Source organism: Brevundimonas intermedia (assembly GCF_004614235.1).
Lineage (GTDB): Bacteria > Pseudomonadota > Alphaproteobacteria > Caulobacterales > Caulobacteraceae > Brevundimonas > Brevundimonas intermedia_A.
This window is the reverse complement of the sequence record NZ_SPVH01000002.1, coordinates 554,936-609,158: the sequence shown is the minus strand read 5'-3', so window position 1 is coordinate 609,158 and position 54,223 is coordinate 554,936. Positions and strand designations below refer to the sequence as shown.

At 68.9% G+C, this 54,223-nt stretch carries 59 protein-coding genes (2 of these 59 cut by a window edge); 31 read left to right on the top strand and 28 right to left on the bottom strand.

Annotated elements, in window-relative coordinates:
- The 3 genes from EGY25_RS04820 to EGY25_RS04810 all read left to right on the top strand — a co-directional run.
- A protein-coding gene (locus EGY25_RS04820) for a hypothetical protein (protein WP_245159343.1) crosses the window boundary here: on the top strand, nt 1–2,322 show its 3' portion. Its footprint begins 528 nt before the window's first position; 2,322 of the gene's 2,850 nt are visible here — the last part of the coding sequence; its start codon lies off the left edge, out of view; the stop codon is at nt 2,320–2,322.
- Nucleotides 2,323–2,421: 99 nt separating this feature from the next.
- Nucleotides 2,422–3,345, top strand: coding sequence for a sulfite exporter TauE/SafE family protein (locus EGY25_RS04815; RefSeq protein WP_135193904.1), 924 nt, complete (start codon nt 2,422–2,424; stop codon nt 3,343–3,345).
- Nucleotides 3,345–4,154 (top strand): TIGR02186 family protein, encoded by an 810-nt coding sequence (locus EGY25_RS04810; protein ID WP_135193903.1) that lies wholly within the window; start codon nt 3,345–3,347, stop codon nt 4,152–4,154. Before EGY25_RS04815 ends, EGY25_RS04810 begins: the two co-directional genes overlap by 1 nt.
- Here EGY25_RS04810 and gluQRS read toward each other — a convergent pair.
- Genes gluQRS through EGY25_RS04795 form a run of 3 tightly spaced genes read right to left on the bottom strand, consistent with a single transcriptional unit; the run spans nt 4,138 to nt 5,540 of the window.
- A complete protein-coding gene (gene gluQRS / locus EGY25_RS04805) occupies nt 4,138–4,998 on the bottom strand; it encodes a tRNA glutamyl-Q(34) synthetase GluQRS (RefSeq protein ID WP_135193902.1) in 861 nt (286 codons plus the stop codon). The genes EGY25_RS04810 and gluQRS overlap by 17 nt on opposite strands.
- 3 nt (nt 4,999–5,001) lie before the next feature.
- Nucleotides 5,002–5,292 (bottom strand): type II toxin-antitoxin system RelE/ParE family toxin, encoded by a 291-nt coding sequence (locus EGY25_RS04800; protein ID WP_135193901.1) that lies wholly within the window; start codon nt 5,290–5,292, stop codon nt 5,002–5,004.
- On the bottom strand, nt 5,289–5,540 hold the full coding sequence (locus EGY25_RS04795; protein ID WP_135193900.1) for a type II toxin-antitoxin system ParD family antitoxin: 252 nt from the start codon (nt 5,538–5,540) through the stop codon (nt 5,289–5,291). The genes EGY25_RS04800 and EGY25_RS04795 overlap by 4 nt, the downstream gene beginning before the upstream one ends.
- 112 nt (nt 5,541–5,652) lie before the next feature.
- Between EGY25_RS04795 and EGY25_RS04790 the strand changes: the two genes are divergently transcribed.
- From EGY25_RS04790 to EGY25_RS04780, 3 genes are all read left to right on the top strand, one after another.
- Nucleotides 5,653–6,303: a DNA-3-methyladenine glycosylase family protein gene (locus tag EGY25_RS04790; RefSeq protein ID WP_135193899.1), complete on the top strand. Its 651-nt coding sequence runs from the start codon at nt 5,653–5,655 to the stop codon at nt 6,301–6,303.
- Complete coding sequence (locus tag EGY25_RS04785; RefSeq protein ID WP_135193898.1) at nt 6,300–6,959, top strand: trimeric intracellular cation channel family protein; 660 nt, start codon at nt 6,300–6,302, stop codon at nt 6,957–6,959. The genes EGY25_RS04790 and EGY25_RS04785 overlap by 4 nt, the downstream gene beginning before the upstream one ends.
- Before the next feature lie 141 nt (nt 6,960–7,100).
- Complete coding sequence (locus tag EGY25_RS04780) at nt 7,101–7,661, top strand: HNH endonuclease (RefSeq protein WP_135193897.1); 561 nt, start codon at nt 7,101–7,103, stop codon at nt 7,659–7,661.
- On the opposite strand, the gene EGY25_RS04775 is transcribed toward EGY25_RS04780, so the two are convergent.
- The 5 genes from EGY25_RS04775 to EGY25_RS04755 all read right to left on the bottom strand — a co-directional run bounded on the left by EGY25_RS04775 (nt 7,658) and on the right by EGY25_RS04755 (nt 12,231).
- Nucleotides 7,658–8,122 carry a hypothetical protein gene (locus EGY25_RS04775; RefSeq protein ID WP_135193896.1) on the bottom strand — a complete coding sequence of 155 codons (465 nt, stop codon included), beginning with the start codon at nt 8,120–8,122 and terminating at the stop codon, nt 7,658–7,660. The genes EGY25_RS04780 and EGY25_RS04775 overlap by 4 nt on opposite strands.
- A 92-nt stretch (nt 8,123–8,214) precedes the next feature.
- Nucleotides 8,215–8,967: a ligase-associated DNA damage response endonuclease PdeM gene (gene pdeM, locus EGY25_RS04770; RefSeq protein WP_135193895.1), complete on the bottom strand. Its 753-nt coding sequence runs from the start codon at nt 8,965–8,967 to the stop codon at nt 8,215–8,217.
- Entirely contained in the window at nt 8,964–11,579 is a 2,616-nt protein-coding gene (locus EGY25_RS04765; protein WP_135193894.1) for a ligase-associated DNA damage response DEXH box helicase, read from the bottom strand. The genes pdeM and EGY25_RS04765 overlap by 4 nt, the downstream gene beginning before the upstream one ends.
- Nucleotides 11,576–11,992: a type II toxin-antitoxin system VapC family toxin gene (locus tag EGY25_RS04760; RefSeq protein ID WP_135193893.1), complete on the bottom strand. Its 417-nt coding sequence runs from the start codon at nt 11,990–11,992 to the stop codon at nt 11,576–11,578. Before EGY25_RS04760 ends, EGY25_RS04765 begins: the two co-directional genes overlap by 4 nt.
- Complete coding sequence (locus EGY25_RS04755; RefSeq protein WP_167762485.1) at nt 11,992–12,231, bottom strand: type II toxin-antitoxin system Phd/YefM family antitoxin; 240 nt, start codon at nt 12,229–12,231, stop codon at nt 11,992–11,994. The genes EGY25_RS04760 and EGY25_RS04755 overlap by 1 nt, the downstream gene beginning before the upstream one ends.
- Before the next feature lie 120 nt (nt 12,232–12,351).
- Here EGY25_RS04755 and EGY25_RS04750 point away from each other — a divergent pair, with 120 nt between their 5' ends.
- From EGY25_RS04750 to hisC, 5 genes are read left to right on the top strand one after another with little or no spacing between them, the layout of a single operon-like run.
- A complete protein-coding gene (locus EGY25_RS04750; RefSeq protein WP_135193891.1) occupies nt 12,352–15,207 on the top strand; it encodes an ATP-dependent DNA helicase in 2,856 nt (951 codons plus the stop codon).
- 1 nt (nt 15,208) lies between these two features.
- Nucleotides 15,209–15,682, top strand: coding sequence for a Cys-tRNA(Pro) deacylase (gene ybaK / locus EGY25_RS04745; protein WP_135193890.1), 474 nt, complete (start codon nt 15,209–15,211; stop codon nt 15,680–15,682).
- Nucleotides 15,683–15,715: 33 nt separating this feature from the next.
- Nucleotides 15,716–16,768, top strand: a complete 1,053-nt coding sequence (locus tag EGY25_RS04740) for a DUF2125 domain-containing protein (protein WP_135193889.1) — start codon at nt 15,716–15,718, stop codon at nt 16,766–16,768.
- Nucleotides 16,768–17,454, top strand: coding sequence for a hypothetical protein (locus tag EGY25_RS04735; RefSeq protein ID WP_135193888.1), 687 nt, complete (start codon nt 16,768–16,770; stop codon nt 17,452–17,454). Before EGY25_RS04740 ends, EGY25_RS04735 begins: the two co-directional genes overlap by 1 nt.
- Nucleotides 17,455–17,467: 13 nt before the next feature.
- Nucleotides 17,468–18,556 (top strand): histidinol-phosphate transaminase, encoded by a 1,089-nt coding sequence (hisC, locus tag EGY25_RS04730; protein ID WP_135193887.1) that lies wholly within the window; start codon nt 17,468–17,470, stop codon nt 18,554–18,556.
- 168 nt (nt 18,557–18,724) lie between these two features.
- Here the strand turns inward: hisC and EGY25_RS04725 are convergent, their stop codons facing one another.
- Genes EGY25_RS04725 through EGY25_RS04705 form a run of 5 tightly spaced genes read right to left on the bottom strand, consistent with a single transcriptional unit; the run spans nt 18,725 to nt 22,535 of the window.
- Complete coding sequence (locus EGY25_RS04725) at nt 18,725–19,504, bottom strand: MipA/OmpV family protein (protein ID WP_135193886.1); 780 nt, start codon at nt 19,502–19,504, stop codon at nt 18,725–18,727.
- A gap of 37 nt (nt 19,505–19,541) precedes the next feature.
- Complete coding sequence (locus EGY25_RS04720; protein WP_135193885.1) at nt 19,542–20,279, bottom strand: lysophospholipid acyltransferase family protein; 738 nt, start codon at nt 20,277–20,279, stop codon at nt 19,542–19,544.
- On the bottom strand, nt 20,279–20,923 hold the full coding sequence (locus tag EGY25_RS04715) for a YdcF family protein (protein ID WP_135193884.1): 645 nt from the start codon (nt 20,921–20,923) through the stop codon (nt 20,279–20,281). Before EGY25_RS04715 ends, EGY25_RS04720 begins: the two co-directional genes overlap by 1 nt.
- The gene (locus EGY25_RS04710) at nt 20,920–21,828 is read right to left on the bottom strand and encodes a cell division protein FtsX (RefSeq protein ID WP_135193883.1); all 909 of its coding nucleotides are present in this window, start codon (nt 21,826–21,828) and stop codon (nt 20,920–20,922) included. The genes EGY25_RS04715 and EGY25_RS04710 overlap by 4 nt, the downstream gene beginning before the upstream one ends.
- A complete protein-coding gene (locus EGY25_RS04705) occupies nt 21,825–22,535 on the bottom strand; it encodes a cell division ATP-binding protein FtsE (RefSeq protein WP_135193882.1) in 711 nt (236 codons plus the stop codon). Before EGY25_RS04705 ends, EGY25_RS04710 begins: the two co-directional genes overlap by 4 nt.
- A 71-nt stretch (nt 22,536–22,606) precedes the next feature.
- Here EGY25_RS04705 and EGY25_RS04700 point away from each other — a divergent pair, with 71 nt between their 5' ends.
- The 5 genes from EGY25_RS04700 (at nt 22,607) to EGY25_RS04680 (ending at nt 25,914) form a co-directional block, all read left to right on the top strand.
- Entirely contained in the window at nt 22,607–23,572 is a 966-nt protein-coding gene (locus EGY25_RS04700) for an MJ0042-type zinc finger domain-containing protein (protein ID WP_135193881.1), read from the top strand.
- Nucleotides 23,565–24,098: a phosphoribosyltransferase gene (locus EGY25_RS04695; protein WP_135193880.1), complete on the top strand. Its 534-nt coding sequence runs from the start codon at nt 23,565–23,567 to the stop codon at nt 24,096–24,098. Before EGY25_RS04700 ends, EGY25_RS04695 begins: the two co-directional genes overlap by 8 nt.
- 175 nt (nt 24,099–24,273) lie before the next feature.
- Nucleotides 24,274–24,828 (top strand): 50S ribosomal protein L21, encoded by a 555-nt coding sequence (rplU, locus tag EGY25_RS04690; protein WP_135193879.1) that lies wholly within the window; start codon nt 24,274–24,276, stop codon nt 24,826–24,828.
- Between the two features lie 96 nt (nt 24,829–24,924).
- Nucleotides 24,925–25,212 carry a 50S ribosomal protein L27 gene (gene rpmA / locus EGY25_RS04685; protein ID WP_135193878.1) on the top strand — a complete coding sequence of 96 codons (288 nt, stop codon included), beginning with the start codon at nt 24,925–24,927 and terminating at the stop codon, nt 25,210–25,212.
- Between the two features lie 168 nt (nt 25,213–25,380).
- The gene (locus tag EGY25_RS04680; RefSeq protein ID WP_135193877.1) at nt 25,381–25,914 is read left to right on the top strand and encodes a GNAT family N-acetyltransferase; all 534 of its coding nucleotides are present in this window, start codon (nt 25,381–25,383) and stop codon (nt 25,912–25,914) included.
- A gap of 14 nt (nt 25,915–25,928) precedes the next feature.
- Here the strand turns inward: EGY25_RS04680 and EGY25_RS04675 are convergent, their stop codons facing one another.
- Both EGY25_RS04675 and EGY25_RS04670 read right to left on the bottom strand, forming a co-directional pair.
- Nucleotides 25,929–26,126 carry a hypothetical protein gene (locus tag EGY25_RS04675; protein WP_135193876.1) on the bottom strand — a complete coding sequence of 66 codons (198 nt, stop codon included), beginning with the start codon at nt 26,124–26,126 and terminating at the stop codon, nt 25,929–25,931.
- Between the two features lie 114 nt (nt 26,127–26,240).
- The gene (locus tag EGY25_RS04670; RefSeq protein WP_135193875.1) at nt 26,241–26,756 is read right to left on the bottom strand and encodes a hypothetical protein; all 516 of its coding nucleotides are present in this window, start codon (nt 26,754–26,756) and stop codon (nt 26,241–26,243) included.
- A gap of 174 nt (nt 26,757–26,930) precedes the next feature.
- Here EGY25_RS04670 and EGY25_RS04665 point away from each other — a divergent pair, with 174 nt between their 5' ends.
- Together EGY25_RS04665 and EGY25_RS04660 are read left to right on the top strand one after the other, a co-directional pair.
- A complete protein-coding gene (locus EGY25_RS04665; protein ID WP_135193874.1) occupies nt 26,931–28,133 on the top strand; it encodes a threonine ammonia-lyase in 1,203 nt (400 codons plus the stop codon).
- Nucleotides 28,114–28,629 carry an FKBP-type peptidyl-prolyl cis-trans isomerase gene (locus EGY25_RS04660; protein ID WP_135193873.1) on the top strand — a complete coding sequence of 172 codons (516 nt, stop codon included), beginning with the start codon at nt 28,114–28,116 and terminating at the stop codon, nt 28,627–28,629. The genes EGY25_RS04665 and EGY25_RS04660 overlap by 20 nt, the downstream gene beginning before the upstream one ends.
- 330 nt (nt 28,630–28,959) lie before the next feature.
- On the opposite strand, the gene queG is transcribed toward EGY25_RS04660, so the two are convergent.
- Nucleotides 28,960–30,087: a tRNA epoxyqueuosine(34) reductase QueG gene (gene queG / locus EGY25_RS04655; protein ID WP_135193872.1), complete on the bottom strand. Its 1,128-nt coding sequence runs from the start codon at nt 30,085–30,087 to the stop codon at nt 28,960–28,962.
- A gap of 100 nt (nt 30,088–30,187) precedes the next feature.
- Entirely contained in the window at nt 30,188–30,493 is a 306-nt protein-coding gene (locus EGY25_RS04650; RefSeq protein ID WP_135193871.1) for a hypothetical protein, read from the bottom strand.
- Between the two features lie 297 nt (nt 30,494–30,790).
- Here EGY25_RS04650 and EGY25_RS04645 point away from each other — a divergent pair, with 297 nt between their 5' ends.
- Nucleotides 30,791–31,213 carry a VOC family protein gene (locus EGY25_RS04645; protein ID WP_135193870.1) on the top strand — a complete coding sequence of 141 codons (423 nt, stop codon included), beginning with the start codon at nt 30,791–30,793 and terminating at the stop codon, nt 31,211–31,213.
- A gap of 73 nt (nt 31,214–31,286) precedes the next feature.
- Here EGY25_RS04645 and fzlA read toward each other — a convergent pair whose 3' ends face one another.
- On the bottom strand, nt 31,287–31,973 hold the full coding sequence (gene fzlA / locus EGY25_RS04640; RefSeq protein ID WP_135193869.1) for an FtsZ-binding protein FzlA: 687 nt from the start codon (nt 31,971–31,973) through the stop codon (nt 31,287–31,289).
- 61 nt (nt 31,974–32,034) lie between these two features.
- Entirely contained in the window at nt 32,035–33,036 is a 1,002-nt protein-coding gene (locus EGY25_RS04635) for a cation diffusion facilitator family transporter (protein WP_135193868.1), read from the bottom strand.
- Nucleotides 33,037–33,167: 131 nt separating this feature from the next.
- Here EGY25_RS04635 and EGY25_RS04630 point away from each other — a divergent pair, with 131 nt between their 5' ends.
- From EGY25_RS04630 to accD, 10 genes are all read left to right on the top strand, one after another.
- Nucleotides 33,168–33,968: an undecaprenyl-diphosphate phosphatase gene (locus tag EGY25_RS04630; RefSeq protein WP_135193867.1), complete on the top strand. Its 801-nt coding sequence runs from the start codon at nt 33,168–33,170 to the stop codon at nt 33,966–33,968.
- Between the two features lie 38 nt (nt 33,969–34,006).
- Nucleotides 34,007–34,918 carry a class I SAM-dependent methyltransferase gene (locus tag EGY25_RS04625; RefSeq protein ID WP_135193866.1) on the top strand — a complete coding sequence of 304 codons (912 nt, stop codon included), beginning with the start codon at nt 34,007–34,009 and terminating at the stop codon, nt 34,916–34,918.
- 142 nt (nt 34,919–35,060) lie between these two features.
- A complete protein-coding gene (locus EGY25_RS04620) occupies nt 35,061–35,810 on the top strand; it encodes a pseudouridine synthase (RefSeq protein WP_135193865.1) in 750 nt (249 codons plus the stop codon).
- A 100-nt stretch (nt 35,811–35,910) separates the two neighbouring features.
- Nucleotides 35,911–36,159 (top strand): type II toxin-antitoxin system Phd/YefM family antitoxin, encoded by a 249-nt coding sequence (locus EGY25_RS04615; protein ID WP_135193864.1) that lies wholly within the window; start codon nt 35,911–35,913, stop codon nt 36,157–36,159.
- Complete coding sequence (locus EGY25_RS04610; RefSeq protein ID WP_135193863.1) at nt 36,156–36,572, top strand: type II toxin-antitoxin system VapC family toxin; 417 nt, start codon at nt 36,156–36,158, stop codon at nt 36,570–36,572. Before EGY25_RS04615 ends, EGY25_RS04610 begins: the two co-directional genes overlap by 4 nt.
- Entirely contained in the window at nt 36,569–37,210 is a 642-nt protein-coding gene (locus tag EGY25_RS04605; RefSeq protein ID WP_135193862.1) for a phosphoribosylanthranilate isomerase, read from the top strand. Before EGY25_RS04610 ends, EGY25_RS04605 begins: the two co-directional genes overlap by 4 nt.
- 77 nt (nt 37,211–37,287) lie before the next feature.
- A complete protein-coding gene (trpB, locus tag EGY25_RS04600; protein WP_167762495.1) occupies nt 37,288–38,490 on the top strand; it encodes a tryptophan synthase subunit beta in 1,203 nt (400 codons plus the stop codon).
- A complete protein-coding gene (locus EGY25_RS04595; protein ID WP_135193861.1) occupies nt 38,487–38,957 on the top strand; it encodes a hypothetical protein in 471 nt (156 codons plus the stop codon). The genes trpB and EGY25_RS04595 overlap by 4 nt, the downstream gene beginning before the upstream one ends.
- Nucleotides 38,954–39,796: a tryptophan synthase subunit alpha gene (gene trpA, locus EGY25_RS04590; RefSeq protein WP_135193860.1), complete on the top strand. Its 843-nt coding sequence runs from the start codon at nt 38,954–38,956 to the stop codon at nt 39,794–39,796. Before EGY25_RS04595 ends, trpA begins: the two co-directional genes overlap by 4 nt.
- A 10-nt stretch (nt 39,797–39,806) precedes the next feature.
- Nucleotides 39,807–40,697 (top strand): acetyl-CoA carboxylase, carboxyltransferase subunit beta, encoded by an 891-nt coding sequence (gene accD / locus EGY25_RS04585; RefSeq protein ID WP_135193859.1) that lies wholly within the window; start codon nt 39,807–39,809, stop codon nt 40,695–40,697.
- Here the strand turns inward: accD and EGY25_RS04580 are convergent.
- A complete protein-coding gene (locus tag EGY25_RS04580) occupies nt 40,652–41,095 on the bottom strand; it encodes a DoxX family protein (RefSeq protein ID WP_135193858.1) in 444 nt (147 codons plus the stop codon). The genes accD and EGY25_RS04580 overlap by 46 nt on opposite strands.
- Nucleotides 41,096–41,131: 36 nt before the next feature.
- Between EGY25_RS04580 and EGY25_RS04575 the strand changes: the two genes are divergently transcribed.
- Nucleotides 41,132–42,418 (top strand): bifunctional folylpolyglutamate synthase/dihydrofolate synthase, encoded by a 1,287-nt coding sequence (locus EGY25_RS04575; RefSeq protein WP_135193857.1) that lies wholly within the window; start codon nt 41,132–41,134, stop codon nt 42,416–42,418.
- Between the two features lie 142 nt (nt 42,419–42,560).
- On the opposite strand, the gene EGY25_RS04570 is transcribed toward EGY25_RS04575, so the two are convergent.
- Nucleotides 42,561–42,758 (bottom strand): hypothetical protein, encoded by a 198-nt coding sequence (locus tag EGY25_RS04570; protein WP_135193856.1) that lies wholly within the window; start codon nt 42,756–42,758, stop codon nt 42,561–42,563.
- 125 nt (nt 42,759–42,883) lie between these two features.
- On the opposite strand from EGY25_RS04570, the gene EGY25_RS04565 reads away from it, so the two are divergent.
- Complete coding sequence (locus tag EGY25_RS04565) at nt 42,884–44,476, top strand: GH39 family glycosyl hydrolase (protein WP_135193855.1); 1,593 nt, start codon at nt 42,884–42,886, stop codon at nt 44,474–44,476.
- A 59-nt stretch (nt 44,477–44,535) separates the two neighbouring features.
- Here EGY25_RS04565 and trxA read toward each other — a convergent pair whose 3' ends face one another.
- From trxA to EGY25_RS04530, 7 genes are all read right to left on the bottom strand, one after another.
- Complete coding sequence (trxA, locus tag EGY25_RS04560) at nt 44,536–44,871, bottom strand: thioredoxin (RefSeq protein ID WP_135193854.1); 336 nt, start codon at nt 44,869–44,871, stop codon at nt 44,536–44,538.
- A gap of 125 nt (nt 44,872–44,996) precedes the next feature.
- Nucleotides 44,997–48,419, bottom strand: a complete 3,423-nt coding sequence (gene addA, locus EGY25_RS04555; RefSeq protein ID WP_135193853.1) for a double-strand break repair helicase AddA — start codon at nt 48,417–48,419, stop codon at nt 44,997–44,999.
- Nucleotides 48,416–51,499, bottom strand: coding sequence for a double-strand break repair protein AddB (gene addB, locus EGY25_RS04550; RefSeq protein WP_135193852.1), 3,084 nt, complete (start codon nt 51,497–51,499; stop codon nt 48,416–48,418). The genes addA and addB overlap by 4 nt, the downstream gene beginning before the upstream one ends.
- Nucleotides 51,500–51,638: 139 nt before the next feature.
- Nucleotides 51,639–52,334, bottom strand: coding sequence for an N-acetylmuramate alpha-1-phosphate uridylyltransferase MurU (murU, locus tag EGY25_RS04545; protein WP_135194115.1), 696 nt, complete (start codon nt 52,332–52,334; stop codon nt 51,639–51,641).
- Between the two features lie 20 nt (nt 52,335–52,354).
- Complete coding sequence (amgK, locus tag EGY25_RS04540) at nt 52,355–53,452, bottom strand: N-acetylmuramate/N-acetylglucosamine kinase AmgK (RefSeq protein WP_135193851.1); 1,098 nt, start codon at nt 53,450–53,452, stop codon at nt 52,355–52,357.
- The gene (tsaE, locus tag EGY25_RS04535; RefSeq protein WP_135193850.1) at nt 53,439–53,897 is read right to left on the bottom strand and encodes a tRNA (adenosine(37)-N6)-threonylcarbamoyltransferase complex ATPase subunit type 1 TsaE; all 459 of its coding nucleotides are present in this window, start codon (nt 53,895–53,897) and stop codon (nt 53,439–53,441) included. The genes amgK and tsaE overlap by 14 nt, the downstream gene beginning before the upstream one ends.
- Nucleotides 53,894–54,223 carry the 3' end of a GNAT family N-acetyltransferase gene (locus EGY25_RS04530; protein WP_135193849.1) on the bottom strand. The gene runs 525 nt beyond the window's last position, so only the last 330 of its 855 coding nucleotides appear in the window; its start codon lies beyond the right edge, outside the window; its stop codon occupies nt 53,894–53,896. The genes tsaE and EGY25_RS04530 overlap by 4 nt, the downstream gene beginning before the upstream one ends.

Sequence of the window (54,223 nt, the reverse complement as noted above, 5' to 3'; positions counted from 1 at the left end):
GACATCGAGGAACGCCAGCGTCTGGGCGTCAACGACCTGCGCGAGCGGATGGAGGCGGTCGAAAAGGCCGCCGGCCCCGGCGTCGGCACGGAAATGCTGGCCCAGGTCGGCGCGCGCCTGGACGAAGCCCAGAACCGCACGACCGAAGCGCTGAAGACGCTGGAACGCTCGTTCGCCGAGCTGGATCAGCGGATGCGCTCGGCCGAGAGCCGGGTCGAGCCGGAAAGCGCGCGCGATCTCGCGCGCTTCGAGAAACTGGCCGAAAGCCTGTCGCGCCAGATCGAGAACAATCGCGCCGAAATGATGCAGCGTCTCGACGCCGCCGAAACCGGCGCGCGCATCGACCGCATCGAACGCGCGGTCCAGGCCGTCGGCGAGCAGATCAAGACATCCGAGCAAAAGGGCGCTGTGGGCCTGGAGGCCATGGGTCGCGAAGTCCTGCGCATCGCCCGCAACCTGAACGCCCGCGTCCAGAAGGTCGAAACCGATAGCGACGGCCGCACCGACGCGGTCGCCCGCGCCGTGACCGATGCCGTCGGCCAGACCATCGAGACCGAGGTCGCGCGTCGCGCCGGTCGCCTGGATCAGGAGTTCGCGCGTCACGTCGATCGCGTCGATCAACGCCTGACCGCCAGCGACGACCGTCACGCCATCGCGCTGGAAAAGCTGGGCGGCGAGATCGCCCGCATCTCGGACCAGCTGAGCGACCGCATCGCCCAGTCGGAGCGTCGCTCGCAGCAGGCGCTGGAAGACATCGGCCGTCGCCTGTCGGAAAGCTCGGACAAGATCGAGCAACGCTACGACCGCGCCTCCGGCGAACTGGCCGAGCGGATGCGGATGAGCGAGGAGCGCACCGCCCGCCTGCTGGCCGAGGCGCGCGAGAGCATCGAGACCCGAACGCCATCGGCCATCCGCGACAAGCCGCTGGACAACGAACCGTCCTGGGCTCCGGCGCGCGCCGTGGCTGAACGCGCCGCGCCGGCGCCGATCCAGTCCGCCTCGGTCGATGGCGACTGGCGCGCCGCCGCCTTCCCCGACGAGACCTTCACCGACCAGGATGCCTGGTCCAGCGATCCGGTCACGCCCGAAGTCGCCGCCGCCTCGCCCTTCCCCGCGACCGCCTTCGCCGAGCCCGAACCCGAGACAGTCGCCGCCGAGGCGGACGAGACGCCGTCGCGCCAGGTCGATCCCGACGGCGTCGAACCCATCATCCAGCCCTTCAGCGGGTTCGGCGGGGCCGATGTCGAGGACGCGCTGGAAGCGACCTCGCCCGGCTTCTCGACCGCCGCGGCTGAAAAGCGCGCCGCGCCTGTTCTGGACGCCGACGACGACGATTTCGGCGGCGAGACCGAGTTCGTCGATCCGCGCCAGCTTCGCGCGACGATGGGCGCTGCGGCCGCCGCCGGTCGCGCCTCGGCGACCCGCAGCACCATCGACGCCGCCCGCGCCGCCATCACCGCGCCGCCCGAGCCGGAACCGGCGCCGCGTTCGGGCTTCGGCCTCAAGCGGGGCGGCAAGTCCAAGCTGCAGGAGCGGCTGGACAGGCAGGCGGCAAAGAACGGTTCGACCGCCAAAAAGACCTTCCTGGCTTCGGTCACGGCGGTCGCCCTGACCGGCGGCGTCTATGGCTATCTGTCCCTGACCGACGGAGGCGCGCCGGACTTCGACCTGCCGAACTTCGGCGGCGCCCCTGCCGCTGGCCCCGCCATGCCTCTGGCCGCCTCGGCGGTGACGCCGACGGGCGTGCGCCCGACCTTCGACCTCGCCGGTCCCGGCGCGGCGGATTACGAAGCCGCCATCGGCAAGCTGGAGGCCGGCGACAACTCCGGTCTGGACGCCATGAAGCGCGCCGCCAACCTGGGCTACGCCCCGGCCCAGACCTATCTGGGTCAGCTCTATCTGGACGGCGCCAACGGCGTGCCCGCCGACCCGGCGCTGAGCCGTCAGTGGGGCCGACGCGCGGCCGAGGGCGGCGATCCGCGCGGGATGCATCTCTACGGGATGCAGCTCTATGAGGGCGACGGCGGCGCGACCAATCAGGCCGAAGCCCTGACCTGGCTGCTCAACGCCGCCGAGCGCGGTCTGCCGGACAGTCAGTACAATGTCGCCCGCATCTATGAGACCGGCGCCGACGGCGTGGCCAAGAATCCGACCGAAGCCCTGAAGTGGTACATGATCGCCGCGCGCGGTGGGGACTCCGAGGCCCAGGCCGCCGTGACGCGCCTGCGTCCGACAGCCAGCGCCACGGCCCAGCGCGCCGCCCGCACCGCCGCAGACGCCTTCGTGGCCCAGTCGCAACCCGCGTCGCAGGCGACGGGCTAGATTCACACGCGTCGGGCGGCTATCGGTCGCCCGGTCGTTGACGACCCCCGCTGCCGCCTGACGGCGATCCATTAACCGCTCCAGCCGAAGGCGCGTCCTTTGGACATCTATCTGCCGATCGCCGAGGTTTCGGTGAACTGGCCGACCCTGGTGATCCTGGGGGCGGTGGTCGGGTTCGTGTCCGGCCTGTTCGGCATCGGCGGCGGCTTCCTGATGGCCCCGATCCTGGTCTTCCTGGGCATTCCCCCGACCGTCGCCGTCGCCAGCCAGGCCAGCCACGTCGTCGCCTCCTCGACCTCCGGCGTCATCCGCTATGCCGGCGCAGGCGCGGTCGATTTCAAGATGGGCTCGGTCATGGCGGCCGGCGGCGCGGTCGGCGCCCTGGCGGGCGTCGAGCTGTTTCGATACCTGCGCCTGCTGGGCCAGGCCGACCTGGTCGTCGCCGTCTCCTATCTCGTCTTCCTGGGCGCCATCGGCGTGCTGATGCTGAACGAGAGCCTGACCGAGATCCTGCGGCGTCGTCGGGGCCTGCCCGCGCCGCACAAGCAGCGTCGGCGGCCAATGTGGCTGTACGGCCTGCCGCTGAAGATGAAATTCCCCAAGTCGGGTCTGTACATCAGCGCCTTGCCGCCGTTCGGCCTGGGCGTCTTCGCGGGCGTGCTGTCGGCCATCATGGGGGTGGGCGGCGGCTTCATCCTGGTGCCGGCCATGCTGTATATCCTGCGGATGCGGGCAGGCGCGGTGGTGGGGACCAGCCTGTTCCAGATCATCATCACGACTGCGATCACCACCATCCTTCAGGCCGGCCGCAACCAGACGGTCGACATCGTCCTGTCCACCATCCTGCTGCTGGGCGGCGTGGTCGGCGCCCAGGTCGGCGCCCGGTTCGCCGGTCGTTTCCGCGCCGAGGAGCTGCGCGCGGCGCTGGGGCTGATTGTACTGCTGGTCGGCATCCAAATGGGGCTGGACCTGTTCGTGCGCCCCAACGACATCTTCATGATCGCGCCGGGGATCGCGGACTGATGCAGGCGCTTCCCCCTCCACCGCCAGCGATCACAGCGCCGGCTCCGGATCGGTCGGAGGCGACGACGGGCGAACTGCGCGTCGCCGCCGCCCTGACCGACGCCCAGGTCCGGGTCGATTCCAGTTTCACGGGTGCGTCCATCGTCCTCTATGGCGCGGTGTTTAATCCCACGGACGAACCGGCCGATGTCGTCGTGGTCGTGCGAGGACCCGACGCGCCGATCCGCCTGGTCAAGAAGACGCGCACCTCGGGCGTCTGGCTGAACAGCCGGCCTGTGCTGTTCGAGGGCGCGCCCGGTTTCTACATGACCGCCTCGACCCGTCCGCTCAGCGACATCGCCGACTTCGGACAGTTGCGTCGCCTGGGCGTCGGGGTCGATCACCTGCGCATCGATGCGCCGGAGGAAAGCCGCACCGTCACCCGTTACGGCGTGCGCGACGTGGTCGTCAGCCGGCTGGGCGACGACTATCTGGACTGGCGCCGCGCCGTGATCCGTCTGAAGGAGGCCGCCGCCCTCTACGATACCGATTCTCGAGGCGTCGAGTTCGTCGACCGGGGCCTGTTCCGCGCCGAGGTCGAGCTACCGACCGTCGCGCCGACCGGCAAATACTATGCCGAGGTCTGGCTGTTCCAGAACGGCGAGCCGCAATCGGTGTCCAACCTGACGTTGACGGTCGAGAAAGTCGGGCTGGAACGCGACATCTACGAGTTCGCCCACCGTCGGCCCTGGCTGTACGGCGTGCTGTGCGTCGTGCTGGCCGCCCTGACCGGCTACGGCGCCTCGCGCATCTTCAGTCGCCGGAGTTGAAGCCCAGTTCGGCGCGCAGGGCTTGCGGCGTCAATCCGCCCGCCCGCAGTTCGGCCAGGGCGACCGAACGATCCCGCTTGGCGTAGCGTCGCCCATCCGGGCCCGCCAGCAGCCGGTGATGGCGATAGGTCGGCGCCGGCCAGCCCATCAGCGTCTGGATCAGCCGCTGCACATGGGTCGCCTCGAACAGATCCTGCCCCCGGACTACATGGGTCACGCCCTGAAACGCGTCGTCGTGCGTGACCGCCAGATGATAGGCCACGCCCGTATCCTTGCGCGCCAGCACCACGTCGCCCGCCGCCTCGGGATCGACGGCGACGAGGCCGGTTTCGCCGTTCGGACCTTCGCCCTCCTCGACGAAACTCAGGCCGGTCCAGACCGTCTCGCCCAGCGACTCGCGAGCCCGATCCAGCGACAGCCGCCAGGCGAAGGGCGCCCCCGAAGCCAGCAGTCGCGCCTCTTCCTGCGCGGGATGCGGGCCGGGCCGCACCGATTCCATGGCCCCGTGCGGCGCATCGCCGATGCCGTTCAGGATTTCCTTGCGCGTGCGGAAGCACCGATAGAGCAGCCCGCGCTCTCTGAGGCCGTCGATCACGGCGGCATAGTCGTGGAGATGATCGGACTGGCGCCGCACCGGCGTCTCCCAGTCCAGACCCAGCCAGGCCAGATCCTCCAGAATGCCTGCCTCATACTCCGTCCGGCACCGCGTAGGATCGATATCCTCGATCCGCAGCACGAACCGCCCGCCCGCCGCCTTCGCCGCCGACCAGGCGGTCAGGGCCGAGAACGCATGGCCTTTGTGCAGGCGGCCGGTGGGCGAGGGGGCGAAGCGGGTCGTGAACACGGCTCAGTCGTCGTCCGAGGCCAGCAGATGCGTCCAGTCGCGGGCGGCGTGAAGAATGCGGACGATCTCTATGACGGAGCCGACGCGATAGAAGATCAAATATGAACCATGAGGCCGCCTTCTCAGGTCGAGCCCAACAGCCGAGGGATAGCGGTTGGGATGAAGCGCCAGTTTGCTGCACGCGGTCAGCAGGCGTTCGACCAGTCGTGAAGCGGCGGCAGGGCTGTCCTGTCGAACATATTCGCCGATCTCCCGAATGTCGTCTTGGGCTGGTTCCGTGATGACGACCTTCATTCGTCGACGGCCGTTCCAAACCGCGCCAGCATCTCGGCGCGAACGTCTTCGAGAGGCCGGACGCGCCCTTCGTCAGCCGCCTTTATTCCCTCTTCCAGCTTGCCCAGCAGGGCCGCCAGTCGGGCCTCATGCTCCTGCACCAATCGCACGCCGGTGCGCAGCACCTCGCTCTTGGAGCCGTATCGGCCGTCGCGGACCAGACGGTCCACCACCTGTTCCAGCGCACCCAGTTCGACAGTCATGGTCATGGCGGCATCCTCAATCGACCGACCAATAATAGTTATTACATCACGCTGTCGCCAGCCGAAATCCGCCAGCGCCTCCATTTCCTTGAGCGCCTGAGCAGGTCATAGGTAGGCCATGCCGCCTCAGCCCACGCCCCAGGACATCGCCGCCGCGCGCGAGGCGCTGGTCGCCGCCGATCCGGCGCTGGCGCGGGTGCATGCGCAGACGCCGGCGTTTGAATGGCGGCTGCGGGTCGGTGGGTTCGAAGGGCTGTTCCGCATGATCGTGGAGCAGCAGGTGTCGGTGGCCTCGGCCGCCTCGGTCTGGGCGCGACTGCGTAATGGCATGGGCGGGATCACGCCCGAGCTGTTGCTGGCGCACGATCTGGATCAACTGCGGGGCATGGGTCTGTCGCGCCAGAAGGCCACCTATGGTCAGGGCATCGCGCGGGCCCAGATCGCCGGCGAGATCGATCTGGAGCATCTGGCCAGCCTCGACGACGAAGCGGCCATCGCCGCCCTGACGGCGCTGAAGGGCGTGGGGCTGTGGACGGCCGAGGCCTATCTGCTGATGTGCGAAGGGCGGCTGGATGTCTTCCCCGGCGGCGACGTGGCGCTGCAGGAGGCGATCCGCTGGGCCGATGGCGCCGAGGTGCGACCGGACCAGAAGGCCGCCTATGCCCGCGCCGAGATCTGGCGGCCCTATCGCGCGGTAGCGACCCATCTGCTGTGGGCCTGGTACACTGGCGTCAAGCGCGGCGAGATCGTTCTGGAGGCTGCGCTATGACCCCGCTCGATCCCGTCCTGACCGAACCTTTGCGCAATCCCCAGACTGTGCTGTCGGCGCTGGACTTCGCCGGCGTCGCGGTGTTCGCCGCGACCGGCGCCCTGGCCGCCGCGCGCGAGAAGCACGACGTGGTCACCTTCGCCTTCTTCGGGGCCATCACCGGCGTTGGCGGCGGGACGCTGCGCGACCTGCTGCTGGGCCTGCCGGTCTTCTGGGTTCAGGACTGGCGCTATCTGGCGGTCTGCCTGTTCGCCTCGACTGCCCTGTGGCTGGTGGGCCAGCGCGACTGGCGGTTCCGCGCCCTGCTGTGGCTGGATGCGGTAGGCTTGGCGGCCTATGGCGTCATGGGCGCCGCCAAGGCCGAGGCGGCGGGCGCGCCGGCCCTGATCTGCATCGTCATGGGCACGCTGACGGCCTGTTTCGGCGGGGTGGTGCGCGACACCCTGGCGGGTCAGCCGTCGATCCTGCTGCGGCGAGAGATCAACGTCACGGCGGCCATATTGGCGGCGACGGTCTATATCGCCCTGCGCGCGCCCGGCATGCCGATCTGGCCTGCCGCCATCGTCGCGGCCCTGTGCGGCTTCCTGTTGCGCGCCGCCGCCCTGCGCTGGGGCTGGACCCTGCCGGGCTTCCCGACCCACGCCAGCCGGGCCTGAGGCTTCACGTCACGAAAACGCTGCACTCTGGTCATGGCGATGAGCGGGAATCACGCGTAGGCTGTTGCTGCAAGACTAGGGAAGGAGACGTGTCCTCACTCCTGTCGCCTCGATATCCCCCCGTCCGCGCGGGAGGGCCTGATGCAGGTTCTCCATCGACCACCCTCCGGCTTTCCCGCCCTGGTGCTGAACGCCGACTTCAGGCCGCTGTCCTACTATCCGCTGTCGCTCTGGCCGTGGGAGGAGGCGGTCAAGGCGGTCTATCAGGACCGCGTGGACGTGGTGTCCCTGTATGACAAGGTCGTCCGCTCCCCCTCAATGGAGATGCAGCTTCCCAGCGTGATCGCGCTGCGCAGCTATGTGGACCAGGACCGCAACCCCGCCTTCACCCGCTTCAACGTCTTCCTGCGCGACGGGTTCGCCTGTCAGTACTGCGGGGAATCCAAGGAACTGACCTTCGACCACGTCATCCCCCGCTCGCATGGCGGCCGCACGACCTGGGAGAACATCGTCGCCGCCTGCAGCCCCTGCAATCTGGCCAAGGGTGGCCGCACGCCGCGTCAGGCCATGATGCCGATCCGCCGCAATCCCTATCGCCCCAACGCCTGGCAGCTTCAGGACGCCGGCCGTCGCTTCCCGCCCCACTATTTGCACCAGAGCTGGCTCGACTATCTCTATTGGGACATCGAGCTCGAACCCTAGGGACGCTGGACGGCGCTCACGGGTGAAGTGCCGGTTGAGGCGCGGCGGCGGCGCAGGCGGCGGTCCAGACGGTCGATGTCGCTCAGGGTCAGGTCGGGATGGCGGCGGAACGACTGACGAAGTTGTTCGATGCGCCCGGGCGCCCAGGCTGCGGCCACACCCGCAGCGCCGGCCAGGAAGTCGATGATGGAGACGCTGCGGCCGGTCAGGGCTTGCAGCAACTCGACGCCGAACGCAGCGGCGATGACATACAGGGCCAGGTCGTCGCGGCGCTGGCTGGGCGCGATCAGGAACAGGCCGCTGGCCAGGCCATAGAAGGCGATGACGTGGGCGGCCTTGTCGTTCAGGCCGAACATCTGCTCCAGCCCCTGAAACGGTCCCAGCATCAGGACGGCCATGCCCAGGGCCGCCAGGGCGAAGCCGAGGCGGGCGGCCATGACGATGCGGCGGGGCGTGAGCATGAGGCGGCGTCCGTGACGTTGATCCGCCGTCATCCTGCATCGCCGTCCGCCAAGATGCGGTGAAGCGACGTGCTGAACGGTTTACGAACGTCCTATCTCAACACGGTCCAGTCCAGGGCGTGGACCCGGTCCCGTCCCAGGGCGGCGGCCAGGGGCGGGGCGGCGAACAGATCGGCGATGGCGGGATCGCGCACGTTCAATCCGCCGGTGAAGGCGCCGAAGGCCGGAAGGATGATCCGCGATCCGTCAGTGACGAAACAGGGCCGCCGCACGCCGCGTCCATAGGCGGCGACGCGGGCGGCGGGGTGCAGGTGGCCCGCGACCTCGCCGCGACGGTCGTCGTCGGCCGTCAACGGTTCCGGCTCATGCGTCAGGCGAAGCGCGCCCAGGACCATGTCGCCGACGATGCGGCCGGGCAGGCGGGTCGCGGCGTTCGCATCCCGAGCGAGCGCCCCGCGGTCGTGGTTGCCCTCCAGCCACAGCCAGTCGCGCCCCGCCGCCAGCCGGTCCAGCCGCGCGCGGTCGTCGGCGGCCATGCGGGGGATGGCCTTCGTGTCGTGAAAACTGTCGCCCAGCAGCACGACCATCGCTGGGTCCAGATCGACGATCTCGGCCTCCAGTCGCTCCAGCGTGGCGCGGCTGTCATAGGGCGGCAGCAGTTGTCCGCGCACGGCGAAGGCTGACCCTTTTTCCAGGTGAAGGTCCGCGACGATCAGGGCGCCGTAGGCCGGAATCCACATCGCCCCGGAACAGCGCAGCACGCAGGCTTCGCCCGCGATCCGCACGCTCAGCGAACCGCAGGTCTTGCGGGCGGGAGACAGGGTCTGGCGCAGGGCGGCGTTCATGCGGCCTCGCCGGGTTCTGCGTCGTCCATGACCTCGGCGATCAGAAGTTCGGCGCTCTCGTCCAGGATCATCTCGGCGGCGTCACCACCCACCCGCTCGCGCCCGATCTGGACCAGAACCGGCACGCAGAAGGGCGAGGGGCGGGTCAGGGCCTGATGCCGAATCCGGCCCTCGATCCGCGCCAGCATCTGCCCCAGGCGCGCCACGTCCAGCAGTCCCGACGCCGCATCGGCGCGGGCGGTCTTGAGCAGCAGGTGATCGGGTTGGTGGCGGCGCAGCACGTCGTAAATCAGGTCGGTGGAAAAGGTCACCTGGCGGCCGGTTTTCTCGGCGCCGGGCTGGCGGCGCTCGATCAAGCCCGAGATCAGGGCGCAATTGCGGAAGGATCGCTTCATCATGAAGCTTTCCTCCAGCCAGGCCTCCAGATCATCGCCCAGCATGTCGGATTGGAACAGGGCGTCCAGGTCGATCTGGTCCATCGGCTTGATCGACCAGATCGCCAGCGAATAGTCGGTGACGACGAACCCCAGCGGCCCGACGCCCATCCGATCCAGTCGCCGCGTCAGCAGCATGCACAGGGTCGTGTGCGCCAGATTGCCTTCGAAGGGATAGGCGACCAGGAAATGCCGGCTGCCGCGCGGAAAGGTCTCGACCAGCATGGATTCCGCATTGGGAATCACCGAACGGGTCTCCTGAAGCTCCAGCCACTCCTGCACGTCGGGCGGCAGGACGCGCCAGTGGTCGCGGTCGTGGATCATCGTCCGCACCCGGTCGGCCAGCGAGGTCGACAGCGGGAACTTCGACCCGCCCCAGGACGGGATCTTTGGGTCCTTGTCGTTGGCGTGGGTGACCAGGGCGTCGGTGCCGGTGATGCCCTGAAACGCCCAGACCTGGCCGGCGAACAGGAAGGTGTCGCCGGGCGTCAGCTGTTCGAAATACCACTCCTCGGCCTCGCCCACCTTGCGCCCGCCGATCAGCTGGCGCGACGCTCCGCCCCGGCGGCTCGCGACGCGCACGTTCAGCGTCCCGGCCGAGACGATGGCGCCGACGTTCATGCGGTGGCGCTGGGCGATGTGCTGGTTGCGGACTTTCCAGCGGCCGTCTTGCGTGCGCACGATCCGCGCGAACCGGTCATAGGTCCGCAGGGCGTATCCGCCGGTGGCGACGAAATCGACCACCTCCTCGAACTGTTCCCACGTCAGGTCGCGATAGGGGCCGCAGCCGACGATCTCGTCGTACAGGGCCTGCATGTCGAAGGCCTCGGAACAGGCCACGCCCATCACGTGCTGGGCCAGGGTGTCGAGCGTTCCGATATGGACCGGCTCCCAGTCGAAGGCGTTGTCGGCCACCGCCTCGCGCGCCGCCTGGCATTCCAGCATCTCGAACCGGCTGGCGGGCACCAGAAGGGCGCGCGACGGCTCGTCCAGCCGGTGGTTGGCGCGGCCGATCCGCTGGACCAGGCGGCTGGACCCCTTCGGCGCCGCCATCTGGATGACCAGGTCCACATCGCCCCAGTCGATGCCCAGATCCAGCGTCGAGGTGCAGACCACGGCCCGCAGATCCCCCCGCGCCATCGCCGCCTCGATCTTGCGCCGCTGCTCCGCCGCCAATGACCCGTGGTGCAGGCCGATGGGCAGGTTCTCGTCGTTGATCGCCCACAACTGCTGGAACACGAACTCCGACTGCCACCGAGTGTTGACGAAGATCAGGGCCAGGCTGGCGCGCTGGATGGCGGCATAGACCTCGGGGATGGCGTGCTGGCCGGTATGGCCGGCCCAGGGGACCTTGCCCTCGGAGATCAGAACATCGACCACCGCGGGCGCGCCGGGGTCCCCCTTGACCAGTCTTACTGTGTCCAGAGCCCCTCCACCCCTGGCTTCGCCAGCGGTCCCCCTCCCCGCCAAGCGGGGAGGAGACGGTTCGGTCTGCGTCTCCTCCCCGCTTGGCGGGGAGGGGGACCGCGAAGCGGTGGAGGGGCTCTGAGCTACATCATTTGGCGCCAACCACCCCCGGATCAGGTCCGGATCTTCGATAGTCGCGCTCAGCCCCACCCGCCGCATCCCCGGCGAAAAGCTCTGCAACCGCCCCAGGCCCAGCGACAGCAGATCCCCGCGTTTGCCGCTCCAGATCGCGTGCACTTCGTCCAGCACCACGCATTTCAGGTCGGCGAAATAGGACCGCGCCCCTTCCCAGGCGCAGAAAAGCGCCAACTGCTCCGGCGTCGTCAGCAGGATGTCGGGTGGGAAGTCACGCTGCCGTTGGCGTTTGGATTGTTTGGTGTCGCCGGTCCGCGTCTCGACGTGGATGTTCAGCCCGATCTCTCGGATCGGCGTCATCAGATTGCGCTCGACGTCAGTGGTCAGGGCCTTCAGCGGCGACAGATACAGCGTATGCACCCCCGACCCCGGCCCGGTCGCCGGCCTCGGCCCGCGCTCCGCCAAGTCGATCAGGCTGGGCAGAAACCCCGCCAGCGTCTTGCCCCCGCCCGTCGGCGCGACCAGCAGAGCATGCCGGCCCGCTTCACCCGCCGCGACCATCTCCAGCTGATGCCGCCGAGGCGACCAGCCGCGCGACGCGAACCAGTCGGCGAAGAGCGGGGGAAGGCCCGTCATTCGCTCCACGGCGAGAGCAGACGGCAACCGCTATGTTCGAAGTGGCGAAGATTTCGGGTCACCACCGTAAGGCCATGGACATGAGCCGTCGCCGCGATCAACTCGTCCGTCATTTCCGACGGACGGCCCATGGCGCGAGCGGTTTCGGCCAAGGAGGCCCAACGCTCGGTGACCTCCAGATCAACCGGCAAGATGCGGGCGTCATATCTCAGGACGAGATCCGTCAGCCAGTAATCCAGATCGTCGCGACGCCGACCGGGCTCCAATCTGACGATGCCGCGTCGCAGTTCGCCCACGGTGATGACGCTGAGATGCAGGTCAGACAGCAATTGTTCGGCCAACCATGCCATCACCCCCGCATCGGGACGGGCGCGTTTGGGTTCGCTGATGACGTTGGTGTCGAGCAGGAACATCAGAAGGGGTCGATTTCCCTTGCCGGTCGGCGGTCGCGCTCCAAATCGACACCCTCCAGGGACGGGCCGTTCAAAAGCCAGTCCTTGAAGTCACGCGACGCACGCGGATCTTTCAGGCGTCGGAAGTCCTCGGCGGAGATCACCACGGCGGCGGCTTCGCCGTGCAGTGAAATTTCCTGCGGGCCTTCAGTTCGGGATTTTCGGATGACCTCGGAGAAGTTGTCCTTGGCCTTCGCCACGCTCCAGCTCATCGCCGGTTCTCCAATCTGGCTATCATTTATGGCCATACTCTCGCCTAGCGTGGGGGTCAATGAAATGTTCCCGTTCCGTTTCGGTCCTGGGATCGCTATCTATCTGTCGTGTCCGACGAATCCGTCATTGCTGAAACCCGCCTGACCGGCGCCGAACCGTGGGCGGGGTTGCCGCCGGCGCTCGCCACCCCGCCGGGCGCGGGTGCGGTGTGTGACGATGCAGGGGCGAGGAAGATCGGGCGCGGGGCGGCGGAGGGGGTGTTCACGACCGGGTCGGTGATGGTGGCGCACGCCTCGCTGACGGCGCGACGGCTGGGACTGACGCCGCCGCCCAGATCGCACGAGTTGATGGATGTGCTGGAGCTTTACGCCTTCGTGCGGCCGGCGCGGTTCTGCGCCCCGTCGCCGACGGGGCTGGCCCTGTCGCTGGGCCTGGCCGAGCCGAAATCGGCGGAGGAGCAGGCGTCGGCCCTGCGCGAGGCGGCGGGGCTGTTGCTGCGAGAACTGGCGGAAGCGGCCTATCCCGAGCGCGAGGCGGCCTATGTCGTGGCGCTGACGATGCAGCGGGCGGGCTGGGCCTGGGGCGAGCGCGTCGTTCAGGCGTTGGAGGCGGGCGGCGTGCGGGCGCGCCAGCATCGCGGGTCGGGCCTGGACGTCTGGTCGCGCCTGACGGAGTGGGAGGACGAGGCGCCGCGCGGCGAGGCGGGATCGGCCCCGGTCGACAGCGAGAGCGCGCGCATCCGGCTGGAGAAGCTGTTGCAGGCCTCGGGGTTGGACGAGACCCGGCCGACCCAGTCGGACTACGCCGCCGAGGCCGCCTTCGCCTTTTCGCCGCGCAACGAGGAGGGGCGGCCGCGCGTGCTGCTGGCCGAGGCGGGGACCGGCACGGGCAAGACCCTGGGCTATCTGGCGCCCGCCTCCCTGTGGGCCGAGCGGAACCAGGGGGCGGCGTGGATCTCGACCTATACCCGCGCCCTGCAACGCCAGATAGACCGCGAGAGCCATTCGCTGTGGCCCGATCCGGCCGAGCGCAAGAAGAAGGCCGTGATCCGCAAGGGGCGCGAGAACTATCTGTGCGTCTTGAACCTGCAGGACATGGTCCAGGCGGCCCAACTGGGGAACGGCGACCTGATCGGCCTGGCGCTGGCCGGACGCTGGGCGGTGCATACGCGCGACGGGGACATGACGGGGGGCGACTTCCCCGGCTGGCTGCCTGGCCTGTTCGCCATGCCCGCCGCCCATGCGGCAGGGGCGGCGAACCTGGTGGATCGGCGGGGCGAATGCGTCCACGCCGCCTGTCCGCACTATCGCAGCTGTTTCGTCGAGAAGACCATCCGCGCCAGCCGCCGTGCGGATCTGGTCATCGCCAACCACGCCCTGGTGCTGACCCAGGCCGCCTTCGACGGCGCGCGGTCGGCGCGGGGCCAGAAGCAGGACGGCGAGACGGCGGCCCTGAAACGCATCGTCTTCGACGAGGGTCACCATCTGTTCGACGCCGCCGACAGCGCCTTTTCCGCCTGTCTATCGGGCCAGGAGGCGGCCGAGCTGCGCCGCTGGATCCGCGGGCCTGAGGGGCGGGGGCGTCGCGGGCGCGGGCTGGAACAGCGGCTGGGCGACATGGTCGGGGACAATGAGGCGGCGCTGAAGGCGCTGCAGGACGCCATCCGCGCCTCGGCCGCGCTTCCGGGCGAGGGCGTGTCGGGCCGCGTCGCTCCGGCTTCGGGCGAGGTCAACCCCATCGGCCCGATCGAGGCCTTCCTGGCCGCCGCCTTGGAACAACTGCGCGCGCGCACGGCCGAGACGAATACTTACGGCGGACCCGAGTTCGGCATGGAATGCGCGCTGAAGCCCGTCACCGATCCGGTCGCCGAGACCGCCCGCGCGGCGGCCCAGGCCCTGGCCGCGCTGGAGGCGCCGCTGCTGGCCCTGTCGCGGCATCTGGAGGACATCCTCGACGACGAGGCGGCCGAACTGGACGGCTCGCAACGATCGCGGATCGAGGGGGCGTTGCGCGGGCTGGACCGTCGTGCGCGCATGACCCTGCCGGGCTGGCGGTCCATGCTGGCGGCGCTGGAGGACGGGGGCGATCAGCCCGATCCCGACTTCGTCGACTGGCTGTCGGCCGAGACGGCGTTCGGCCGCATCCACGATGTGGCCTTGCGGCGTCACTGGATCGATCCGACCGTGCCGCTGGAGGCCGCCGTGATCGTGCCGTCGCACGGGGTGCTGGTGACCTCGGCGACCCTGTCCGATCCGATGCAGGATGATCCGTTCGACCTGGCGCGGATGCGGACCGGATCGGCCCGTCTGATCGATCCGCCGCGCACCCTGAAGGTCGAAAGCCCGTTCGACTATGCGACCAACAGCCGGGTCATCGTCGTCAACGACCTGGTCAAGGACGATCCGCGCCAGACGGCGGCGGCGATGCGCGAACTGTTCTTGGCGGCCGGGGGCGGGGGGCTGGGCCTGTTCACCGCCATCCGCCGGCTGAAGGCCGTCTATGAGCGGCTGGGGCCGGATCTGGCGAAGTCCGGCGTGCCTCTGTACGCCCAGCACGTCGATCCGCTGGAGGTCGGGGCGCTGGTGGACATGTTCCGGGTCGAGGAGAACTCGTGCCTCTTGGGCACCGACGCCGTGCGCGACGGGGTGGACGTGCCGGGCCGGTCCTTGCGCGTCCTGGCCTTCGACCGGGTGCCGTGGCCGCGCCCGGACCTGCTGCACAAGGCGCGGCGCGAACGCCTGGGCGGGAAGGGTTATGATGATGCGCTTGCCCGCGCTCGCATCGCCCAGGCGTTCGGGCGGCTGATCCGGCGCGGCGACGACAAGGGGGTGTTCCTGATGCTGGACGCCGCCACACCGACGCGGCTGTTCGCCAGCCTGCCGCCGGGCACCGAGGTCCAGCGCATGGGCCTGGCCGATGCGGTCGAACTGACCCGCAGTTTCCTGAATTCCGAGACGACGTAGGATGTCCAAGACCACGCCCGCGACCGTCGCCCTGACCAGGGCCGGCGTCGCCTTCGACCTGTTCCCCTACGACTACGACCCCGATGCGCCGCGCGTGGGGTTGCAGGCCGCCGAGGCCTTGGGCATGGCGCCCGAGCAGGTGTTCAAGACCCTGATGGTCCTGATCGACGGCGCGCCCGCCTGCGTCATCGTGCCGTCCGACTGCGAGGTCAGCATGAAGAAGCTGGCGGCGGTGCTGGGCGGAAAATCGGCCCAGATGATGAAGCCCGCCGACGCCGAACGGCTGACCGGCTACAAGGTCGGCGGGGTCAGTCCCTTCGGCCAGAAGAAGACCGTGCCGACCGCTATGGACGAGACGGCCATCCTGTTCGATCAGGTGCTGATCAATGGGGGTCAGCGCGGGCTGTTGCTGGGCGTCGCGCCGGACGAGGCGCTGCGAGCGACCGACGGCTTGCTGGCCGACCTCACCGCCTAGAACGGCTTGAAATGGCGCGCTATAGGATCGCGCATGACCGACACCACCAAGCGACCCAGCCGCAAGGGCCTCTATGCGCCCTTCATCCTCGTGCTGATCGCCCTGGCGGCCTGGACCGGCTGGTGGGTATTTCTGACGCGCCAGATCGACACGCGGCTGGAGGCCCAGGTCCAGACCCTGCGTCAGGACGGGTGGGACGTGCGTTTCGCGGACAAGACGATCACCGGCTGGCCCTTCCGCGCCCGTGTCGGCCTGACCCAGTTGGTTGTGCAGACGCCGTCGGGGCACGCGATCAATGCGGCCGAACTGAACGCCGAGGCCAATGCCTATCAGCCGACAAAATGGGTGGTGGTGGCGCCGCAGGGGCTGATGCTGACCCGCGCCGGCAAGGGCGAGGTGGCGGTCAAGGGCGACGCCATCCGCATGAGCGCCAGCGGCATCGACCAGCGCTGGCCCAATCTGGCGCTGGAGATGGTCAATCCGGTCTTCACGACCCAGACCGGCGCCGAACCCTTCCCCATCGCCCGCGCCGCGCGGATCGAATTTTACGCCCGGCCGCATCTGGAAGGCTCGACCGCGCCGACCGACGACGTCGATATCATGTTTCGCCTGGTAGACGGCCAGGGGCGCGCCGACGGCCCGGTCGAAGGCTTCGCCCAGGACGGCCGCCTGACCACCCAGCTTGAGGCCGTGATCGGCCAGGCCAGCCTTTTGAAGACGGGCGGCGATGCGGCCGGGGTCTTCTCTGCCTGGACGAAGGCGGGCGGGACGTTCCGCAATGTGCGCGGCGACCTGCAGGCGGGCGACAGCCGCGCAACACTCAGCAGCGACGTGTTGAGAGCCGATGCGAACGGACGGCTGACGGGACAGGTCGAACTGCAGGCGCAGAAACCTCTGCCCGCACTGGCCGGGCTGATGGCGACGCGGCAGGGGCCGGCCAACCGGATCGGCGCGGCCGGAGCCGCCGCTGCGGCGGGCGCAGCCGAGGCCACAGGCCAGGAGCAACTGCCCCTGACGCTGGTGTTCCGCGACGGTCGCACCTGGCTCGGCCCCTTCCCCCTGGCCCCGGCGCCCAAGTTGTTCTGATGGCCCTGCTGGACGAACCCGAGACGAATAAAGCCCTGCTGGCGCTGGACCGCGCCCTGGTCGAGGCGGTGCGGGCGCGGGTTGCGGCCGGTCCGCGCGACCGGGCCGACGCCTCGGCCATCGCCCTGCGTCAGTTGCTGGATGGCGCATCGCCCGCCGAAGCGGGGGCGGTCAAGGCGGTGTGGGGCCGGCTGGAGGTCGCGACCGGCGCGGCCGTCGTCGTCTGCGGCGGCGTGGCCCAGGCTCTGGCGACCGACCGCTATGGTCTGGGCGCGCGACCGATGTCGGCGGACGACGCTTTGAAGGCGGTCGAGGCCGGGTCGCGCGCGGTGATCGACCTGTCGCCCGACCGGCCGTGGTGGGGGCGGCTGCTGGCCCGGCCCGAACTGAAGATCGTCGCCGCCCTGCCCGACGACCGACGCGGCCGGCCCCAGGCCTTTGTGGTCTCCAGGGAAACCTCCGGCCCGACCGGCGACGACCGCAGCTTCTGGGTCACCGACAGCGGTTGGTCCGAGACCAAGATCGTCGAGGCCCTGGGCGCGGCCGGACTGGTCGCCGATCCGCTGGCGGCGGCGGGCGGCTTGAAGCTGTTCATGCTGACGGGCTATGTGCAGGCCGAGGACGGGCGGCTGAAGACCGCGCCCGGCCGCCTGAACGGCGTCATCGGCGCCGCCCCCATCTATTAGTTCAAGGTTTCCCATGACCGACGCGCCCGCCCCCAAACCCGGCATCCTCGACATCGCCCCCTATGTCGGCGGCAAGTCGTCCATCGCCGGCGTCGCCGAGCCGATGAAGCTGTCCTCGAACGAGAACATGCTGGGCGCGGGCGAGAAGGCGCGCGCCGCCTATGAGGCCGCGATCAAGAACATCCACATCTATCCCGACGGCCGCGCGACCAAGCTGCGCGACGCCGCAGCCGAGATCCACGGGCTGGAGCCCGAACGGCTGATCTTCGGCAACGGCTCCGACGAGGTCTTCGCCCTGCTGAACCAGACCTATCTGACGGCGGGCGACAACATCGTCTGCGGCCAGTACGGCTTCCTCGCCTATCGCATCAGCGCCCTGGGCTGCGAGGCCGAGGTCAAGCTGGCGCCCGAGCCGAACTACAAGGCCGAGGTCGACGCCCTGCTGGCCCAGGTCGATGACCGGACCAGGATCGTCTATGTCTCCAACCCCTCGAACCCGACCGGCAGCTACAATACGGCTGAGGAAATCCGCCGCCTGCACGCCGCCCTGCCCGCGAGCGTGATCTTGGTCGTGGACGAGGCCTATGCGGAATATGTGACTGAGGCCGACTGGGAGACCGCCTTCCCGCTGGCCAAGGACGCCCAGAACATCGTCGTCACCCGCACCTTCTCCAAAATCCACGGTTTGGGCGGTTTGCGCGTCGGCTTCGGCTATGCGCCGGTGAAGGTCGCCGAGGCCATCGACCGCATCCGCCTGCCGTTCAACGTGTCGGTTCCGGGAGTCGAGGCCGCGACTGCCGCCCTGGCCGACGAGGCGCACCAGACGGCGTCGCGCGAGCTGGTCTCGAACTGGAAGCCGCGTCTGACCCAGGCCCTGCGCGGCTTCGGCCTGGAGGTGCTGCCCAGCGCCGGCAACTTCGTGCTGGTGATGTTCGACGGGCCCGAACGCGCCGCCGCCGCCAACGAATACCTCAACACCAAGGGCATCATCGTACGCCCGGTCGGCGGCTACGGCCTGCCCCAGGCCCTGCGCATCACCATCGGCACCGAAGATCAGAACCGCGCCGTAATCGACGCGCTGAGCGAGTTCGCTGCGACCTGATCCGCATCTCCTCCCCGCTTTGCGGGGAGGGGGACCGCGAAGCGGTGGAGGGGTTCTGCGCCGCGCCACAGGCGCCTGTGGCGCGGCGCAGAACCCCTCCGTCACGGCGCGAAGACGCGCCGCGCCACCTCCCCATCGCTGCGCGATAGGGAGGAGACGGATCGACCGTCAGTCCGCGCTGGAGAACCGCACCACGCCGATCAGGCCGGCGCGCCAGATGCCTTCGTCGTCGACCAGGGGGCTGTCCTTGGTGTCGCCCAGGCGCTGTTCGTAGTTGACGAAACCGCCCAGACCGAACCGCTTGCCGACCGGAATGGCCAGGAAGGCGACGGCGCCGGCGCCCGACAGGCCGCCTGACGCCTCATAGGGCTGATAGCCGCTGCCCGGCGCTTGTTCGGCGGTGATGCCGTAATAGCGTTGCAGGCGTTTGTCGTCGCCGCCGGTGACATAGCCGCTGACCCGCAGCAGGCCGACCGGCGTCACGCGCTGATGGCCGACCGAGGCGAAATACTGCATCCCGGCGTCGTCGCCCGAGACGTCCTGGGCGATGCGGCCGCCGACCACGATCCCGCCGAACCGCTTGTAGGCATACAGGGCGGCGTCGGCGCCCAGGCCGGGGCGTTCCAGGCTGGAGCCCTCGATGTCGCCGGCAGAGAAGCGGGGGCGCAGCTGAGCGCCGGCGCGGAAGTCGTCGCTCTTGACTGCGTTCCAGCCCAGGCCGTCCAGCCCGTTGGCGTAGACCACGTCCTTGTAGTTGGCCGAACCCCAGGCGGTGTAGTTGATGTCGTCGCCCGTATTGCCCGTGGCGCTGAAGCCGTGGGTGATCCCGCCGCCGACCTCGACCCGCCAGGTCTTGGGGGCCTCGACCTGCTCATAAGGCTGCGACTGGGCCAGGGCGGAACCGGCCACGGCGGCGAAGGCGACGGAGAGCAGAAGAGGGCGAAGCATCGGGCGTTTCCATGGATTTTACGCCCGAGCGGGGAGTTCAGGCCGGATCAGAATGCGCTAGCTGGGCCTTTGGCTCCAACAGGGCCAACGAAGCCGTCTCGATGCGACTTTCCAGCAACGCCATCATGGCCCCGCGTTTCAGCCCGGCCGGGATCGGCTCCAGGAATTCGAACACGACCTTGCCGGGATAGCGGCGGAAGCCGTGCGCCGGCCAGTGAACGCCGGAGTTGGTGGCGACGGGCCAGCACGGGCCTTCCAGATCGCGATAGATGGCGGCGACGCCGGGCTTGTAGTCGCCGGGCACGCCCGGATCGTTTCGGGTGCCTTCGGGGAAGATGACGATCTGGCGGCCTTCGGCCAGGCGATCGTGCGCCTGACGGGTCATGTCCTTCAGCGCCTTGGCGTGACCGGCGCGGTCCACCGCGATCATCTTGGCCTTCCAGGCGAACCAGCCGAAGAAGGGCAGGGGCATCAGCTCCTTCTTCATGATGAAACAGGCGTCCGGCAGCACGGCCAGCAGGGCCACGATGTCCAGCATCCCCTGGTGTTTGGAGGCGATCAGAGCGGCGCCGGACGGGGCGTGTTCCAGCCCGCGAAACTCGACCTTGACCCCGGCGATCCAGCGCAAGCCGAACAGGACGATTTTCGCCCACAGCTTACACACACCCTGAACATAGCGGTGCGGCGCCAGAAGGATGGGCGACAGGCCGATGGCGATGATCGGCATCGACAGATAGAGCCAGGCGGTGAAGAGCAGGGAACGCAGGGTGTTCACTAAGGCGCGGCCTTTTCGTCAGGAGACGTGTCGGTGGATGGCGTGACTGCAGTGGGCTGGTCGCGGGTGATGCGACGCACGCCCTCACGACCCAGGACGGCGAGATATTTCATATATTCCAGCGTCATGCGCCGCGCCGTCACCGCCGCCCGCCACCAGCGGACATTGTCCAGCGACGGGGTGGAGATGGCGTAGGGCGTCAGCTTCACGCCCGGCAACTGACCCCGGATTTCGACCAGCGAACGCGGCATATGATAGTCGGAGGTGACCACGATCAGGCTGCGATAGCCCTTGGCGCGTGTCCAGGCGGCGATCTCCTGGGCGTTGCCGACGGTGTCCTCGGCCTCGAAGCCCAGATCGACGCAGCAGTTGAACAGACGGCTGGAGCCGGGCGTCAGCTCACGCAGTTCCTGGCGGCGGACCTCGCGGTTGACGCCCGAGATCAGCACCCGCTCGCCCTTGCCCTGTTCCAGCAGACGGATGGCGGTGTTGACCCGTTCGGACGAGGGACCGGTCAGGGCGACGATGGCGTCGGCGCGCGCGGGATCGTCGGCGGGCGTCAGCTCGCGCACCCGATGGGCGAAGGCGAACAGGCCGACCAGCCAGATCAGGCCGGCGATGGCGATGACGCTCAACAGTCTCATGCGCCTCCTCCATCCTTGCCCGAAGCCAGCATCCGCATGGCGGCGAATCTCGCGGCGAGAACCGCAACCGTAGCCGCGAGCAGCGGGCATGGCGAGAGCAGCGCAAGGTCGCTCCAGGTGATCGGCAACGCCGCCGACAGCCCGTCCGATCCGCCCAGGAATCTCAGGAAGGCCAGCACGATCGCCGCCAGCCCGGCGCCGATCGCGCCCGCGCCCGCCGCCATCAGGCCGAATCGCCGCTGGAACAGCCAGGCGATGGCGCCGTCCGTCGCCCCGTTCAGGCTCAATGTCTCGATCACGCCCTGCCCGGCCGCCAGACCCGCGCGGGTCGCATAGGCGATGGCGGCGGCGGCGGCGAAGGCGACGGCCAGGAAGGCGGCGCCGGCCAGGGCCGTGATCAGGGCGGCGGACCGCTCGACCTCGCCGCGCCACAGACTGTGATCGTCCACCGTCGCGTCCAGCCCGGCCTCGGCCAAGGCCCGGCTGAGCGTGACGGCGCTGGCCGGCGCCTGGGCGTTCAGCCTGACGGTCACCAGGTGGGGCAGGGGCAGGTCGGGCAGGACGGCGTCGCCCAGCCAGGGCCGCAGCAGATCCTCGGCCGCCTTGCGGCTCAGGGCGGCGGCTTCTTCCACCCCGTCCACCCCCGACAGGGTTTCGGCCGCGCGGGCGGCGGCGGTGTCGCCGGTCTCGCCGACACTGGGGCGCACCTGCACCGTAGCCTCGGCGCCCAGTTGCCGGGCCCAGCCGTGCGCGGCGCGATCCGCAGCCGATGCGGCGACGGCGGCCAGACACGCCAGGAAACACAGGACCGCGATGACGGTCATCAGCCACGGCTCGCCGGCCGCGGCGGGCGGCAAGAGGCCGGGGCGGCGGCTGGACAGGCTGAAATCTGACAGGCGGATCATGCGGCGGCCCGCGACGGTTCGCTCAGACGCCCGGCGTCCAGTCGCAGGACGCGCGCGCCCGACCGGTGGGCCAGGGCCTCGTCATGGCTGGCGATCAGGACGGTGGCCCCCAGCTTGTTCAGCGACTGGAACAGGCGCAGCAGCTTGTCGGCCATGACGGCGTCCACGCTGCCCGTCGGTTCATCCGCCACGATCAGGCCGGGCCGGGTGATGACGGCGCGGGCGATGGCCAGCCGCTGTTTCTCGCCGCCGGACAGGGCCGGGGGCCGGGCGTCCATCCGACGACCCAGGCCGACCCATTTCAGCATCTCTTGCACATCGGCGGCATAGTCGGCTTCGGATCCGCCTGCCAGGCGCAGGGGCAGGGCGACGTTGTCGAAGGCGGACAGGTGATCCAGCAGGCGAAAGTCCTGGAACACCACCCCCATGCGCCGTCGAAAGGCCGGGATGTCGCGGCGGTCGATGCGCGTGACATCCGATCCAAACAGGCGGATGTTGCCCGTTCGGGGTCGGTCCGCCAGCGTCAGCAGGCGCAGCAGCGAAGACTTGCCGGCCCCGGAAGGCCCGGTAAGGAAGTGGAAAGAGCCACGCGGCAGAATGAGGTTAATGTCGCTCAGCACGTCGGGCGCGCCTGCATAGCCGAAACCCACCCCCGACAGGCGGGCGGTCTCGGACACGGGAGCGGAATCGGCGGGCGAGGACGGCATGGTATGTGTTTCAGGAACAGGGCGCGGCGTCGCGCCTTACGGGAGGGGGCGACAGCCTCGCAGTCAGCCACATGATACTGACCTGCCCCGCCTGCGCCACCAGCTATTTCATTCCCGATGACGCGGTCGGTACGAACGGCCGCAAGGTGCGGTGCCAGTCGTGCGGCGAAGTGTGGCGCGCGACCCCCGACGAACCGCTGGAACTGACCCTGACGCCTGAGCCCGTGGTAGCCGCCGCCTCCACCCCAAAAACCACGTCTGAACCGGAACCTGCGCCGACCGCCGCCAGCCTGGCCGAGACGCCTGCGCCCGAACTGCCTCGCGCCTTCCGCGCCCGCGCCGACCGCCAGAAAAAGCTGCGTCGCGCCGCCGCCCACGGCGTCGTCTGGGCCGGTCTGGCCAGCGTCTTCATCGGCCTGATCGTGGCGGCCTTCCTGTTCCGGGTCGAGATCGTCCAGGCCTTCCCCAAGGCGGCCTCGGCCTACAAATTCTTCGGCGCGACGGTGAACCCGGTCGGGCTGGACTTCGAGGCCCTGACTGCCAAGGCGGCACCCGGCCACCCCGGCATGGTCGTGGTGTCCGGCGCCATTCGCAACGTGCGCGACGTCGAGATCGTGTCGCCGCCCGTCCGCGTCGCCCTGGTGGACGCCAACGGCGCCGAGGTGGGCTTCAAGATCGTGCAGATCGACGCCGCGCCCGTCCTGCCGGGCAAGGTCCAGGGATTCGCCGCCCTGATCCCCGATCCGGGCGGACACGGCGCCGGCATCGGCGTCGATTTCGCTCCGATGAGCCCAGCTCCCGTCTCCGGCAAGCCGACCGCCGGGCACGATGACGACAAGAAGGCTGCGGCTCACGGGGCCGAACTGACGTCCGACCACGCCCCCGCCGCAGCACAGCCGGCGACGGCCCAAGGGCTGCGTTCGGCCACGGCGCCCGGAGCCGAGGCCCCGAACACGGCCGCGCCGATCGACGCGCGACCCGTGGGGGCTGTGGACAAGGGGCAGGGTGAGGCGGTATCGCCCTCGCATCATGGCTGATCCCTCCCCGACGCCGACCGTTCTTTTGCCCGAGGCCGAGGTGGCGCGCATCGTCGCCGACCTGGCCCAGCGCATCGCCCCCGTGATCGACGACGACACCGTCGCCGCCGTGCTGCTGACCGGCGGCCTGTGGTTCGCCGCCGACCTGACCCGCGCCCTGTCGCGCGTCGGGCGCAACGTTCGCTTCGACGCCCTGTGGCTGGCCTCCTACGGCGACGAACAGACCAGCCGGGGCCGCATCGACGTCTATGCGCCGTTCCAGCGTCCGATCGCCGGGCGTCGCGTCCTGATCCTGGACGACGTGTTCGACACCGGCCTGTCGCTGGCCGAGGCGGTGCGCATCGCCCGCGAGGCCGGCGCGTCCGAAGTCCTGACCTGCGTCTTCGCCAGAAAGCCCTGGCCCGCGCCCCGTGCGCCGGAACCGGACTTCGTCGGTTGGGAGGCGCCGAACCGCTTCCTGGTCGGCTACGGCCTGGACCATGCCGGCGCCCTGCGCGGCCTGCCCGACATCTGCGCCCTGGATTGAGTCTGGGACTGAGGCCGTATGGGCCATAACGGCGGGGGATAATCCGTCCGGGGCTGAATTTCCGCCGGGTTCGGCGTTGACTCTCGGACACCCTTCCGTATATGTCGCCGCTCTTCGCCGCCGGGGGTGTCCTTGGGCGGCGTATCTTTTTTTGCGTTTGCGCTGAGGCTTCAACATGTACGCGGTGATCAAGACCGGCGGCAAGCAGTACCGGGTCCAACCGGGCGACACCATTGTCGTCGAAAAGCTCGACGGCGACGCCGGCTCGGAGCTGAAGTTCGACAGCGTCCTGATGCTGGGCGGCGACAACGGCGTGACCCTGGGCGCTCCCCTGATCGACGGCGCCTTCGTCGGTGCGACCCTGGTCGAAACCCGCAAGGGTGAGAAGATCAAGATCTTCAAGAAGACCCGTCGCCAGGGCTATCGCCGCACCAACGGCCACCGCCAGATGGAATCGGTCCTGCGCATCACCGGCATCGACGGCGCCGGCGAGACCGCCAAGTGGGACGGCAAGGTCGATCTGACGACCAAGGCCGAGATCAACCTGCGGGCCCGCAACCTGGCCGCCCGTGACGCGACCTCTTCGCTGGGTTCGACCGAGACGGTCGTGACCGACGTGGACGGCGCCGAGATCAAGGGCGTCGTGGTCGAGAGTTCGGCTCCCGTAAAGAAGGCACCGGCCAAGAAGAAGGCTGCGCCCAAGGCTGAAGCCGCCGGCGACGAAGCCTAAGACATTCACCGGCGCCTCACAGCGCCAGACCTAGTTACGGACGCGCTCAAGTAGGCCGAAAGGCCGGTAGCGCCCCAAGAAAGACGGAGCGGCAAGATGGCTCACAAGAAATCCGGTGGTTCGTCGCGTAACGGTCGCGACTCCGAGTCGAAGCGCCTTGGCGTGAAGAAGTATGGCGGCGAGCGCGTGCTGGCCGGCAACATCATCGTGCGCCAACGCGGCACCACCTTCCACCCGGGTGAGAACATCGGCATGGGCCGCGACCACACCCTGTTCGCCCTGACGCATGGCGCGGTGAAATTCACCAAGAAAGCGGGCGGCCGTTGTTACGTGTCGATCCTCGCGGCCAATGACGACGCCGCTCAGGCGATGGCCGCCGAGTAACGCGATCTGGACCTTCCCGGATCGGCGTTGCTTCTGAAAGCAGCCGGTCCGGACCAGGGATTATATTCCGCGGGGAGTCTGGATCACCAGGCTCCCCGTTTGCGTTTCCCCGCCTCGAAGACCGTCCGAGCCCTTCAAGGAGACGGTTGAAAATCCGAGGCAACGCCCATGTGCGTCATCGAAACCTCTCCCGTCGTCGAGACCCGGCGTCTTGTCCTGCGCGCGCCCGCGCCCCAGGACGCGCCGCGCATCGCGGCCCTGGCCAACGACCTGGACATCGCGCGCATGACCAAGCGGATGCCGCATCCGTTCCAGATGCGTGACGCCGACGACTTCGTGCTGCAGGTGGCGTCCCAGGATCCCAGGCGTGCCAACACCTTCGTCATCGCCCATGAGGACGTGGGGCCGATCGGCGTGATCGGCCTGTTCGAGGGCGAGGATCGCGTGCCCGAGACGGGTTACTGGATCGGGCGGGAGTATTGGGGTCGGGGCTTCGCCACCGAGGCGCTGGACGCCGCCCTGGTCTGGGCCAGCCGCAAGTGGAAGCGCCGGGCGCTGGTCGCCGGCCATTTCGCCGACAACCCGGCCTCGGGTCGGGTTCTGGAGAAGGCGGGCTTTCTCTACACCGGCGAGACGCGCCGAGCCTGGAGCAGGGCGCGTCGGGCCGAGGCGGACACCCGCATGATGGTCTGGCTGGCCTGAGGGCCAGCCGGGCGTCAGCCGCCGGCCAGGGTCGGTCCATAGACGGCGGCGGCGGTGATCAGGCCGACCACCAGCATCGCGCCCGCGCCGGCGATGAAGGTTGCGATGGTCTTGGACCGTCGCCGCCGCATGCCGCCCGCCTTGTATTTGCGGATGATGACCGATGGCCCTCGTGTAAAGGCCTCGGAGCCTACGATATTGTGTTGGGACAAGAAAACGCTCCCCGAACTCTCGCACAGAAGAAGCGATCAGTCCGGGGCGCTCGTGGTCAGAAGATGGCGATCCGCGTTACCGGGGTCGCATCTTCGTGAGAACAGGCGTGGGGATCACAGGGTGACGGCGACCACCCGGCCGCCGCGCGTCTGGACGTGGCGCATCAGCACCAGAGGCGCATCGCCCGCCGTCACCGGCACGATCAGGAACCAGCCGCCGTCCGGCAGGCCGTCGAAGCGGACGCGGCCGTTCTCGCAGCGTTCGGAGCGGACATAGCCGCTGTAGTTGGCGTTCGCGTCCGGCACGGTGCGGGCGCGGACCACGGCGGCGGGAACGGCCGCCCGCTCGGTCGAGCCGTATAGGGTGCGGAAGCGGGCGCGGGTGTAGGGGGTGTCGGGCGTCAGGCCGGCCGAGCCGACGCAGGCGAAGGTCTTGCCGTCCTGGGCGAAGGCGACCTGGCCTTCGATGCTGTTGCGCCCGGGCATCTGGGACCAGCCGAAATCGCCTTCGTCGAAGGCCGCAGGTCCGGCATAGGGCAGGCCGCCTCCGGTCGTGGGGGCGCAGGCCGAAAGGGCGGCGGCGGTAAGGGCGAGGGCGAGGCCTGGGGCGGCGAAGGGGCGGATCGACATGGGCTTTCCTCCGGGGGATTTCGCGGTCGGGGGGACGACGCGCCCACTATCGCAGACCCGGCCTCCCACTTCCACGGTCAAGACGCCCGCCTCTGGACCCGGACCCGACAACGCGCGAAACAGACCCGAACAACGCGCCCATTCGTCGAGGCGCGACAGCTCGGAAACGCCCGCATGACCGTCACCTTCGCCGACATCCAAGCCGCCCGCGCCCGGATCGCAGGTCAGGTCGACCACACCCCGACCCGCTATTCCAGGAAGCTGTCGCAGCTGACGGGGGCCGAGGTCTGGGTCAAGTTCGACAACCTGCAATTCACCGGCAGCTTCAAGGAGCGGGGCGCGCTGAACCGGCTGCTGATGCTGAGCCCCGAGGAGCGCAGGCGCGGGGTGGTCGCGGCCAGCGCCGGCAACCACGCCCAGGCCCTGGCCTATCACGGCGGACGACTGGGGGTGCCGGTGACCATCGTCATGCCGGAGGGGACGCCCTTCGCCAAGATCAACGGCACCCGGTCGCACGGGGCCACGGTGGTGATCGAGGGGCTGGACTTCACCGGCTCGACCGAGGCGGCCCAGCGGCTGGAGGTCGAGAAGGGCTATGTCTTCGTCTCGGCCTTCGACGATGCGGGCATCGTGGCGGGCCAGGGGGTCTGCGCCATCGAGTTCCTGGAGGACGCGCCCGACATCGAGGCCCTGATCATCCCCATCGGCGGCGGCGGGCTGATCGCCGGCTGCGCCATCGCGGCCAAGGCGATGAAGCCGGACATCAAGGTGTTCGGGGTCGAGGCCGCGCGTTACCCGTCCTTCACCGCGCGGCGGGCCGGCCTGCCGCCGGTCTGCACCGGCCAGACCATCGCCGAGGGCATCGCCATCAAGGCCGTGGGCGACATCCCCTTCGCTTTGGCCGACCCGCTGGTGGACGAGGTGTTCGTCTGCGAGGAGGCGGACTTCGAACGGGCCGTGGCCACCTATGTCACCTATGAGAAGACGGTGTCCGAGGGCGCGGGCGCGGGCGGTCTGGCGGCCCTGCTGGCCTATCCCGACCGGTTCAAGGGGATGAAGGTCGGGCTGGAGCTGTGCGGCGGCAATATCGATGCGCGGATGCTGGCCGTGGTGCTGAACCGCGAGATGGTCCGTGAACGGAGATTGCTGGTCTATCGCATCCTGGGCGACGACCGGCCGGGGATGCTGTCGGCGATGGCGGCGGTGATCGGCGGCCTGGGCGGCAACATCATCGACGTGGTCCACAACCGTCTGGCGCTGGACGTGCCGGCCAAGGGCGCCGAGTTCGACATCATGGTCGAAACGCGCGATAGCGCCCACGCCGACGAGATCGGCGAGGCCTTGAAGGAACGCGGCTATGAACTTCGGATGGGGTAAGGCGGCGCTGTTGAGCGTGCTGCTGCTGGCGGGCTGCGGCCAGGCCGAGCCGGTCGATCCGAACGCGGGCAAGGCCGAGGCGGTCGCCTTCATGGCCGAGAACGCCAAGGCCGACGGCGTCGTGACCCTGCCCAGCGGCCTGCAATACAAGGTGGTGCAGGCGGGGCCGGCCAGCGGCGTCAGCCCGGACCGCAACGACCTGGTCAAGGTCGATTACGAGGGCAAGCTGACCGACAACAGCGTGTTCGACAGCTCGTTCGCGCGCGGGGCGCCGGCGGTGTTCACGCCCGAGGAAGTGGTCAAGGGCTGGACCGAGGCGCTGCAGAAGATGCGCGTCGGCGACGAATGGCTGCTCTATGTGCCGCCCGAGCTGGGCTATGGCGAGCGGAGCAGCCCCAAGATCCCGGCGAATTCGGTGCTGATCTTCCGGCTGAAACTGCTGGACGTGGCCAAGGTGCCGGGCGGTGGATCGGGTACAGGCACGGCGATGGGGTGACCCTCGCGATCCGTCTCCTCCCCACTTCGTGGGGAGGTGGCGCGGCGCGCCTTCGCGTCGTGACGGAGGGGCTGTCGCCGCATCGCAGGCGCCTGTGGGGCGTCAAGAGCCCCTCCACCGCTTCGCGGTCCCCCTCCCCATTTCATGGGGAGGAAAAGTGCACTGCGAATTTTTTGAGCGCACTTTCGTGCAGATTTTTGCGAGCGATTTGCAGTTCTCCGGCGGATGTCAAAGACCAGGCGGGCAGTATAGCCCAGCGCGCGAGGGCGGCAGGTTAGCGGTCGCTGGTCGTCTTCAGGGCTTTGAAATCGCTGCGGTTCGTCGCGGCGACTATGCGGGTTGAGGCGTTTGCGCCCGGCGCCATTCGGCCAGGACCTGGGGGTCGGTTTCGTCCGTCGCGTCTGACAGGGCCGCGAACTCGCCGGGCGGCGTCAGTTGCGACAGCGCCCAGACGGCGGCGCCGCGCACCAGGGGCGAGGGGTCGGACAGCAGGGCTTTCGTCGGGGCGATCAGGCTTGCGTCGTCCGAGTTGCCGACGGCGTAGAGGACGTTCCGCAGGAAGCGGTCGCGGCCGATCCGCTTGACCGGGCTTTTGGTGAACAGGGCGCGGAAGGCGGCGTCGTTGAGCGCCAGCAGGTCGTGCAGGCGCGGGCTTTGGAATGCCGGGCGGGGCGCCAGCCGGATCTCGCGGGCGCTTTGCGCGAACTTGTTCCACGGACAGACCGCCAGACAATCGTCGCAGCCATAGATGCGCGACCCGGTCAGGGTGCGGAACTCGACCGGCCAGGGATCGGCGAACTCGATGGTCAGGTAGGACAGGCAGCGCCGGGCGTCGAGCTGGAACGGGGCGGGGAAGGCCTTGGTCGGGCAGGCGTCGAGACAGGCGGTGCAACGGCCGCAGTGTTCGGTCTCGGCCGCGTCCGGCTCGATCTCGGCGGCGGTCAGGATGGTCCCCAGGAACAGCCAGTTGCCGTGGGTGCGGCTGAGCAGATTTGTGTGCTTGCCCTGCCAGCCCATGCCGGCGCGCTGGGCCAGGGGTTTCTCCATCAGGGGGGCGGTATCGACGAAGACCTTGATGTCGGCGCCGTTGCGGGCCGCGATCTGGCCCGCCAGCTGTTTCAGCCGGCCCTTGATGACCTCGTGATAGTCGTCGCCGCGCGCATAGACCGAGATGTATCCGGCCGAGCGGTCGGCCAGCTGGTCCAGCGGATTGTCGTCGGGGCCGTAGTTCATGCCCAGGACGATGGCGGTCCTGGCCTCGTCCCACATGGCGGTGGGGTGCTGGCGGCGATCCAGCGTCGTTTCCATCCATTCCATGTCGCCATGCCGGCCCTCGTCCACGAAATGGCGCAGCCGCTCGCCCGCCGGCCAGGCGTCGGCCGCCGAGGCGAAGCGGCAGACATCGAAGCCGAGCTCGGCCGCGCGCTGGCGTATGAAGGTTTTCAGGCGGTCGGACACGGGGCGGGGGATAGCATGAGAGCGCCGACGCGTCTTGAGACGAGCGATTTCGGCGAAGAGGCAGAGGGCCGTGTTCGACCCTTAGCGGACTTTGGAGCATTCAGGTTTCGCCGGGCGCGGGTGTCTGCGAGATGAGAACTCGTCGGGTGTCCGGATCGATCAGGCTTTCAACGTCGGACATGTAAAAGAACGCGACCGTCTGCTGTCCCGCCGGATAATATTCAGCGGTGACGTGCTCCCAAACATCACCGAGGTCTCGCCCCCAAGCCGTCCCGTCAGAGATAAGTTGCTCGTCACCGTTCGCCATTCGAACGATAGTCGGTTGACCGCACCGGGCGGCAAGAACCTTGAGAAGCGGTGCCCCCAGGCCTTCTTTCAGTTCACCGGGTTCCTGCGGCTCCACCATCGCTTTTCATACCTCGGACGATGTCCGCTTCCCACCCCTCTCTGAAGTTCGAAAGGTCCTCTGTCGGGCGCTGCGGTCGAAAGTCTGCATTTCGGACGGGCTTCAATTCCTATTCCCGACCCTAAGCCGACTTTGTCGAGGCAGCCGTACGCGCTACTGTGGGATCGTCGAAAAAGGCAGATCGGTGTGGTTAGCCCGGTCCTCGTGAAAGCGGGTCTGTCCGTCGCTACCTGCGGCGAGTCCCCCGACCTTCAACGCGGCTTGCATGGTGCAGGCTGCGAGCAAAGGACGTGGACTATGCAACAGCAGATTTCGGTCATCACTCTGAGCGTCGCCGACTTGGCGCGATCAAAACGATTTTACGTGGACGGGTTCGGATGGTCGCCCATCTTCGAGAACGAAGAGATCGTCTTCTATCAAATGAACGGCCTCATGCTTGGGACTTGGCTCGCCGGCGGCCTCGAGGGCGACATGCAGAGGGAGGGGCTGAAGCGTCCGGGTGCTTTCAGCCTCGCCCATAACGTCCCCGAACAAGACGACGTCGCCCCGTTGATAGCTCGGCTCGCAGGCTCGGGCGGTCGAATCCTTCGGCAAGCAGATGCGCCCCCACACGGAGGGTTTAGGGGCTACGTCGCCGATCCGGACGACCACTCTTGGGAGATCGCCTTCAACCCGGCATGGCGGATCGACGACCAAGGCATGGTGATCTTCGGCATGTGAACCAAGGTGAGGCGGGCCTCGTCAGAGGTCCGCTTTCCACCCTAAGCGGTCATGAAACACGTCTGCTTTGCGTTTAAAAATCCAAATCCGCATACCAGGCCGACGGGGGCACGCCGACGAAGCGGTCGGCGAGCAGGGGGCGGAAACAGGGGCGGGATTTGAGCTTGGAGTACCAGGTCTTCAGACCGGGCCAGTTCTTCCACTGGATCTCGCCGAAATAGTCGAGCACCGACAGGTGGGCGGCGGCGATCAGGTCGGCCTGGCTGAGGCGACGGCCGGCCAGCCAGTCGCGGGCGGCGACCAGATCCTCCAGCATGGCGAGATGGGCTTTCAGGGCGTCGCGGCCCTCACGCAGGGCGCGGGCTTCGGGCGGACCCAGTTTGAGCAGGGGTTTCTCCATCCGCTCGTGCAGCAGGACGGCGTCGACCTCGTCCATGAAGCGACGCTCGAACCAGCCGGTCAGGCGGCGCGCCTCGGCGCGTTCGGCGGCGTCGGCCGGCAGCAGAAACGGGGCCTTCTGCTGATCCTCGATCCAGCCCAGGACGGCGGGCAGTTCGCACAGGACCAGCGGGCGGCCGCGATCCATCGTCTGGATCACCGGCGGCAGGCCGGACGGATTGAAGTCGTTGACCGGGCAGTCGGCCTCCCACGGACGGACCGGGGTGTCGGTCCATTCGATCCGCGCCTCGCCCAGAGCCAGGCGCGCGGCGCGCGAGGCGGGCTGGAAGGCGAAGTGGAAGAGAACGCAGGGGTCGGCCATCAGGGGTTGATGCGCCCCGACCCGTTAATGCGCGTTTACTGCATTGAAATTGGACGCAAGGTCAGGACCACGGGCCCTTTGGCGCGGGGCCGGTCGGGGCCTCGACGGCTTCGGTTTGCGCAGGCGCGGGCGTCGCGACGGCGGGAACGTCCGTCTGCGGACGGGTGCGGCCGCGCGGGTCGGCGTGGATCAGGATGTCGGCCGTGGGGAAGAGGGCCAGCACCCGGTTCTCGGCCGCGACGACGATGGCGTGGGCGGCGTCCAGGGTCTGGTGGGCGTCCAGGTCGACGTGCATCTGGATCATCATCACCTGGCCGGCCATGCGGGTGCGCAACTGATGCACGCCGAAGACTTGCGGATCGGCCAGGACGGCCTGGGTGATGGCGACGCGGTCGGCCTCGGGCACGGCGCGGTCCAGCAGATGGTCGGCGGCGGCCTTCAGCATGCCGGTCGCGCCCCAGAACAGCCAGACGGCGACGACGATGCCGGCCGCCGCATCCAGACCCGGCGCGCCCAGGAAGGCGCCCGAGATCACCCCGATCAGCACCACCACGTTTGCGGCCAGGTCAGCGGCGTAATGGGTGCGGTCGCCGGCGACGGCGAGAGAGCCGGTCTTCTTCAACGCCCGGGTCTGCATCCACACCAGCCAGGCGGTGATGGCGATGGTGGCGACCACGACGCCGGTCGCCCACCAGCCGGAGGTGACGGGGCGGGGATCGAAGATGCGCTGCACCCCCTCCCAGGCGATGAACAGGGCCGAGGCGAAGACCAGCCCGGCCTGGACCAGGGCGGACAGGGCCTCGCCCTTGCCGTGACCATAGCGGTGGTTTTCGTCGGCGGGGGCGGCGGCCCAGCGCACGGCGAAGAAGGTGGTCAGGGACGCCGCCAGATCCAGCACCGAATCCGCCAGGGTCGCCAGGATGGAGACCGAGCCGGAGGCACCGAGTGCAAAGGCCTTCATGGCGATCAGCACCACCGCGACCCCGACCGACAGGCGGGTGATGCGGCGGGTGGCCAGGTGGGCGTCTTCCAGAGGCGCAGGTGCGGGGGCGGGCGTCGTCATATGCGGCCTCTTCTCGCGCAATCATGGCGGAAAGCCAACCGCTCGCCATCCCCTCGCCTAATCGGGGATGGTTGGTCTAAGGGTGAGGCGAACCGGGGGCGTCGTGATCCCGGACCTGTTTCGGGGTTTTCATGTCGGACTGGCTGGCGGCCATCATCCTGGGTCTGGTCGAGGGGCTGACCGAATTCATTCCGGTCTCGTCCACGGGCCATATGCTGCTGCTGGGCCATTTCATGGGGTTCGAGAGTTCGGGCAAGACGTTCGAGATCGTGATCCAGCTGGGCGCGCTGCTGGCCATCGTCAGCATCTATTTCAAACGGCTGTGGGCGCTGGCGACGCGCTGGCCGTTCGACCCGGAGGCGCGGCGGTTCCTGATCGGCCTGCTGGTCGCCTTCGCGCCCGCCGTCGTGATCGGCTTCCTGGCTTACGACTACATCAAGACGGTGCTGTTCGAGACGCCGCAGGTGGTGTGCGTGGCCCTGATCGTCGGGGGGGTGATCCTGCTGCTGCTGGACCGGATGGACAAGCGGCCGAAATGGCTGGACGCCGAGGCCTATCCGATGAGGATCTATTTCCTGATCGGCCTGTTCCAGTGCCTGGCCATGATCCCCGGCGTGTCGCGATCCGGCGCCACCATCGCCGGCGGCCTGCTGCTGAAGACCGACAAGCGGTCGGCGGCCGAGTTCAGCTTCTTTTTGGCCCTGCCCACCATGGGGGCGGCGGTGGCCTATGACCTGTTCAAGAACCACAAGACGCTGGACTTCAGCGACGTCGGCCTGATCGCCGTGGGCTTCGTCGTGGCCTTCCTCTCGGCCCTGGCGGTGGTGCGGTTCCTGCTGGATTTCGTGTCGCGTCGCGGCTTCGGCGTCTTCGCCTGGTGGCGGATCGTGGTCGGGGTCGTGGGGCTGGCGCTGCTGCAGGCGGGGTTCTGAGGCTGGTCCCCGACGCCTTCACCCTCTAAGGGCGGGGCATGACCACGCTTCTCTATGGCCGCCCGCCGGTCGTCTTCGATCCGCCGGGTGATGCGACCCAGACTTCGCCCCTGATCCCGGATTCCGCCGCGCTGGAGGCGCAGGACCCCGGTTCGGCCGATACGGTGATGACCTACGCCCCGCCCGGCGTGCTGGAGCGGCGCTATGTCCTGGCCCTGGCGCTGAGGGCGTTGAAGGTCGGCGGGCGGCTGGATGTCATGGCGCCCAAGGACAAGGGCGGCTCGCGCCTGGGCAAGGAGCTGAAGGCGTTCGGCGTCGAGGTCGCCGAGACGGCCAAGGCCCACCATCGCCGCTGCATCGTCTTCAAGCCCGAGACAGCCGAGGGGCTGGACGCGGCCATCGACGCCGCCATCGCCGCGGGCGGGCCGCAGTTCGTGCCGGGGCTGGAAGCCTGGTCTCAACCGGGGATTTTCGCCTGGGACCGGATCGACGCGGGCTCGGCGCTGCTGGCCGAACACCTGCCGCCGATGAAGGGCGAGGGGGTCGATCTGGGTTGCGGCTATGGCGCCCTGTCGATCGTGGCGCTGCGTTCGCCGGCGGTGACCAAGCTGAAGCTGGTCGATCTGGATCGCCGCGCCATCCGCGCCGCGCGCGAGAACGTCACGGACGAACGGGCCAAGGTCTGGTGGTCCGACGCCCGCACGCTGGAGGCCAAGGGCGACAAGGATTTCGTGGTCAGCAATCCGCCGTTCCACGACGGCGGGGCCGAGGACCGGCGGCTGGGCCAGGCCTTCATCCGCAAGGCGGCGGAGCTGCTGAAAAAGGGCGGCGTCGCCTGGGTCGTGGCCAACCGGCACCTGCCCTATGAGGCCGAGTTGAACGCGGCGTTCAAACGGGTGCGGCTGGTGGCGGAAGCGGGCGGCTACAAGCTGTTCGAGGCGGTGAAGTGAAAGCCTCTCTCCATGGTCGTCATCCTCGCCCTCGTGGCGAGGATCCAGACTCCCGGTGTGTCCGCAGGGCGCGCGAGCGTCGGGCGCCGGGAGTCTGGATCCTAGGGACAGGCCCTAGGATGACGGGTGTGGGGGTGATCGCATGAGCAAAACCCCAACCTCCCGCGTCGATCGCCTGCTAGGTTCGATGGGCTATGGCTCGCGGGCCGAGATGGCGCGGATGGCCAAGGCGGGCGGGATCGTGCTGGACGGGGCGGACCTGACGGACGTGTCAAAACGCATTCCGGTGACGCGCGACCTGCCGACGCGGATGGAGATCGACGGCGAACCGCTGGACCCCGTGCAGGGGCTGGTGATCATGTTGAACAAGCCGCTGGGCATGACCTGTTCACACAAGGAAGAGGGGGCGCTGGTCTATGACATCCTGCCGGGACGGTGGCGGGCGCGCGATCCGGCCATTTCGACCATCGGGCGGCTGGACAAGCAGACGACGGGCCTGCTGCTGCTGACCGACGACGGCGATCTGCTGCACCGGGTGATTTCGCCCAAGCGCCATGTGACCAAGGTCTATCGCGCCGGACTGGCGCGGCCGCTGGTCGGGACGGAAGGCGAACTGTTTGCGGCCGGGGAGCTGGTGCTGGAGGGCGAGGACAAGCCGCTGGCGCCCGCCGTGCTGGAGGTCGTGACGCCGACCGAGGCCCTGCTGACGGTGACGGAGGGGCGCTATCACCAGGTGCGGCGCATGTTCGCCGCCGCCGGAAATCACGTCGAGACCCTGCACCGCGAGCGGATGGGCGGGCTGGCCCTGCCGGCCGATCTGGCGCCCGGACAGTGGCGGCTGCTGAGCCCGGAAGAGATCGCGTCGGTCTTCGAGGAACCGGCGGAGGGCTGACGATTTGTGCGGTGATGACCCTACAGCGAATTCCGAAGGCATTACGTGCCTAGGGTAGCGGGGCTTTGTGGTCGGGTCGCGAACGCGATATGGTGGCTCCATGAGCCATTATTCGGTGACAGAAGCACAGGCGGACCTGGCCCGCCTCATCGAGGCCGCCGAACGCGGCGAGTCGGTGGTCATCGACCGCCCCGATCCTGACGTCGAGGTGAAGATCGTGGCGCGGCGCATCCGTCCTGATGGGCCGAACGACATCGAATGGCTGAGGGCTGTGCGCGTGCAGCCACGTCGCGGGCCTGTGAATACGGCGGCGGCTCTGGCGGAAATTAAGGAAGAACGCGGCCGGTGAGCGTCTATCTGGACGCCAGCGTCATCGTTCCCTTGTTCGTGCAAGAGAAGACGAGCGAGGCCGTGCTTGCCTGGATGGCGTCGGTCGATAGGGCGATCGTGTCCGACTGGGCGATCGCCGAAGTCTCGTCGGCCATGTCGCATCACGTTCGGCGCGGGAGCCTGGATGTCGATGAAAGAGACTTGGCTGAGACGAAATTCAACATCTGGCTGGATCGAGCCGCCGCAGTCAGGGAAGTCGATCCAGAGGACGTGATGGCGTGTCGGTTTCTGCTGCATCGACATCCGCGATTGCGAACGCCAGACGCCCTGCATTTGGCCATCGTGCAGCGGCTGAAATGCGATCTCGCCACCTATGATCATGATCTGGCCGACGCCGCGCGTCGGGACGGGGTGAAGGTGATCGCGCCATGACGACCCAGATCAAGATCTGCGGCCTGACCACGCCGGACACCCTGGACGCTGCGCTGGACGGGGGGGCGGATTTCGTGGGGGCGGTGGTGTTTCCGAAAAGCCCCCGGCATCTCGCGCCTGACACAGCTGCGGCTCTGTTCGAACGGGCGCGGGGGCGGGCGAAGATCGTGGCGGTGACGGTCGATCCGGACGATGGTCTTCTGGAAGAGATCGCGCGGGTGCTGAGGCCCGACTTCATCCAACTGCATGGGGCCGAGACCCCGGCGCGGGCGGAAGGCGTGCGGGCGCTGACGGTGGCGGGGGTGATCAAGGCCCTGCCGATCCGGCATGGCGACGATTTCGCGGCCGCCGACGAATGGGATTATCACGCCGATCACCTGATGTTCGACGCCAAGCCGCCGGAGGGGTCGGTGTTGCCAGGCGGGGTGGGGCATAGTTTCGACTGGACCCTGCTGGCGGACCGGGCGTTTCGCCATGACTGGTTCCTGGCGGGCGGGCTGAACCCCGACAATGTGGTCGAGGCGCTGAGGATCACCGGGGCGCCCATGATCGATGTGTCCTCTGGCGTGGAAAGCGCGCCGGGTGTTAAGGACGCCGACCGGATCGCGGCCTTCATCCAAAACGCGCGCCGGACGTAATTACGACGCCTCCCTGCGTGAAAGTTGGACTCGTGAACGCCCAAACCCCCATCCAAGCCCCGTCCTCTGGTCAGCCGTTGTCCAACGCCTACGCCTGGCCGGATGCGCAGGGCCGGTTCGGGCCCTATGGGGGGCAGTTCGTCGCCGAGACCCTGATGCCGCTGATCCACGAGTTGGACGCGGCCTATAAGGCGGCTCGGGCGGACCCCAGCTTCCAGGCCGAGCTGGACGGCTTCCTGACCCACTACGTCGGTCGTGAGAGCCCGCTGTATTTCGCCGAGCGGCTGACCGAACATTTCGGCGGCGCGCGGATATGGCTGAAGCGCGAGGACCTGAACCACACGGGCGCGCACAAGATCAACAACTGCATGGGCCAGATCCTGCTGGCCCGCCGCATGGGCAAGACCCGGATCATCGCCGAGACGGGCGCCGGTCAGCACGGCGTGGCGTCCGCGACGGTGTCGGCGCGCTTTGGCCTGCCCTGCACCGTCTATATGGGCGCGGTGGACGTGGAGCGGCAGCAGCCGAACGTGTTCCGCATGCGTCTGCTGGGGTCCGAAGTCTTCTCGGTCACGGCGGGCGCCGCGACCCTGAAGGACGCGATGAACGAGGCGATGCGCGACTGGGTCACGAACGTCTCGGACACCTATTACATCATCGGCACGGCGGCGGGCCCGCACCCCTATCCGGCCATGGTGCGCGATTTCCAGTCGGTGATCGGCAAGGAGATCAAGACCCAGTCGATGGCGCAGATGGGCAAGTTGCCCGAGGCGGTGGTGGCCTGTATCGGCGGCGGATCGAACGCCATCGGCGCCTTCCACCCCTTCATCGAGGACGAGGCCGTACGCCTGATCGGGGTCGAGGCGGCGGGTCACGGGCTGGACACGCCGGACCATGCGGCGTCGCTGAAGGGCGGGCGGTCGGGCGTGCTGCACGGCAACCGGACCTATCTGCTGCAGGACGAGGACGGCAATATCGTCGAGGGGCATTCGATCTCGGCCGGGCTGGACTATCCCGGCATCGGGCCGGAACACGCCTGGCTGCACGACATCGGCCGGGCCGAATACCGCTCGGCGACCGACAACGAGGCGCTGGAGGCGTTCCAGCTGTGTTCGAAACTGGAAGGCATCATCCCGGCGCTGGAACCAGCCCATGCGCTGGCGCGGACCGGCGAAGTGGCGCGCGAAGTCGGCAAGGGCGGCGATGTCGTCCTGCTGATGTCGGGCCGCGGCGACAAGGACATCTTTCAGGTCGCCAAACATCTGGGAGTGGAACTGTGATCCGTAGTCTGCTGGCGGCGACCGCCGTCTTTAGCCTCGCGACCGCCGCTCAGGCCCAGACGCCGGCGCCCGCGCCCGCTGCACAGCAGGGCGGCCCGGCCGATGTCGGCCTGCTGAGCGGCGCGGAGCTGTCGGCCGATTGCGGCGGGCTGAACAATCTGACGGGCCGTGCCTATTGTGTGACCGCGCAACTGGGCCAGATCGGGGCTCTGGCCGACGCCTATATCGCCGATCTGGAGACCAAGGGCTGGCTGGCGGCGGGCGGGGACGAGAACCGCGTGGTCCTGATCAAGCGCCGCGAGGCCGGCGGCTGCGACGGCATGCAGATGGTCGCCTTCTACGACACCTCCAAGACCGCCGTGGCCGAACTGCCCGCCTATCTGGGCTTCGCCACCATTCCAGGCGACGTGTGCGCGGCTGCTGCTGCGACCCCGCCTGCCGCTCCCGCCGGATCGCCGCCGCAATGACCACCGCCCGTATCGACGCCCGTTTCGCCGCGCTGAAGGCCGAGGGCCGTGCGGCCTTTATTCCCTATGTGATGGGGGGCGATCCGTCGCGCGAGGAGGCGCTGGCGATCCTGAACGGCCTGCCCGCCGCCGGGGCCGACATCATCGAACTGGGCTTTCCGTTCAGCGACCCGATGGCCGAGGGGCCGCCGATTCAGCGGGCGGCGATCCGGGGCATGGCGGCCGGGTTCGGTCTGCGCTCGACCATGGATCTGGCCAAGGAATTCCGCCAAGGCGACGACGCCACGCCGATCGTGCTGATGGGGTATCTGAATCCGATCGAGAGCCTGGGCTATGACGCCTTCGCCGCCTATGCGGCCGATTGCGGTATCGATGGGCTGATCGTGGTGGACTGTCCGCCCGAAGAGGCCGGGCCGCTGATCGAAGCGCTGGACAAGGTGTCGATCTCGCTCATCCGACTGGCGACGCCGACCTCGGACGACGAGCGGCTGAAGATCGTAGTCCGGGGGACGTCGGGCTTCGTTTATTACGTCGCCGTCGCGGGCGTGACGGGCGTCAAGGAGGCGAACGCCGAGGTGGTGGCGCCGGCGGTGGAGCGGGTGCGCAAGGCGTCTGGCCTGCCGGTCGCGGTCGGCTTCGGGGTCAAGACGCCGGAAAAGGCCGCCGAGATCGCGCGGGTGGCCGACGCCGTGGTGGTCGGTTCGGCCCTGGTGGACGAGGTGGCGGCTGCGCTGGAGGCCGGCGAAGCCGTTGCGCCGCGCGTGCTGGCCCGGGTGAAGGCGCTGGGCGACGCGGTTCGATCGGTCGTCAGTAGTGCTTCCGTGGCGGAAACCGTCTAAGAGCCCGCCCATGATCGACAAGAGCAAACCTCAGGAAAAGCGCGGCGGCTGGCTGAGCCGTTTCGCGCCCGGCGTCCGCAAGATCGTGTCGCGCCGCGACACCCCCGACAATCTGTGGGTCAAGGATCCCGATAGCGGCGAGATGCTGTATCGGTCGGATCTGGAGGCCTCGCTGTGGGTCACGCCGTCGGGCAGGCATATGCGTATCGACGCGCCGACTCGGCTGAAGGCCACCTTTGACGGCGGCCAGTATGAGTCCATCGACACCCCGGACGTGCCGGAAGATCCGCTGAAATTCTCGGACGGCAAGTCCTACAAGGATCGCCTGAGCGCAGCGCGCAAGGCGGCGGGTCGCAAGGACACCATGGCCATCGGCTATGGCGTCGTCGGCGGTCAGGAGGCCGTGGTGATCGTTCAGGACTTCACCTTCATGGGCGGGTCGCTGGGCATGGCGGCCGGCGAGGCCTTCATCAAGGCCGCGCGCGAGGCCGTGGCCCGCAAGGTCCCGATGGTCTGTTTCACCGCCGCCGGCGGCGCGCGGATGCAGGAAGGCGCCCTGTCGCTGATGCAGATGGCGCGCACGACCCTGGCCATCGAAGAGCTGAAGGATGCCAAACTGCCGTACGCCGTGGTCCTGACGGATCCGACCACGGGGGGCGTGACCGCCTCCTACGCCATGCTGGGCGACGTGCATCTGGCCGAACCGGGCGCCCTGATCGGCTTCGCCGGTCCGCGCGTGATCGAGGCCACCATCCGCGAGAAACTGCCGCCGGGCTTCCAGCGCGCCGAATATCTGCAGGAAAAGGGTATGGTCGACCGGGTCGTGACCCGCGCCGACCTGCCGCGCACCCTGGGTCAGATCCTCTCCATGCTGATGGGCGGCACGCGCGCCGCCGCCTGAGACCGCTTGAAGGGCCAGTCGATCGCGGTCGAGGCCCACAGGCACCACCAGATTATGACCGGCTGAAACAGCAGGCGCGGGCCGTGATAGGCCCAGACTAGACCTGTGCCTGAGTTCAGGCCGTCCATGGCGTGCTGGATGTTGGCCGGATAGACGCCGACGCAATAGAGGGCCAGGGCCCAGCCGGCGAAGACACGCAGGCGCGGGATGATCAGCCCCGCCGCGCCCAGCAACTCGGCCAGCCCCGTCAGCGCCACGACCAGGGCGGGGTCCGAAACCCACTGCGGCGTGATCCGCACGAAGGGGCCGGGAACCATCAGATGCAGCACGCCGGCGCCCAGGAAGACGGCCGACAGGACGATGCGGGCCGCCGTTCTGATGTCCGGCCTGGAAGTCATGTCGCGGTTCTCGAAATCAGGAGTTAAAGGAAGCGGATGGATCCCGTCTCCGAACGTCTACGTGCGCGCCACCCCCAGCGGATCGATCTGTCGCTGGATCGGATGCGCGTCCTGTGCGCCGCCCTGGGCGATCCGCAACACAAGTTGCCGCCGGTGATCCATGTGGCGGGCACCAACGGCAAAGGCTCCACAGTCGCCATGATCCGCGCCATCGCCGAGGCTGCGGGGCTCAAGGTCCACGCCTATACCTCGCCCCATCTGGTGCGGTTCAATGAGCGGATCCGGCTGGCCGGCAAGCTGATCGAGGACGAGGCGCTGAACGCCATCCTGGACCGGATCGAGGCCGTGATGGCGCAGACGGGCAGCGAGGCCACGGTGTTCGAAAGCACCACCGCCGCCGCCTTCCTGGCCATGGCCGAGACGCCGGCCGACCTGGCCATCATCGAGGTGGGCCTGGGCGGGGTGCTGGACGCGACCAATGTGATCGAACGGCCGCTGCTCAGCGTGATCACCCCCGTCGATTACGACCATGCGGAGTTTCTGGGCACGGACCTGGCGGGGATCGCCTCGGAGAAGGCGGGGGTGCTGAAGGCGGGCGCGCCGGCCGTGATCGCGCGCCAGCGCGAAGAGGCGATGGCGGCCATCGAACGTCGGGCGGCCGATGTCCATGCACGGCTGACGGTGCTGGGGGTCGATTTCGACGCCTGGGCCGAGCGCGGCGGGCTGGCGTTCCAGACGGCCGAACTGTTCATGGACCTGCCGGCGCCGGCCCTGGCAGGCGCGCACCAGATCGACAATGCGGCGTTAGCCGTGGCGGCGGCGGTCGAGCTGGACCTGCCCGAAAGCGCCATCGCCGAAGGGCTGAAGGCCGTGCGCTGGCCCGCGCGGCTGCAACGGATTTCGGCCGGACCTTACGGCGAGGCGGCGCGGGCGGCGGAGGCCGAGCTTTGGCTGGACGGGGGGCACAATCCCCATGCCGCAAAGGCGCTGGCGGCGTTTCTGGCCGAGCGTCAGGCGCGGGCGCCGCGTCCGCTGGCCCTGATCTGCGGCATGCTGTCGAACAAGGATGCGGGCGGGTTCTTCGCCGCCTTGAAGGACAGCCAGGCCACGGTGTTCACCGTCGGCTTCGACGGGGCGGCGGCCGAACCCTTGGCGCTTGCGGCTGTGGCGCGCGGGCATGGACTGGCGGCGACGCCTGCGGGATCGGTCGGCGACGCGCTGGACCTCGCGCTGCGCCTGGGCGCCGGCCGCGTGGCGATCTGCGGGTCGCTGTATCTGGCGGGCGAGGTGCTGGGCGCCAGCCGGGAGACCTGGCCGGATTGAACCTCTCCCTCCCCTTCATGGGGAGGGGCGGCGAAGCGAAGCGCAGCCGGGGTGGGGAGGTTAGAACGTCGCTCACGTCCTTTCGGGCCCCACCCTGATCGCTGCGCGATCGTCCCTCCCCATGAAGGGGAGGGAGAGTTTTTTATTTGCTCATCCAGGGGCGGGATTTGCCAGCCGCGATGCGGGCGTTCTGTTCGCGCTGGAAACGGCCGCCGCGCGGAGCCTGGGGCCGGCCGTCGAGCTTGGCGTTCTTCAGGCGCAGGGCCCGCTGAACCGAGGTCTCTTCCAAAGTCTCTTCGGGCTTGGCGGGATCGGCGGGGATGTCGTCGTCAGCGGTCATGAACGGTGTCTAGCACACCTCGACCCCAGATGCCCTCGCTCGCGCGAGAACGATCCGCCGCATTGCGATCCCATAGTGATAGCGCTAACAATATTGAAAATATAAATGTCGGGACGAGGCGCAGTATGAAACGCTCTGGATGGAACAGCCTTCTGCTGGCGGGCGCCGTTGCGGTGCTGGGCGGGTCATACGCCGCCGCGCAGGCGCCGACCGAGGCGGGACAAGCCGTCCCCCGAACCTTGACGATAGACGCGGCCTCGCCGGGCAGGCCTCGTGACCGCATGGCCGAGTTCTCGGTGGGCACCGACTATCCGGGCACGACGATCCGCGAGGACGCCCTGTCGCAGTTGAAGACGGTGCGCGACGAGCTTGGGTTCCGCTACATCCGCTTCCACGACATCTTCCACGACGACATGGGCGTGTATCGCGAGGTGGACGGACAGCCGGTTTATGACTGGACCCGCGTCGATCAGCTTTACGACCGCATGCTGGGCATGGGGATCAAGCCCTTCATCGAACTGGGCTTCACGCCGGATGCGATGAAGACCTCGGACCAGACCATCTTCTACTGGAAGGGCAACACCTCCCATCCGCAGCCCGAGAAATGGACCGGGCTGATCGACGCCTTCGTTCGACACCTGATCGACCGTTACGGCGCGGAGGAGGTGCGGTCCTGGTATTTCGAGTTCTGGAACGAGCCGAACCTGGACGGCTTCTGGGAACGGGCCGATCAGGCGGCCTATTTCGACTATTACGGCCGTACGGTTCGGGCCATAAAAGCCGTGGATCCGACGCTGCGGGTCGGCGGGCCGTCGACCGCCGGTGCGGCCTGGGTTCCAGAGTTCCTGGCCTATGCCGACCAGCATCAGCTGCCGGTCGATTTCGTGACCACCCACACCTATGGGGTCGAGGGCGGTTTCCTGGATGAGAAGGGGGAGGGCGACAACAAGCTGTCGCGCGCGCCCGACGCGGTCGTCAGCGACGTGCGCAAGGTGAGGGGCGAGATCGAGGCCTCGACCCGGCCGGGCCTGCCGCTGTTCTTCACCGAATGGAGCACCAGCTATAATCCGCGCGATCCGATCCACGACGACTATTTCGGGGCCTCCTATATCCTGACCAAGCTGCGCGAGAGCGAGGGCCTGGTTCAGGGCATGAGCTACTGGGCCTTCAGCGATCTGTTCGAGGAGCCGGGGCCGCAGACCAAGCCGTTCGACGGCGGCTTCGGCCTGATGAACCCGCAGGGGGTGCGCAAACCGACCTTCTTCGCCTACAAATATCTGAACAGCCTGGGCGACCGGGAGCTGGCGACCGGCGACGCCCAAAGCATCGCGGCGCTGAAGGGGGACACGGTTCAGGTGCTGGCCTGGCGTTATGAACTGCCGGATCAGCCGATCAGCAACCGGCCCTTCTTCCGTCAGGTGCGCGAGCCGGCGGCGGCGGCGCCGCTGGACGTGGTGGTTCAGAACCTGACGCCCGGCGTCCACCGCGCGACGGTGCGGCGGGTCGGGTTCCAGTCCAACGACGCCTATACGGCCTATCTGGAAATGGGCGCGCCGGCCGCGCTGGACGCCGCACAGTTGCAGCGGCTGAACGACCTGACGCGCGATACGCCCGAGGTCCGGTCCGTCACCATCGGGGCCGACGGGCGGGGGCGCCTGAGCGTGCCGATGAAGACCTATGACGTGGTGCTGGTGGAGATCGACCCGGCCCGTCCGTAGAACGAAAACGCCCGCCGGTGTGAACCAGCGGGCGTTTGAACTTCAGCAGAGCGAAAGGATCAGGCGTCGGCCTTGACGCCGGCCTCGGCCAGCCATTCGACGATCTTGCCCTTGGGCATGGCGCCGACCTTCATCGAGGTCATCTGGCCGTCCTTGAACAGCATCAGGGTCGGGATGCCCTTCACGCCCAGCTTGGACGGGGTCATGGGGCTGTCGTCGATATTGATCTTGGCCACAGTGACCTTGCCGCCCAGTTCGTCGGCGATCTGCTCCAGCGCGGGGCCGATCTGTTTGCAGGGGCCGCACCATTCGGCCCAGAAATCCACCAGGACGGGGGTGGAGGATTTCAGAACGTCGGCGTCGAAGCTTTCGTCGGTGACTTTAACTGTCGCCATGAATGGTCTCCCTTTGTGGCGCTAACGCTTGGCCCGCAGGGCCTCGCTGCTTGAGCGCCGAATTGTGGCGCGCTGGACGGCTGCCCAGCGTTCAGTCGCAGATGTGGGAGCGAATCGCGGGCAATTCAACTGTCCGCCAACGCCGCGTCCAACATCGCGTGCGGGATCGGCATCAGCTTGGGGCCGTCGGTCCAGACCAGGGCGGCCTCGACCGGGCGGTCGGGGTAGAGGCGTTTCAGCACGGCGATATAGACGGCGGCCTGCAAGACATAGGCGGGATCGACCCGGTCCAGGGCGTCCGGGGCGGGGCGGTTGGTCTTGTAGTCGACCACGAGCACCCGGTCGGGCGTGACCACCAGTCGGTCGATACGGCCGTTGATCGCCACGCTGGACGAGCCAGGCAGGGCGCCGGTCAGAGCGACCTCGGCGCGGGAGCCGGGACCGAAGACCGGGGCGAAGCGGGCGTCGTCCAGCACCGAGAAGGCGGCGGCGATCATCTCGGCGCGCTGGGCCTCGTCCAGATCGGTCTCGCGCGCCAGCAGGCGCCGCGCGGCGTCGGGGCGGTCGGCGGGCGCGATCTCTGGCAGGCGCTCCAGCAACCGGTGGATCAGGTCGCCGCGCCGGAACCGGCCCAGCGACGCCCCGCCGGCCGCGCTGCGAGCCAGGGGCGAGGGGGCGGGGATGCGGATCGACCCCTCCATCCGCGACGGCGCGGCGAAGCGGGCGGCGGCGTCGGCGGGCGGCGGGGCGGCGGCCCAGGCGGGAAGGGCGTCGGCCGATTGAGCGACGGCTGCGGCGACGGGGCGGCGTTCGGGATCGACGCCGAAGCGACGCACGCCGTTCTCGACTTCGCGCACCTGATCCCCCAGCCGGTCGAAGGTCTCCTCGATCACCGACCACCAGCTGCCGGGTTCGGCGCCCCGGCTGGAGGCGCGGCCCATGACGATGACCCGGTCGCGAGCGCGGGTCAGGGCGACATAGAGCAGACGCAGGGTCTCGTCGTCGGTGCGGGCCTGGCGCGCGGCGCGGGCGTCGGCCGAGGCGGGACAGTCGTCCTTGGCCGAGCCGGGGGCCATCAGCCAGGCCTCGCCTTCACCTTCATCGGTGACGGCGGGCATCAGGGACGGGCCTTGAGCCTTCGCCTTCATGGTGGTGTCGGGCAGGATGACGATGGGCGCCTCAAGCCCCTTTGCGCCATGGACGGTCATGACGCGGACCTCGCCGCGCGCCCCCTCCAGTTCGCGCTTCACCTCGACGTCGGCGGCTTCCAGTTGGGCCAGGCAGGTCTCCAGATCGACGCCCCCCCGGTTCTCGGCCGCCAGAACCTGATTCAGCGTCTCGTCTATGGCCTCTTCCGCCTCGTGGCCCAGCCGGGCCAGGATGCGGGCGCGGCCGGATCGGCCGGTGTCGTCCACCCGGTTCAGAGCTTGGGAGAAGAAGGCGAAGGGATCGCCGCCGCGCGCATCGACGGCGGCCTGCAGCGCGTCGCGGGCGCGGATCCATTCGGGGCGTTCGTGCGCCCGGTCGCGCAGGTCGCGCCAAAGCTGGCCGGACTTGCGGTTCTCACGCCCGGCCAAGGCGTACAGGCCGTCCTCGTCCACGTCGCACAGGGGGCTGCGCAGCACCTCGGCCAGGGACAGGTCATCGTCGGGGAAGAGGGCGAAACGGGCCAGGGCGATCAGGTCGTCGAAGACGATGTGGCTGGACAGTTTCAGCCGGTCGGCGCCGGCGACGGGCACGCCTTCGGTCTTCAGCGCGCGGATGATCTCTTCGAAGGTGGCGTCGCGGCGGCGGACCAGGACGATGTAGTCGCCGTATCCGGCAGGGCGCAGGTCGCGGGTGCGGCTGTCGAAGACGGCGAGGCCGCTTTCGACCTGGCGGCGGATTTCGCGGGCCAGGTCGCGGGCCAGCCGCTTGCGGGCGCTGCCGACGCTTTCCTGATCGACCGGATCGTCCCAGGCGTCGGTCTCGGGCGCGGGTTCGTCCAGGAACAGGGGCCACAGGTCGATGGCGCCGTGCTGGCCGACCCGCGCGGGGATGTGACGGGCGATGTCGCCCTGGGGACCGGTCAGGGCGCGGGTGCGGTCGGGATCGGCGAAGACGGCGTCGACGAAGGCCAGCACCTCTTCGGTCGAACGGTAGGAGGTGTTCAGGTCTGGCCCCGCGAAGGGTTCGCCGGCGCTCTCGGCCAGAGCCAGGAAGTCGGCCCGTTCCTGGCGCAGACGCTCCGGCCGGGCGCCCTGGAAGGAGTAGATCGATTGTTTCTCGTCGCCGACGGCGAAGACAGTGCGGCCGGAAGTTTGGCCAGAATAGAACTCTCCGGTCAGGGCGCGGACGATGGCCCATTGTTCGGGGGCGGTGTCCTGGGCCTCGTCGATCAGGACGTGATCGACCCCGCCGTCCAGCTTGTACAGCACCCAGGCGGCGGCCCCGCTGCGGGTCAGCAGGGCGGCGGCGCGGGCCACCAGGTCGGGGAAGTCGAGCGCGCCCTTTGACCGTTTGGCGGCCTCGTAAAAGGCGGCGTGGGCGCGGGCTAGGGTCAGGACCTTGATCGTGTCGTCGGCGATCCGGGCCTTTCGCAAGGCCTCGCGAGTGGCGAGGAATTGGGTCTGGAGGTCCAGCAGCCAGCCGACGGCTCCCTGGGGCGCCGACTTGGTGCCCATTTTGGCGCGGGGCTCGCCCTTCTCCGTGCAGAAGACTTTCGACAGAGCCGAAAACCCGGCGTAGGGCGGGGCGGCGACGCTCATGGCGTCGGCGATCTTGCGGTCGTTGGTCGAGCCGGTCTCCATGGCCTCGGCCATGCGGTTCCACTCGCCGGGATCGATGAAGGCGACGAAGTCCTGTTCCAGATCTTCGGGACTGCGGCCCGCCTCGGCGCCGGTGAGGGCGTAAGGGTCGGGCGCGGTTCCGGCCTCGGCGCGGTCGATATAGTCCAGCAGGTCGGCGCGCTTGGCCTCGATCATGGACAGCAGGGCCTGGAAGCGTTGCCAGTCCAGCTCGACGGCGAAATGGCTGTAGGCCTGGCCGATGGGGCCGTCCGGATCGGCGACGGCGGCGCGGGCCAGATCTTCGCGCGCGGCATGGCTGAGGGCGGTCGCGGCCTGGTCTTCCAGCACGGTGAAGCGGGGCGAGACCCCGGCCTCCAGCGGGAACCGCCGCAGCAGTTTCTCGCAGAAGGCGTGGATGGTCTGGATCTTCAGGCCGCCGGGCGTCTCCAGCGCGCGGGCGAACAGTTTGCGGGCGCGCGACAGGGCGGCGTGATCCATCGCCTGCGGGTCGCCGTCGTCCAGCCGGGCCAGTTCGCGCGACAGGGCGGCGTCGTCCAGCACGGCCCAGCCGCCCAGCTGATCGAACAGTCGGGCCTGCATCTCGGCGGCGGCGGCCTTGGTGTAGGTGACGCACAGGATGGCGCCGGGATCGACCTGGTCCAGCAGCAGCCGCGCCACCCGGTTGACCAGGGTGGTGGTCTTGCCCGAGCCGGCGTTGGCGGTGACGAAGACGGTCAGGCGCGGGTCGGCCGCCACGATCTGGGGAGAAGGAGAGGTCATTCGCTGTCCTCGCCGTCGCCGATCACCGACCATTCCCAGACGCGGGCCAGATGGTCGTAATTGCCGCCCTGATTGCCCATGAACTGGGGCGCAGCCCAGGAGACATAAGGGGTGTTCTCGTCGTCGAAGCGGGCGACGCGACGCTTCAGCCCGTCCAGCGCCGCCTGGGCCAGGTCGGCGGCCTCAAGGCCTGAGGCGCGGGTGATGACCTCGCCCGCCGTCTTGCGCCCGACCACGCGGACATAGGTCAGTTCGTCGGGCGTGACCGGGCCGTTGGTGCGTTGGAACCCGCCGTCGGCCAGGATGGCGGCGGTCAGGGTCAGTTGGGGGGCGAAGCCGGACTTGACCTGTTTGGCGGACGGAGCCGCGCCGGTCTTGAAGTCCATCACCGCCGCCCCGTCGGAGGCCAGTTCGATCCGGTCGGCGAAGGCCTTGACGGTGAAGGGTCCGGCGGGGGCGTCGAAGGTCATGGCCCCCTGTTGCTCGACCAGGATGTCGACGCCCCGCGCGCGGCGGCGGCGCTCGAAATCGGTCAGCCAGCGGGCGCAGTTGCGGGCCAGGGGGGCCTCGCGGGCCATGGCCGCATCCTCGAACCCGCGCGCGCCCAGTTCGCGCAGCAGATGGTCGTGCAGGATGGATTCGCAGTCGTCGGGCAGGTCGTCAGGCCAGTCCAGCGTCAGCCGTTCGATGGCCGCGTGCACGGCGTTGCCACGGGCGAGCGCTTCGGCAGAAGCGCCGGGACGCTCCATCGCCTCCAGCCCCAGCACCCACAGGGCGTAGATGGCGTAGGGGTCGCGCACCCACCGCTCGATCCGGGTGACATAGAGGCTGCGCGGACGGCGATGCACCGGCGGGCGCGGCTCGGGTCGTTTGGCGAAGCGCGGCGGTCCGGGCGGGGGTGCGTCCAAAGCGCGGGCCCAGTCGATGACGGCGGCCGGCCGGGCGATGGCGACCGGCGTGTCCTTGGCGTCTGCGCCGCGCGTCAGCATCTCCAGCCGCCACAGCCAGCGCGAACGCACGGCCGGCTGGCCGCCGCGCCGGTCGCTGTGGACCAGGATCACCTCGTCGGCGCAGGCGGCCTGGACGAAGTCCTGCGCCGTCTGACCCAGGCGGCGTTCGGGCGGGGGCAGGCCGAGCGCTTTTCGCATCGGGCGCGACAGGAAGGGATCGGTCGGCGCCGCCTGGGGCCAGACGCCTTCCTCCAGCCCGGCCAGGATCATCCGGTCGGCGCGCACCAGGCGGGCCTCGATGGCCCCGAGAATCCGCAGCGACGGATGGGTCGCCCCGCCGGTCCGCACGACGTTTTCCTTGACCAGGGACGTGACCAGTTCGGCCAGTTCCGCGCGGCGGATACGGCCCAACGACGCCCCGCCGTCGATCAGGCCGGACAGGAGGCCGGCTGCGGCCTCGCCGTCGGGACCGGCCCATGCGTTCTGGCCCGCCAGGGTTTCGATCAGGCGGGTCAGGGCCGAGGCGGCCAGGTTCAGATCGGCGTCAGGCGTGAAGGCGGCGGTCGCGGCCTCGACGGCGGTTTGCAGATGATCGACCAGGCGCGTGGCGGCCGACAGGCGCTCGCGCTTCCACTCGGGCGGGGCCTTGCCGCGCCGGTCAGGCTGGACCGCCTCCAGCAGGCGGCGATGGATGGCGGCGAAGTCGCGCGGGCGGGGGCCGCGCAGGGCGTGTTCCTCCAGCGCGGCGACGGCGGCAGCTTGAGCGGCGTCGCCCAGGTCGAACCGGGCCAGCGGATGTTTGACGACGGCCAGCAGCAGATGGGGCTGGACCGGATCGGCGATCCAGCGGGCACACAGATCGACCAGGGCGCCGGCGGGCAGGCGCGACAGGGGGGCGCCGGCCGAGGAATCGGGGATGACGCCCCAGCGTTCCAGACGGGCGGCGACACGGCGACCCAGGGCCTGATCCGGCGTGACCAGGGCGCAGGTCCGGCCGGGCGTTTCCAGCGTTTCGCGCATCATCAGGGCGATGGCGGTCGCGGCCTCCTCCTCGGCGCGGACGGTCAGCAGAGACAGGCCCTGAAGCCCCTCTGCGATGGGGTCGCGGGCCTCGCCGCGCGCGACGGCGGCCGAGCGGATGTTGCGGATGGCGCCGCGCCAGTCGTCGGTGGCCTCTGCCGGACGCAGGGCCTCGTTGACCAGTCGCTGACGCGCCAGGCCACGCGCCTCGAAGGCCGGAGAGACGGCGGGGCGGAACCAGGGGCGAACGCTCTCGCGTGCAATCTCGCAGCGATCCAGCAGCCGTTTCATCGCGCTTTGCGGATGCTGTTCGTCCAGCCGGTCCCAGACGGTTGGGTCCAGATCGAGGTCGAGGCCGGGCAGGACGACGCAGCCCAGCGGCGCCTTGGCCACGGCCTTCAGCACGTCGCCGGCGGCGGGGACGGTGCCGGTCGAACCGGCGGCGATGACGGCCTGCGTCGGGGGGTGGGCGTCCCACAGTTCGGCGAGGCGGCGCAGCAGGGTGGCGCGGCGCCAGGCCGGATCGACCAGACCCAGTTCGGCGAGGCGTTTGGGCCAGGCGGTGACGGCGAGGCCCAGGAACTCGGCCGACCGCTCCCAGTGTTCGGCCATCTCGCCGTCGACCAGGGTCGCGATCCGTTCGGGGTTGGGGATTTCTTCCAGCTGGCAGGAATCCAGGAAGCCGCCGAGCGCATCCGCCAGGTCCAGCGCGCGCATTGGCGTCAGCGTGTTGTCGAACTGTTCGACGATCATCCGCGCCATCTCGAACCGGCGGGTCAGGGCGGGGATGGAGGGCGGCAGATCCAGGCCCAGGGCGCCGGGGGTGAAGGGCGGCTCGTCCTCTTCCAAATCGCCCAGCGGGCGGACCTGGGGCAGCAGGATGGGCCGGTCGCCCGACAGTTTCGACAAGGCGCCGGTGAAGGCGCGGGCAGCCCGGCGGTTGGGCAGCAGGATGGTGGCGTCGGACAGGGTCTCGGGCGGCAGCTCGCCCAGCCAGGCCAGGACGCCGGCGGCCAGGTCCTCGAGGAACGGCCGGTGCGCGGGGATGGCGTACCAGCGGGGGCTGGACGCCGAAAAGGGATCGAAGGACACGGGGGCGTTCACCGTCATGCCCCGCCCTCACAATCCGTCATCCTAGGCCTTGTGCCTAGGATCCAGAGACTCCGTCGAGGCCGGTGGGCCGCAATCGACACCGGGAGTCTGGATCCTCGGGACAAGCCCGAGGATGACGAGAAAAGAAGAGGGGTCGTCACCCCAATCCCGCCAGTTTCGCCTCGGCCTGATCCCGCGCCTGGGGATCGCCGACGTGCATCCAGTCGCCGTCCAGGACGCAGCCGAACAGACGACCCTGGGCGGCGGATTTGCGCCATAGGGGGCTGAGGGAGAAGGGGCCTTCGCAGCCGTTGTCGGCATAGCCGGGGCGGGTGATGTGGACGCCCATATAGGCATAAGGCGCCGATGCGGCCGCGCCGCGGAAGGCCAGGCCGCCGTCCTCGCGCAGGAAGAAATCGCCGTCGCCCTCAAACCCGATGGAGCCCTCGCGGCGGGCCAGCAGCAGGGCGGCGTCCATCGTCTCGGGGTTCCACAGGCGGACCAGATCGGCCAACGAATCGCCCCGGTCGATCCAGACGCTGTCGATATTGGCGACGAAGACGGGATCGTCGCCCAGCAGGGGATGGGCCTTCTTGAGCCCGCCGCCGGTCTCCAGCAGTTCGGCGCGTTCGTCGGAGATGACGATCTCTGGCCCGCGTCCGCGCGCCGCCAGATGGCTTTCCAGACGGTCGGCGAACCAGTGGACGTTGACCACCGCCTTGTCGACGCCGGCGTCCGCCAATCGGTCCAGCACATGGTCGATCAGGGCGCGGCCCTGGACCTCGACCAGGGCCTTGGGCCGGTCGTCGGTCAGGGGGCGCATCCGGGTGCCCAGGCCGGCGGCGAGGACCATTGCGGTCTTGGGAGCATGGGTCATGCGCGCACCTCGGCAGGAACGTGACGGTCGAACCAGCGGGCGACGGGCGCCAGGGCCGGCTGTTCCAGATTGGCGTTCAGATGCCGCCACATGCGCGGCAGGAACTGACGGTAGCGGGGCTTGCCGTCGCGGGCGATCAACCGGGCGAAGATGCCGATGATCCGCGCCTCGTTCAGGGCGGCGAGCCCGGCATAGTCGACCATGAATGCGGCGCGGTCCACGCCGGGACGCAGGGCGAAATAACAGTCCAAGGCCTCGGCCTCCAGCGCGGGCGCGACATCGCGGCGGGCGTCCTGGAGCAGGGAGTGCAGGTCCCACGACGGGTGGGCGCGCACCGCGTCCTGGAAGTCGATCATGCCGACGCGGGCGGGGCCGTCGCGCTGGGGCAGCCAGATCAGGTTTTCCGCGTGATAGTCGCGGTGGGCCATCACCGAGGCCCCGGCCGCGCCCGATGCGACGATCGGCGCCCAGGCCGCGCGCCAGTCGGCGATCGCGGCGGCGTCGAAGCTTACGCGGTCGTCCAGCCGGGGCAACCAGTCGACGAACAGATCGGCACCGCCCTGAAGCGCCGTCTCGTCATAGATCAGCAGCGGCCAGTCGCCGCCGGGGCCGTGCAGGGTTTGGGGTGGCGTTCCGGCCTTGTGCAGAACGGCCAAGGCCTCGATGGCGGCCAGATAGAGCGCCGTCTCGTCGGCGCCGTCTTCGATCACGCGGGCGAACAGGGCGTCGCCGAAATCCTCCAGCACCGCCAGGCCGTTCGGGGCGTCCAGCGACGGGATTTCCGGAGCAGACAGGCCCAGGGATTTCAGGTGGGCGGCGACGGCGGCGAAGGCCTCGATCCGGCCGGCGGACAGGCGGGCGACGGCGTTCCAGCCGGCGGCGTGGCGTTGGGCCGGCGTCCAGGCCGGATCGGCGGGCGGGCTTTCGGCGGCGGGGGCTTGATCCATCAGCATCAGGGTCGGGCCGCTGGCCGGCGTCAGCCGCTCGTAACGCCGCGTCGAGGCGTCGCCGGGCAGGGGCGCGCGCACGGCGTCGCCTAAGCCTGCGGACGCCAGGAAGTCGAGACGAAGCTGTTCGCGATCAGAAACGGACATGGTCGATCAGCTCTTTCCATCGGCCTACGCCGGAAACGGTCGCAAGGCGGCCTTCGCCCTGTTCCGAAATCGTAACGGTGAGTTGGTCAGGCCCCAGGAAGCGGCCCGGTTCCTCGCCCAGCCGTTCGGGCCATTCGATGACGGCGCAGCCTTCATCCAGCGCCTCGTCCAGGCCGATCTCGAACGCCTCTTCGGGCCGTGTCAGGCGATAGAGGTCGAAATGGGCGACGGGCGGATCGGACTCGTAGAACTGGACCAGGGTGAAGGTCGGACTGGGCACGTCCTCGCCCGGCGTGGTCAGGGCGCGGACCAGGCCGCGCGCGAGGGTCGACTTGCCCATGCCCAGCGGCCCGTAAAGCAGGACGCTGTCGCCCGGCGCGAGCAGGGGGGCGATGGCCTGGCCCAGGCGGGTGGTGGCCTCGGCGTCGGGCAGTTCGATCTTCATGCGAATACCGCGTCGGGATCGGCAGCCAGGGCGCGTTCGGTGAAGGCTTTCAGCGCCTCGGTGGCCTTAGCGGCGTCCACGTCCAGACGGTCGGCGGGGATGGGCAGGCCGACATCGACGCCGAACGGCTTGCCCGCCTTGTTCAGCAGTTCGTGGAACAGGGTCACGTCGCGCAGCTCCTGCGAGACCTTGTCGAACAGGTGGAACAGGCGGCTGTAGGGGCCGGTGAGGTGCATGGGGACGACGGGGGCGTCGTATTTGCGCGCCATGGAGGCGGCGGTCGGCGCCCATTCGGGATCGGTCAGGACACCGTTCCTCTCGCGCGC

Bases quoted from the DNA above. Each gene is read 5' to 3' on its own strand.
- accD (WP_135193859.1), top strand. From the start codon at position 39,807: ATGATCGACAAGAGCAAACCTCAGGAAAAGCGCGGCGGCTGGCTGAGC.
- EGY25_RS04740 (WP_135193889.1), top strand. From the start codon at position 15,716: ATGACCGACACCACCAAGCGACCCAGCCGCAAGGGCCTCTATGCGCCC.
- EGY25_RS04620 (WP_135193865.1), top strand. From the start codon at position 35,061: ATGAGCAAAACCCCAACCTCCCGCGTCGATCGCCTGCTAGGTTCGATG.
- trpA (WP_135193860.1), top strand. From the start codon at position 38,954: ATGACCACCGCCCGTATCGACGCCCGTTTCGCCGCGCTGAAGGCCGAG.
- pdeM (WP_135193895.1), bottom strand. From the start codon at position 8,967: ATGAACGCCGCCCTGCGCCAGACCCTGTCTCCCGCCCGCAAGACCTGC.
- EGY25_RS04650 (WP_135193871.1), bottom strand. From the start codon at position 30,493: ATGGTGGAGCCGCAGGAACCCGGTGAACTGAAAGAAGGCCTGGGGGCA.
- EGY25_RS04695 (WP_135193880.1), top strand. From the start codon at position 23,565: ATGGCTGATCCCTCCCCGACGCCGACCGTTCTTTTGCCCGAGGCCGAG.
- EGY25_RS04765 (WP_135193894.1), bottom strand. From the start codon at position 11,579: ATGACGGGCCTTCCCCCGCTCTTCGCCGACTGGTTCGCGTCGCGCGGC.
- trxA (WP_135193854.1), bottom strand. From the start codon at position 44,871: ATGGCGACAGTTAAAGTCACCGACGAAAGCTTCGACGCCGACGTTCTG.
- EGY25_RS04700 (WP_135193881.1), top strand. From the start codon at position 22,607: ATGATACTGACCTGCCCCGCCTGCGCCACCAGCTATTTCATTCCCGAT.
- addA (WP_135193853.1), bottom strand. From the start codon at position 48,419: ATGACCTCTCCTTCTCCCCAGATCGTGGCGGCCGACCCGCGCCTGACC.
- tsaE (WP_135193850.1), bottom strand. From the start codon at position 53,897: ATGAAGATCGAACTGCCCGACGCCGAGGCCACCACCCGCCTGGGCCAG.
- EGY25_RS04670 (WP_135193875.1), bottom strand. From the start codon at position 26,756: ATGTCGATCCGCCCCTTCGCCGCCCCAGGCCTCGCCCTCGCCCTTACC.
- EGY25_RS04680 (WP_135193877.1), top strand. From the start codon at position 25,381: ATGTGCGTCATCGAAACCTCTCCCGTCGTCGAGACCCGGCGTCTTGTC.
- EGY25_RS04735 (WP_135193888.1), top strand. From the start codon at position 16,768: ATGGCCCTGCTGGACGAACCCGAGACGAATAAAGCCCTGCTGGCGCTG.
- EGY25_RS04615 (WP_135193864.1), top strand. From the start codon at position 35,911: ATGAGCCATTATTCGGTGACAGAAGCACAGGCGGACCTGGCCCGCCTC.
- amgK (WP_135193851.1), bottom strand. From the start codon at position 53,452: ATGTCCGTTTCTGATCGCGAACAGCTTCGTCTCGACTTCCTGGCGTCC.
- EGY25_RS04710 (WP_135193883.1), bottom strand. From the start codon at position 21,828: ATGATCCGCCTGTCAGATTTCAGCCTGTCCAGCCGCCGCCCCGGCCTC.
- ybaK (WP_135193890.1), top strand. From the start codon at position 15,209: ATGTCCAAGACCACGCCCGCGACCGTCGCCCTGACCAGGGCCGGCGTC.
- EGY25_RS04660 (WP_135193873.1), top strand. From the start codon at position 28,114: ATGAACTTCGGATGGGGTAAGGCGGCGCTGTTGAGCGTGCTGCTGCTG.
- EGY25_RS04645 (WP_135193870.1), top strand. From the start codon at position 30,791: ATGCAACAGCAGATTTCGGTCATCACTCTGAGCGTCGCCGACTTGGCG.
- fzlA (WP_135193869.1), bottom strand. From the start codon at position 31,973: ATGGCCGACCCCTGCGTTCTCTTCCACTTCGCCTTCCAGCCCGCCTCG.
- EGY25_RS04635 (WP_135193868.1), bottom strand. From the start codon at position 33,036: ATGACGACGCCCGCCCCCGCACCTGCGCCTCTGGAAGACGCCCACCTG.
- EGY25_RS04665 (WP_135193874.1), top strand. From the start codon at position 26,931: ATGACCGTCACCTTCGCCGACATCCAAGCCGCCCGCGCCCGGATCGCA.
- EGY25_RS04575 (WP_135193857.1), top strand. From the start codon at position 41,132: ATGGATCCCGTCTCCGAACGTCTACGTGCGCGCCACCCCCAGCGGATC.
- EGY25_RS04775 (WP_135193896.1), bottom strand. From the start codon at position 8,122: ATGCTCACGCCCCGCCGCATCGTCATGGCCGCCCGCCTCGGCTTCGCC.
- EGY25_RS04790 (WP_135193899.1), top strand. From the start codon at position 5,653: ATGCCGCCTCAGCCCACGCCCCAGGACATCGCCGCCGCGCGCGAGGCG.
- EGY25_RS04715 (WP_135193884.1), bottom strand. From the start codon at position 20,923: ATGAGACTGTTGAGCGTCATCGCCATCGCCGGCCTGATCTGGCTGGTC.
- EGY25_RS04760 (WP_135193893.1), bottom strand. From the start codon at position 11,992: ATGTTCCTGCTCGACACCAACGTCATCAGCGAACCCAAACGCGCCCGT.
- EGY25_RS04625 (WP_135193866.1), top strand. From the start codon at position 34,007: ATGACCACGCTTCTCTATGGCCGCCCGCCGGTCGTCTTCGATCCGCCG.
- EGY25_RS04570 (WP_135193856.1), bottom strand. From the start codon at position 42,758: ATGACCGCTGACGACGACATCCCCGCCGATCCCGCCAAGCCCGAAGAG.
- EGY25_RS04800 (WP_135193901.1), bottom strand. From the start codon at position 5,292: ATGAAGGTCGTCATCACGGAACCAGCCCAAGACGACATTCGGGAGATC.
- EGY25_RS04705 (WP_135193882.1), bottom strand. From the start codon at position 22,535: ATGCCGTCCTCGCCCGCCGATTCCGCTCCCGTGTCCGAGACCGCCCGC.
- EGY25_RS04565 (WP_135193855.1), top strand. From the start codon at position 42,884: ATGAAACGCTCTGGATGGAACAGCCTTCTGCTGGCGGGCGCCGTTGCG.
- rplU (WP_135193879.1), top strand. From the start codon at position 24,274: ATGTACGCGGTGATCAAGACCGGCGGCAAGCAGTACCGGGTCCAACCG.
- EGY25_RS04605 (WP_135193862.1), top strand. From the start codon at position 36,569: ATGACGACCCAGATCAAGATCTGCGGCCTGACCACGCCGGACACCCTG.
- EGY25_RS04785 (WP_135193898.1), top strand. From the start codon at position 6,300: ATGACCCCGCTCGATCCCGTCCTGACCGAACCTTTGCGCAATCCCCAG.
- EGY25_RS04580 (WP_135193858.1), bottom strand. From the start codon at position 41,095: ATGACTTCCAGGCCGGACATCAGAACGGCGGCCCGCATCGTCCTGTCG.
- EGY25_RS04780 (WP_135193897.1), top strand. From the start codon at position 7,101: ATGCAGGTTCTCCATCGACCACCCTCCGGCTTTCCCGCCCTGGTGCTG.
- hisC (WP_135193887.1), top strand. From the start codon at position 17,468: ATGACCGACGCGCCCGCCCCCAAACCCGGCATCCTCGACATCGCCCCC.
- EGY25_RS04725 (WP_135193886.1), bottom strand. From the start codon at position 19,504: ATGCTTCGCCCTCTTCTGCTCTCCGTCGCCTTCGCCGCCGTGGCCGGT.
- rpmA (WP_135193878.1), top strand. From the start codon at position 24,925: ATGGCTCACAAGAAATCCGGTGGTTCGTCGCGTAACGGTCGCGACTCC.
- EGY25_RS04630 (WP_135193867.1), top strand. From the start codon at position 33,168: ATGTCGGACTGGCTGGCGGCCATCATCCTGGGTCTGGTCGAGGGGCTG.
- EGY25_RS04810 (WP_135193903.1), top strand. From the start codon at position 3,345: ATGCAGGCGCTTCCCCCTCCACCGCCAGCGATCACAGCGCCGGCTCCG.
- addB (WP_135193852.1), bottom strand. From the start codon at position 51,499: ATGACGGTGAACGCCCCCGTGTCCTTCGATCCCTTTTCGGCGTCCAGC.
- EGY25_RS04795 (WP_135193900.1), bottom strand. From the start codon at position 5,540: ATGACCATGACTGTCGAACTGGGTGCGCTGGAACAGGTGGTGGACCGT.
- murU (WP_135194115.1), bottom strand. From the start codon at position 52,334: ATGGTCCTCGCCGCCGGCCTGGGCACCCGGATGCGCCCCCTGACCGAC.